At 42.8% G+C, this 57,671-nt stretch carries 60 protein-coding genes and 1 pseudogene (2 of these 61 cut by a window edge); 31 read left to right on the top strand and 30 right to left on the bottom strand.

Annotation, left to right across the window (positions count from 1 at the left end):
• Positions 1-653: the 3' portion of a LysR family transcriptional regulator gene (locus tag OCU48_RS03810; RefSeq protein WP_141343791.1), read on the top strand. 229 nt of this gene lie to the left of the window's left edge; 653 of the gene's 882 nt are visible here — the last part of the coding sequence; its start codon lies beyond the left edge, outside the window; the stop codon is at positions 651-653.
• A 42-nt stretch (positions 654-695) separates the two neighbouring features.
• On the opposite strand, the gene OCU48_RS03805 is transcribed toward OCU48_RS03810, so the two are convergent.
• The 3 genes from OCU48_RS03805 to OCU48_RS03795 all read right to left on the bottom strand — a co-directional run bounded on the left by OCU48_RS03805 (position 696) and on the right by OCU48_RS03795 (position 3,024).
• Entirely contained in the window at positions 696-1,280 is a 585-nt protein-coding gene (locus OCU48_RS03805; protein WP_141343790.1) for an outer membrane beta-barrel protein, read from the bottom strand.
• A gap of 260 nt (positions 1,281-1,540) precedes the next feature.
• Positions 1,541-2,110 carry a porin family protein gene (locus tag OCU48_RS03800; RefSeq protein WP_141343789.1) on the bottom strand — a complete coding sequence of 190 codons (570 nt, stop codon included), beginning with the start codon at positions 2,108-2,110 and terminating at the stop codon, positions 1,541-1,543.
• A gap of 308 nt (positions 2,111-2,418) precedes the next feature.
• Positions 2,419-3,024 (bottom strand): porin family protein, encoded by a 606-nt coding sequence (locus tag OCU48_RS03795; protein ID WP_141343788.1) that lies wholly within the window; start codon positions 3,022-3,024, stop codon positions 2,419-2,421.
• A 269-nt stretch (positions 3,025-3,293) separates the two neighbouring features.
• On the opposite strand from OCU48_RS03795, the gene OCU48_RS03790 reads away from it, so the two are divergent.
• The 3 genes from OCU48_RS03790 to OCU48_RS03780 all read left to right on the top strand — a co-directional run bounded on the left by OCU48_RS03790 (position 3,294) and on the right by OCU48_RS03780 (position 5,275).
• The gene (locus OCU48_RS03790; protein ID WP_141343787.1) at positions 3,294-3,719 is read left to right on the top strand and encodes a chlorhexidine efflux transporter; all 426 of its coding nucleotides are present in this window, start codon (positions 3,294-3,296) and stop codon (positions 3,717-3,719) included.
• A gap of 40 nt (positions 3,720-3,759) precedes the next feature.
• On the top strand, positions 3,760-4,227 hold the full coding sequence (locus OCU48_RS03785; RefSeq protein WP_141343786.1) for a PACE efflux transporter: 468 nt from the start codon (positions 3,760-3,762) through the stop codon (positions 4,225-4,227).
• 235 nt (positions 4,228-4,462) lie between these two features.
• The gene (locus tag OCU48_RS03780) at positions 4,463-5,275 is read left to right on the top strand and encodes a hypothetical protein (protein WP_141343785.1); all 813 of its coding nucleotides are present in this window, start codon (positions 4,463-4,465) and stop codon (positions 5,273-5,275) included.
• A gap of 153 nt (positions 5,276-5,428) precedes the next feature.
• Here OCU48_RS03780 and OCU48_RS03775 read toward each other — a convergent pair whose 3' ends face one another.
• The 5 genes from OCU48_RS03775 to OCU48_RS03755 all read right to left on the bottom strand — a co-directional run bounded on the left by OCU48_RS03775 (position 5,429) and on the right by OCU48_RS03755 (position 10,616).
• The gene (locus OCU48_RS03775) at positions 5,429-6,316 is read right to left on the bottom strand and encodes a LysR family transcriptional regulator (RefSeq protein WP_141343784.1); all 888 of its coding nucleotides are present in this window, start codon (positions 6,314-6,316) and stop codon (positions 5,429-5,431) included.
• Between the two features lie 789 nt (positions 6,317-7,105).
• Positions 7,106-7,693 (bottom strand): porin family protein, encoded by a 588-nt coding sequence (locus OCU48_RS03770; protein ID WP_141343783.1) that lies wholly within the window; start codon positions 7,691-7,693, stop codon positions 7,106-7,108.
• Between the two features lie 282 nt (positions 7,694-7,975).
• On the bottom strand, positions 7,976-8,554 hold the full coding sequence (locus OCU48_RS03765; protein ID WP_141343782.1) for an outer membrane beta-barrel protein: 579 nt from the start codon (positions 8,552-8,554) through the stop codon (positions 7,976-7,978).
• Positions 8,555-8,691: 137 nt separating this feature from the next.
• Positions 8,692-9,279 (bottom strand): porin family protein, encoded by a 588-nt coding sequence (locus OCU48_RS03760; protein ID WP_141270914.1) that lies wholly within the window; start codon positions 9,277-9,279, stop codon positions 8,692-8,694.
• Between the two features lie 461 nt (positions 9,280-9,740).
• Positions 9,741-10,616, bottom strand: a complete 876-nt coding sequence (locus OCU48_RS03755; RefSeq protein WP_141343781.1) for a LysR family transcriptional regulator — start codon at positions 10,614-10,616, stop codon at positions 9,741-9,743.
• Positions 10,617-10,716: 100 nt separating this feature from the next.
• Here OCU48_RS03755 and OCU48_RS03750 point away from each other — a divergent pair, with 100 nt between their 5' ends.
• From OCU48_RS03750 to OCU48_RS03740, 3 genes and pseudogenes are all read left to right on the top strand, one after another.
• Positions 10,717-11,388, top strand: a complete 672-nt coding sequence (locus OCU48_RS03750; protein WP_141343780.1) for a hypothetical protein — start codon at positions 10,717-10,719, stop codon at positions 11,386-11,388.
• 150 nt (positions 11,389-11,538) lie between these two features.
• Positions 11,539-11,895 (top strand): hypothetical protein, encoded by a 357-nt coding sequence (locus OCU48_RS03745; RefSeq protein WP_141343779.1) that lies wholly within the window; start codon positions 11,539-11,541, stop codon positions 11,893-11,895.
• 53 nt (positions 11,896-11,948) lie between these two features.
• Positions 11,949-12,220: pseudogene (locus OCU48_RS03740) on the top strand (transposase); the annotation flags it as partial.
• Positions 12,221-12,844: 624 nt separating this feature from the next.
• Here the strand turns inward: OCU48_RS03740 and OCU48_RS03735 are convergent.
• Positions 12,845-13,714, bottom strand: a complete 870-nt coding sequence (locus OCU48_RS03735) for a hypothetical protein (RefSeq protein WP_141343778.1) — start codon at positions 13,712-13,714, stop codon at positions 12,845-12,847.
• 230 nt (positions 13,715-13,944) lie between these two features.
• Positions 13,945-14,118, bottom strand: a complete 174-nt coding sequence (locus tag OCU48_RS03730; RefSeq protein WP_167496138.1) for a hypothetical protein — start codon at positions 14,116-14,118, stop codon at positions 13,945-13,947.
• Positions 14,119-14,343: 225 nt separating this feature from the next.
• Here OCU48_RS03730 and OCU48_RS03725 point away from each other — a divergent pair, with 225 nt between their 5' ends.
• Positions 14,344-15,228, top strand: a complete 885-nt coding sequence (locus OCU48_RS03725; protein WP_141343777.1) for a LysR family transcriptional regulator — start codon at positions 14,344-14,346, stop codon at positions 15,226-15,228.
• 221 nt (positions 15,229-15,449) lie between these two features.
• Here OCU48_RS03725 and OCU48_RS03720 read toward each other — a convergent pair whose 3' ends face one another.
• The 4 genes from OCU48_RS03720 to OCU48_RS03705 form a co-directional block, all read right to left on the bottom strand.
• The gene (locus OCU48_RS03720) at positions 15,450-18,521 is read right to left on the bottom strand and encodes an efflux RND transporter permease subunit (protein ID WP_141343776.1); all 3,072 of its coding nucleotides are present in this window, start codon (positions 18,519-18,521) and stop codon (positions 15,450-15,452) included.
• A 169-nt stretch (positions 18,522-18,690) separates the two neighbouring features.
• On the bottom strand, positions 18,691-19,956 hold the full coding sequence (locus OCU48_RS03715) for a phosphatase PAP2 family protein (RefSeq protein WP_141343775.1): 1,266 nt from the start codon (positions 19,954-19,956) through the stop codon (positions 18,691-18,693).
• Positions 19,957-20,097: 141 nt separating this feature from the next.
• The gene (locus OCU48_RS03710; RefSeq protein ID WP_244312208.1) at positions 20,098-21,222 is read right to left on the bottom strand and encodes an MFS transporter; all 1,125 of its coding nucleotides are present in this window, start codon (positions 21,220-21,222) and stop codon (positions 20,098-20,100) included.
• A gap of 461 nt (positions 21,223-21,683) precedes the next feature.
• Positions 21,684-22,112 (bottom strand): hypothetical protein, encoded by a 429-nt coding sequence (locus OCU48_RS03705; protein WP_141343774.1) that lies wholly within the window; start codon positions 22,110-22,112, stop codon positions 21,684-21,686.
• Positions 22,113-22,342: 230 nt separating this feature from the next.
• On the opposite strand from OCU48_RS03705, the gene OCU48_RS03700 reads away from it, so the two are divergent.
• Both OCU48_RS03700 and OCU48_RS03695 read left to right on the top strand, forming a co-directional pair.
• Positions 22,343-23,266 carry an SPFH domain-containing protein gene (locus OCU48_RS03700; protein WP_141343773.1) on the top strand — a complete coding sequence of 308 codons (924 nt, stop codon included), beginning with the start codon at positions 22,343-22,345 and terminating at the stop codon, positions 23,264-23,266.
• A complete protein-coding gene (locus OCU48_RS03695; RefSeq protein WP_141343772.1) occupies positions 23,263-23,715 on the top strand; it encodes an NfeD family protein in 453 nt (150 codons plus the stop codon). The genes OCU48_RS03700 and OCU48_RS03695 overlap by 4 nt, the downstream gene beginning before the upstream one ends.
• A gap of 121 nt (positions 23,716-23,836) precedes the next feature.
• Here the strand turns inward: OCU48_RS03695 and ligA are convergent, their stop codons facing one another.
• Together ligA and zipA are read right to left on the bottom strand one after the other, a co-directional pair.
• A complete protein-coding gene (gene ligA, locus OCU48_RS03690; protein ID WP_141343771.1) occupies positions 23,837-25,864 on the bottom strand; it encodes an NAD-dependent DNA ligase LigA in 2,028 nt (675 codons plus the stop codon).
• Between the two features lie 77 nt (positions 25,865-25,941).
• Positions 25,942-26,925 (bottom strand): cell division protein ZipA, encoded by a 984-nt coding sequence (gene zipA, locus OCU48_RS03685; RefSeq protein ID WP_141343770.1) that lies wholly within the window; start codon positions 26,923-26,925, stop codon positions 25,942-25,944.
• A gap of 180 nt (positions 26,926-27,105) precedes the next feature.
• Between zipA and cysZ the strand changes: the two genes are divergently transcribed.
• From cysZ to crr, 5 genes are all read left to right on the top strand, one after another.
• Complete coding sequence (gene cysZ, locus OCU48_RS03680) at positions 27,106-27,861, top strand: sulfate transporter CysZ (RefSeq protein WP_141343769.1); 756 nt, start codon at positions 27,106-27,108, stop codon at positions 27,859-27,861.
• Positions 27,862-27,994: 133 nt separating this feature from the next.
• Complete coding sequence (cysK, locus tag OCU48_RS03675; RefSeq protein WP_141343768.1) at positions 27,995-28,963, top strand: cysteine synthase A; 969 nt, start codon at positions 27,995-27,997, stop codon at positions 28,961-28,963.
• 251 nt (positions 28,964-29,214) lie between these two features.
• Positions 29,215-29,472, top strand: a complete 258-nt coding sequence (locus tag OCU48_RS03670; RefSeq protein WP_017029255.1) for an HPr family phosphocarrier protein — start codon at positions 29,215-29,217, stop codon at positions 29,470-29,472.
• 125 nt (positions 29,473-29,597) lie between these two features.
• Positions 29,598-31,322 (top strand): phosphoenolpyruvate-protein phosphotransferase PtsI, encoded by a 1,725-nt coding sequence (gene ptsI, locus OCU48_RS03665; protein ID WP_141343767.1) that lies wholly within the window; start codon positions 29,598-29,600, stop codon positions 31,320-31,322.
• A gap of 40 nt (positions 31,323-31,362) precedes the next feature.
• On the top strand, positions 31,363-31,872 hold the full coding sequence (gene crr, locus OCU48_RS03660; protein ID WP_068700049.1) for a PTS glucose transporter subunit IIA: 510 nt from the start codon (positions 31,363-31,365) through the stop codon (positions 31,870-31,872).
• Between the two features lie 127 nt (positions 31,873-31,999).
• On the opposite strand, the gene OCU48_RS03655 is transcribed toward crr, so the two are convergent.
• Positions 32,000-32,905, bottom strand: a complete 906-nt coding sequence (locus OCU48_RS03655) for a Dyp-type peroxidase (protein WP_141343766.1) — start codon at positions 32,903-32,905, stop codon at positions 32,000-32,002.
• Between the two features lie 15 nt (positions 32,906-32,920).
• Positions 32,921-33,379: a DUF2919 domain-containing protein gene (locus tag OCU48_RS03650; RefSeq protein ID WP_141343765.1), complete on the bottom strand. Its 459-nt coding sequence runs from the start codon at positions 33,377-33,379 to the stop codon at positions 32,921-32,923.
• A 77-nt stretch (positions 33,380-33,456) separates the two neighbouring features.
• On the opposite strand from OCU48_RS03650, the gene OCU48_RS03645 reads away from it, so the two are divergent.
• Positions 33,457-33,798 carry a DUF2956 domain-containing protein gene (locus OCU48_RS03645; protein WP_141343764.1) on the top strand — a complete coding sequence of 114 codons (342 nt, stop codon included), beginning with the start codon at positions 33,457-33,459 and terminating at the stop codon, positions 33,796-33,798.
• 4 nt (positions 33,799-33,802) lie between these two features.
• Here the strand turns inward: OCU48_RS03645 and OCU48_RS03640 are convergent, their stop codons facing one another.
• Positions 33,803-34,081: a winged helix-turn-helix domain-containing protein gene (locus tag OCU48_RS03640; protein WP_141343763.1), complete on the bottom strand. Its 279-nt coding sequence runs from the start codon at positions 34,079-34,081 to the stop codon at positions 33,803-33,805.
• Between the two features lie 212 nt (positions 34,082-34,293).
• Here OCU48_RS03640 and OCU48_RS03635 point away from each other — a divergent pair, with 212 nt between their 5' ends.
• From OCU48_RS03635 to OCU48_RS03620, 4 genes are read left to right on the top strand one after another with little or no spacing between them, the layout of a single operon-like run.
• A complete protein-coding gene (locus tag OCU48_RS03635; RefSeq protein ID WP_141343762.1) occupies positions 34,294-34,644 on the top strand; it encodes an ArsC family reductase in 351 nt (116 codons plus the stop codon).
• Positions 34,645-34,653: 9 nt separating this feature from the next.
• On the top strand, positions 34,654-35,790 hold the full coding sequence (gene dapE, locus OCU48_RS03630; RefSeq protein WP_141343761.1) for a succinyl-diaminopimelate desuccinylase: 1,137 nt from the start codon (positions 34,654-34,656) through the stop codon (positions 35,788-35,790).
• 1 nt (position 35,791) lies between these two features.
• Entirely contained in the window at positions 35,792-36,487 is a 696-nt protein-coding gene (locus tag OCU48_RS03625; RefSeq protein ID WP_141343760.1) for a M15 family metallopeptidase, read from the top strand.
• Between the two features lie 12 nt (positions 36,488-36,499).
• Complete coding sequence (locus tag OCU48_RS03620) at positions 36,500-36,745, top strand: DUF2897 family protein (protein ID WP_141343759.1); 246 nt, start codon at positions 36,500-36,502, stop codon at positions 36,743-36,745.
• Between the two features lie 70 nt (positions 36,746-36,815).
• Here OCU48_RS03620 and bamC read toward each other — a convergent pair whose 3' ends face one another.
• Both bamC and dapA read right to left on the bottom strand, forming a co-directional pair.
• Positions 36,816-37,862, bottom strand: coding sequence for an outer membrane protein assembly factor BamC (gene bamC / locus OCU48_RS03615; protein ID WP_141343758.1), 1,047 nt, complete (start codon positions 37,860-37,862; stop codon positions 36,816-36,818).
• 54 nt (positions 37,863-37,916) lie between these two features.
• Positions 37,917-38,795 carry a 4-hydroxy-tetrahydrodipicolinate synthase gene (gene dapA / locus OCU48_RS03610; RefSeq protein WP_141343757.1) on the bottom strand — a complete coding sequence of 293 codons (879 nt, stop codon included), beginning with the start codon at positions 38,793-38,795 and terminating at the stop codon, positions 37,917-37,919.
• A 234-nt stretch (positions 38,796-39,029) separates the two neighbouring features.
• Here dapA and OCU48_RS03605 point away from each other — a divergent pair, with 234 nt between their 5' ends.
• Both OCU48_RS03605 and bcp read left to right on the top strand, forming a co-directional pair.
• A complete protein-coding gene (locus OCU48_RS03605; protein WP_141343756.1) occupies positions 39,030-39,569 on the top strand; it encodes a glycine cleavage system transcriptional repressor in 540 nt (179 codons plus the stop codon).
• 16 nt (positions 39,570-39,585) lie between these two features.
• Complete coding sequence (bcp, locus tag OCU48_RS03600; RefSeq protein ID WP_141343755.1) at positions 39,586-40,053, top strand: thioredoxin-dependent thiol peroxidase; 468 nt, start codon at positions 39,586-39,588, stop codon at positions 40,051-40,053.
• A 51-nt stretch (positions 40,054-40,104) separates the two neighbouring features.
• Here the strand turns inward: bcp and OCU48_RS03595 are convergent, their stop codons facing one another.
• Both OCU48_RS03595 and OCU48_RS03590 read right to left on the bottom strand, forming a co-directional pair.
• Complete coding sequence (locus OCU48_RS03595; RefSeq protein ID WP_141343754.1) at positions 40,105-41,169, bottom strand: AI-2E family transporter; 1,065 nt, start codon at positions 41,167-41,169, stop codon at positions 40,105-40,107.
• 5 nt (positions 41,170-41,174) lie between these two features.
• Positions 41,175-41,390, bottom strand: coding sequence for a sulfurtransferase TusA family protein (locus tag OCU48_RS03590; RefSeq protein ID WP_280176869.1), 216 nt, complete (start codon positions 41,388-41,390; stop codon positions 41,175-41,177).
• Between the two features lie 219 nt (positions 41,391-41,609).
• On the opposite strand from OCU48_RS03590, the gene bepA reads away from it, so the two are divergent.
• Genes bepA through OCU48_RS03575 form a run of 3 tightly spaced genes read left to right on the top strand, consistent with a single transcriptional unit; the run spans position 41,610 to position 43,868 of the window.
• Positions 41,610-43,067: a beta-barrel assembly-enhancing protease gene (bepA, locus tag OCU48_RS03585; RefSeq protein WP_167496146.1), complete on the top strand. Its 1,458-nt coding sequence runs from the start codon at positions 41,610-41,612 to the stop codon at positions 43,065-43,067.
• A 13-nt stretch (positions 43,068-43,080) separates the two neighbouring features.
• Positions 43,081-43,431 carry an arsenate reductase (glutaredoxin) gene (gene arsC / locus OCU48_RS03580; RefSeq protein WP_141343751.1) on the top strand — a complete coding sequence of 117 codons (351 nt, stop codon included), beginning with the start codon at positions 43,081-43,083 and terminating at the stop codon, positions 43,429-43,431.
• Complete coding sequence (locus tag OCU48_RS03575; protein WP_141343750.1) at positions 43,431-43,868, top strand: DUF2069 domain-containing protein; 438 nt, start codon at positions 43,431-43,433, stop codon at positions 43,866-43,868. The genes arsC and OCU48_RS03575 overlap by 1 nt, the downstream gene beginning before the upstream one ends.
• An 80-nt stretch (positions 43,869-43,948) precedes the next feature.
• Here OCU48_RS03575 and OCU48_RS03570 read toward each other — a convergent pair whose 3' ends face one another.
• The 3 genes from OCU48_RS03570 to upp all read right to left on the bottom strand — a co-directional run bounded on the left by OCU48_RS03570 (position 43,949) and on the right by upp (position 47,766).
• Complete coding sequence (locus OCU48_RS03570) at positions 43,949-45,568, bottom strand: glycoside hydrolase family 43 protein (protein ID WP_141343749.1); 1,620 nt, start codon at positions 45,566-45,568, stop codon at positions 43,949-43,951.
• Positions 45,569-45,828: 260 nt separating this feature from the next.
• Positions 45,829-47,034 carry a DUF2066 domain-containing protein gene (locus OCU48_RS03565; RefSeq protein ID WP_141343748.1) on the bottom strand — a complete coding sequence of 402 codons (1,206 nt, stop codon included), beginning with the start codon at positions 47,032-47,034 and terminating at the stop codon, positions 45,829-45,831.
• A gap of 105 nt (positions 47,035-47,139) precedes the next feature.
• The gene (gene upp / locus OCU48_RS03560) at positions 47,140-47,766 is read right to left on the bottom strand and encodes a uracil phosphoribosyltransferase (RefSeq protein ID WP_141343747.1); all 627 of its coding nucleotides are present in this window, start codon (positions 47,764-47,766) and stop codon (positions 47,140-47,142) included.
• Positions 47,767-48,070: 304 nt separating this feature from the next.
• Here upp and purM point away from each other — a divergent pair, with 304 nt between their 5' ends.
• From purM to OCU48_RS03545, 3 genes are all read left to right on the top strand, one after another.
• On the top strand, positions 48,071-49,111 hold the full coding sequence (purM, locus tag OCU48_RS03555; RefSeq protein WP_141343746.1) for a phosphoribosylformylglycinamidine cyclo-ligase: 1,041 nt from the start codon (positions 48,071-48,073) through the stop codon (positions 49,109-49,111).
• 2 nt (positions 49,112-49,113) lie between these two features.
• Complete coding sequence (purN, locus tag OCU48_RS03550) at positions 49,114-49,698, top strand: phosphoribosylglycinamide formyltransferase (protein ID WP_141343745.1); 585 nt, start codon at positions 49,114-49,116, stop codon at positions 49,696-49,698.
• Between the two features lie 197 nt (positions 49,699-49,895).
• On the top strand, positions 49,896-50,972 hold the full coding sequence (locus tag OCU48_RS03545) for a S1 family peptidase (RefSeq protein WP_167496137.1): 1,077 nt from the start codon (positions 49,896-49,898) through the stop codon (positions 50,970-50,972).
• Here OCU48_RS03545 and OCU48_RS03540 read toward each other — a convergent pair.
• Complete coding sequence (locus OCU48_RS03540) at positions 50,969-51,817, bottom strand: class II glutamine amidotransferase (protein ID WP_141343743.1); 849 nt, start codon at positions 51,815-51,817, stop codon at positions 50,969-50,971. The two genes, OCU48_RS03545 and OCU48_RS03540, sit on opposite strands and share 4 nt — an antisense overlap.
• 32 nt (positions 51,818-51,849) lie before the next feature.
• A complete protein-coding gene (lpcA, locus tag OCU48_RS03535; RefSeq protein ID WP_141343742.1) occupies positions 51,850-52,431 on the bottom strand; it encodes a D-sedoheptulose 7-phosphate isomerase in 582 nt (193 codons plus the stop codon).
• A gap of 278 nt (positions 52,432-52,709) precedes the next feature.
• Between lpcA and fadE the strand changes: the two genes are divergently transcribed.
• Positions 52,710-55,163 (top strand): acyl-CoA dehydrogenase FadE, encoded by a 2,454-nt coding sequence (fadE, locus tag OCU48_RS03530; RefSeq protein WP_141343741.1) that lies wholly within the window; start codon positions 52,710-52,712, stop codon positions 55,161-55,163.
• A gap of 61 nt (positions 55,164-55,224) precedes the next feature.
• Here fadE and dnaQ read toward each other — a convergent pair whose 3' ends face one another.
• Positions 55,225-55,947 (bottom strand): DNA polymerase III subunit epsilon, encoded by a 723-nt coding sequence (gene dnaQ, locus OCU48_RS03525; protein WP_141343740.1) that lies wholly within the window; start codon positions 55,945-55,947, stop codon positions 55,225-55,227.
• A 57-nt stretch (positions 55,948-56,004) separates the two neighbouring features.
• Between dnaQ and rnhA the strand changes: the two genes are divergently transcribed.
• On the top strand, positions 56,005-56,469 hold the full coding sequence (gene rnhA / locus OCU48_RS03520; RefSeq protein ID WP_141343739.1) for a ribonuclease HI: 465 nt from the start codon (positions 56,005-56,007) through the stop codon (positions 56,467-56,469).
• A 15-nt stretch (positions 56,470-56,484) separates the two neighbouring features.
• Here rnhA and OCU48_RS03515 read toward each other — a convergent pair whose 3' ends face one another.
• Positions 56,485-57,216: a class I SAM-dependent methyltransferase gene (locus tag OCU48_RS03515; RefSeq protein WP_141343738.1), complete on the bottom strand. Its 732-nt coding sequence runs from the start codon at positions 57,214-57,216 to the stop codon at positions 56,485-56,487.
• A 38-nt stretch (positions 57,217-57,254) separates the two neighbouring features.
• Between OCU48_RS03515 and gloB the strand changes: the two genes are divergently transcribed.
• On the top strand, positions 57,255-57,671 hold the 5' portion of the coding sequence (gene gloB / locus OCU48_RS03510) for a hydroxyacylglutathione hydrolase (RefSeq protein WP_141343737.1). 342 nt of this gene lie beyond the right edge of the window; the window shows 417 of its 759 coding nt (coding positions 1-417); the start codon lies at positions 57,255-57,257; its stop codon lies off the right edge, out of view.

Here is a 57,671-nt window from a genome sequence, read left to right as displayed (position 1 = left end):
GGCTGCAAGCGATGGAAAAACGAGCGAAAGCATATCAAGCTGGTATAGAAGAAAAGTTAAATATAGCCACCTATGGGTTTACCTTATCCCCCAATCACGAAAAAGCTATCGGAGAATTATCGACACAATATCCCGAGCTAAAAATTAATATGATGGATGTGGAAGATATACACGACTTAGCACCCAATGATCCTAATGGTGCAGACATCATCATCGCACCAGCAAAACTTCATCATCGTGTTGGCTACGAGTCACAATTTATCGAGCAAATTAATTGGCGATTCGTTGTTATTCCTTCACATCCTTTGGCACAAAAAAGAGCAGAGCTTTCAAGACATGATCTTCTTACACACGTGCAACTCATCCCTCAGGTTGGAGGGTTTGCTGATGCTGATCTCGTGGAATCATTACGCTTTAGCACCAATCTGATTCACTGTTCGCGATTCTATCAGTTACGATCGTTATTGCTACAAGGGGCTGGATTTTGTCTTTTACCAGAGCAGCTCTCTAAACCACTTTTAGAAAGCAATGCTATAGTTGAATTAAGAATGGATTTTGATGACAACCAAACAAGATGGCCAATAGAAATAGCCTGGTCTCCATCACTGGGGCCTGCAGGGAGTTGGTTTGTAGAACAGTTTATTGAGTTATAGATTTTATACTCAACTCTCACTTTTTAATTAGATGATATCACCTTAGAAGCGATACCCGACCGTAATACGACCTTCAGTCAACAGGTCTAGTTTGCTAGATAAACTTTTCCCTTTTTCGGTAAAGTCTGTGGATTGAATACGTCCATCGAAATAGATACCGCTATCCAATATCGTTCGAACCCCTATCGCACCGCGAGCAGTTTCGGCGTAGCTGTTCTCGCCTAGCATCTTACTCGTCTGTTTATCAAATGTGACAACACCCGCGGCAACGTAGGGCTTAATTAAGGTATCGTCATCAAACAAAAAGGTGTAGCCAACCTCAGCTTCAAGAGCCAACTCATAGATAGTACCCTTATCCTGAGTTTGATTAGATTTTAAATTGGCACCCGCTCCTTTAACATTGAAGGCAAATATATCATTGAAATCGTACCCAACTTCTAGAACAACGGAGGGATCTGTACTGATATTGGTTTTGGGAGTTCCTGTATCCTGTATCCTGTATCCTGTATCCTGTAGCAAATAGTTTCCGGTACCCAAACCACCACCAATACGCAAACCAAGATAGTTGGCGGAAAACACAGTAGAAGATGCAAGAATTAAAGCTGAAGCTAGAATACATTTTTTCATGATACGTACCTCGTGAATCTATATGAACTCCGTTTTCTCACGAACAATCCTGTTTGATTTAGGTAGGTAATTTACCCTTGTACTTACAATCCTTTAAATTAACATCTATCCTCTATACCGATAGGTCACTATGTTGAGTGCACTCCCACCACTAAGCAGTTCATAGCGTGTTAGGAATTCTGATTCCCAGACATAAAAAAAGCCTCCGCAAAGGAGGCCTGTCTCATGAGGGCTCAGTTTTACCGATTAGCCCACTATTTCTAAAATTTATAACCTACTGTAAGCATAGCTTGTGTCAGAAGATCATCTTTACCTTCAAATTTAACGCCCTTGACCGATATGTCTGTTGCTTGAATGCGTCCGTCAAAGTACAAACCACTATCCAGCGTCATGCGTGCACCTAGCGCTCCGCGTGTTCGCACTGCATTCGTGCCACTCTCAAGCAAATCCGAACTTGTTGTGGAGTCAAAAGCCACAGCACCTAAAGCCGCATAAGGCTTAATTGATACACCGTTGTCCATGGTAAAGGTATAGCCAGCCTCACCCTCGACAGTAAGATCCCAGGTTGGACGGTAATTTTTTGGGTTATCACCATAATCTGTATAGCTGGTCATATTGCCCTTCACATTTAAGGCAAAGATTTCATTGAAATCATAACCGGCTTCTAAAATGAATACTGGATCAGAATACACGTTGCCTTCACTCAGTTGGTATTTACCCACATCGGTACCAAAACCACCACCGATACGAAAACCAGATTGGTCATCGCCCGAAGCAAAAGAGGATGCGGACACAATTGCTAGAGTGGACGCTAAGATTAATTTTTTCATTGAATTGCCTAGTAAATAGTTTAAATGCCTCCATCTGAATAAGCGCCAGTCCCGTTGGCTAGCGCTGTAATTTACGTAAGCAATGCAAAAAGATGAAAATAGGTCCCATGCAAAATCTAGATAGGTGGGTATATAAGGAATGCCTTGCTCATAATTATTTAGCTCTTAACAGATTTTTCCGCACTGACATTCTTCGTCGAGTCGAACATATATATTTACTGCGAAAACAACAAAGCCCCCTTTCGGGGGCACTGGTTAATCAAGAGAATCGCCTAACAATGAATGTTTGTAACGACTCAATGATTGAATTAAAACTTGTAGCCTACAGTTAAAAGACCTTGAGTTAACAGGTCATCTTTTGCGTTAAAGTCGCCACTTCTCGGTGAAAAGTCCGTTGCTTGAACTCGACCATCAACATAAACACCATTGCCTAGCGTCATACGAACACCCAGTGCACCGCGCGCCTTAATTGCGTTCTTGTCTTCGCCATCTTCAAATTGAAAAAATTCGGTCGTATCTTTATCATAACCCACCGCACCGACTGCTAGGTATGGCTTGATTGAAGTAGAACGGTCAAGCTTAAATGTGTAACCCGCTTCAGCCTCTACGGCCAGATCATAAGTAGTGCCTAGATTGTATGATTTGCCTCTGTTTCTTCTCGAGTTTCCATAAATTTTATTGCCAGTAGCAGACCCTTTGACATTGATAGCAAAGATATCGTTAAAGTCATAACCGGCCTCAAGGACGACAGTTGGATCGGCTTCAACAGAAGGGCCACGTCTAGATTCCCTAAGCTGATGATTACCAAAGTCTGTACCAAAACCACCACCAACACGGAAACCCGAACTGTCGTTCGCAGCGAAAGAAGGTGCTGATAGTAGAACAAGCGTTGACGCTAAAAGTATTTTTTTCATGTTTGATTACCTCATAAAACTACAAATACCTCCATGTAGTTCCCTGCCAATCCGTTTGGCTTGAGGCAAAATTTACGCAAATACGTCTAATAGATGAAAATATATATCATCGATAATTTCGATAGATAAGATTTTCAAGGCGATACTGAATAGTAGGAAACCGTGCTTCCTTTGTAAGATCGCCCCGATCTATCTAAAATACCGATACTTAATCATTGTACCTATTTCTTCAGGCACTAGATAATAGCGCCATCAATGAGGAGAAAGTCATGAACCAACAAACCTACACTCAACCAATACGTCCACTAAAAAGCAGACTGCTGCGAGCTCTTACTTTGGAAGGTGGGATCTTGCTGCTAGTGGCACCTGTGTTCATTGACGATTTCGCAGACATCAACCTAGTCAATGGCAAAATACTGCTACTCATTACTGCCGCCATCTTTTGGAATGCAGCCTATAACTTTGGTTTCGATACCTATCTATGGAAATGGCGACGTAGTTTAGAAAAATCAGTTAAGTGTCGTTTGGTATATGCACTATTGTTCCAAGTAGGACTCTTTGTTATTTCAGCGCCTATATTGTTTTCTATGTTCGACTCTTCATTCTGGCAGGTCATGTCCGCTGACTTATGGTTTAGCATTCTTGTATTTGCTTACACCTATTTTACAAATTCGCTTTACGATAAGTTTTTCTAGACCAATTTAAAGTTATTAACGATTAGATGAGAGATACATTATGAGTATTAAAAATTTAAAAACCAATCGATCTTTCATGGACAGAATTCGTCACACTATTTTTTTTGAAGTTGGGTTAATTGTGACTTTAATACCAATTGGCATGATATTTATTCAAGGTGCTAGCCATCATATAGGCATTCTTGCTATGGCGATGTCACTACTTGCAATGGCATGGAATATGTTATTTAACTTCTTATTTGATCGACACCTTAATAATAAACAAGGGCACTGTAAAAAAACCTCAAAGCAAAGAATTATGCATGCAGTTTTATTTGAACTTGGCTTAATTTTGGTCACAGTTCCAGTACTTGCATTGAGCTTAAGTTTGACCTTCATTGAAGCTTTTATCGCTGATATTGGTTTCGTCATTTATGCTTTGTTTTACTCGGCTATATTTAACCTTATTTATGACCGCCTATTTCCAATCAGCACCACTCCATTTCAACCGATATGTACCGTAAATTAACTCTCACCTAAAACGAGGCGCTTAACTTAGCGCTTCATTTCACCTTTCAGCAACTCTCTATTGATACTAAAGCCACTCGATCTTCTCTTCTTCTTGTATCTGCTTTCAACTTATCGTAAATAACGATACTTACTAATTCCAACTATCGATTTACAGGCTGTAACATTTACTTACAAACTCGCATATAGCCAAAGGCTAAAGCGCACACTCGCAAATTAAACGGTAGTAAGCAAAGATGAAAAATCTCCAGCTATGGTTAATCACAGCAAGCATACTCACAAGCAGCGTCCATGCTGGCGACCTTTCAGTTACCCTCGGTGGCGTGTACAATTCTGCGAACAGTACTGCATCGCTGGGTGTTCCAATCCTTGGTGCCAAAATGAAACTCGATGCCGAAAGTCACCTAGATTTAGCAGAAAAAAACCTTTCGCCTTATGTGAAGATTGAATACAACTTCGATAGTGGCAATAGTGTCTATGCAGACTGGCGCTCATTACATCGTCACGCCCGCTCAACTATATCCAGTGATCCGATTAACATTCTAGGTAGTGAGTTTAAGGCGAACGCTACGTTAGACCTAAATCTAGATATAGATATCGCTCGCATCGGCTATGCTCATCGCATCGTATCTACAGATAACTTTAATCTAGACGCAATGTTGGGTCTGCACCTAATGCAAATATCGGGACGAGGTGGCATCAGCGCCAATATCAATGAAGGCGATGAAGATTGGCTGAGTTTTAACACTAAAGGGAAGAAAGGCACTCTTGCTCCAATGCCAAACGTAGGTATACGAGGAAGCTATCAACTTACTCAAAATCTAGGGCTTACATCTCACCTAGAAGCATTCATGTTATCTACTCGTCTTTTTGATGGTCACTTAATGGACTTTAATATTGGTGCGTATTACCAAATAACAGATTCATTGATTTTGAATGCATCATATAATCATTATGAGATCGGTGCAGAATATGGTGATTCACTGCTAAATGCTAATGTGGGTGTTGACTTTAGTGGCCCAATGCTATCACTACAATATACTTTCTAACATTGTAATTAGCAGTTTAATGGATTACATTTCATTACTGTGTAATATATAATATCCAGTTATTTATATTTATAGACTATTTGTTTCCATGATCATCTGATAATTTCATGAGAAAAACAACGGATCTATTATTAGATATAAATCCAAGACCACTTATCGATCTGGCAATTTTGCCAACTCATCAATAATAAAGTCCATCGCAGAATTTGTTGGTTTTGCAGAAAGCCAACTAATTTCTGTTGACCACCGGTTAGAACGGATAGATTCTGTAGGATTGACATAAAAATGCTCAAGCTCACCGTTTTCTATTGCATCTTGGCAGAGAAATTTTGGAAGCATTGCCCACGAAGCAATCTGTTTTAACAGTTCCATCGTTCCCTCAAGGCTATTGCTATAGATCATTCTCGAACTTAAATTATGTGTATCTTCACGTGCAATCTGCCTCATAAACAAAGCCGAAATTTGCAGTTTACCGCGCAGTTCTACTAAGGGTATCACCTTATTTTCGAAGTGCAGATTAGGAGAAGAAACGAAAGCAACGTCAAACGAATACCCATCTGCAATAGTCAGTTCGTGGTGACCACGAAAGAGTGAAATACCAAAGCCTATATCAGCCTGCTCACTCAGAACGTGACTCCTCACTTGCATAGGATCAACGGCTATAACTTTAAGATTCAACGTTGGGAACTTATCGATCAATCGAGCAACTATTTTGCTGACCTCACTATCCATTAGGTCATTATCTATGGCTATGGTGAATGAGGATGGTAACCCGTCGAGCAAGCTATTGGCTTTTACATCAAGTAAATCACATTCCCTGATAACTGATTGAGCATAACGGTAAATTTCGACTCCTTGCTGTGTGATCTCAAGTGAGCGCGGTTTACGCACGAATAAATCCATACCCAATTCAGACTCGAGATTTGCGATCAACCCACTTACCGTTGAGGTGTGCTTTCCCAAACGAATACTCGCTTGCTTAAAGCTTCCTTTTTCAACCGTTTCGACAAAAGCTGTCAACTGCTCCAACGTCATCGCCATTTCGTTTGCTCCGGATTGTCTCGTTCTAGAATAAGTTGACACCAATATGACTATCCCAACCAATAATGAAATAGCCGTTCACTGCCCGTTCAATTCCAATTCAACGCTTAGACAACCCTCATGTAAGCATTCTGTAAGCTTCTAGCTAATGTTTATTAGTATCCGTTTTACTCTTCTGTTTTGGATAGCTTTATAGCATCGCTCTTCAATCTGCCTTGTACTACCTATATTAAATGGCCTCAGCCTTAGGCATAGACACACCTCTATATCGCTGTACAAATACCCCTTTACTAGCATACTTAAAGGTTGCCCCTATCTCCGCGTCCCTTATGCCCCTAATAGGTTTATAATCTATTATTTATAGCAACAATCAGCCGACAGCCAAGATAATGTAAAGCTTTCATTCCTCAGCTAGAGTCTTCTTAATCGAGTATCTATCTTCGAACATTTTCGCCACGCTGCCTTTAAAAAAGAGGTTTGTCCCCCTCACCAATTACCGTTGATATTTATTCTGCGTGTTACCTGTAAGAGTGCTCAGAGTCAGTTTAAAAATAGAAAGACCTTTATCAGATATCTTGGCCTTGTTGGCAAGTCATACGATAGCCTGAAGTTTTAGAACGAGGGTAATCAAGGTGAGTCTGTCTAGAAAAGTTGAAGCTATCGTTCCTTCTCAATGTATACATTCATTTCGGTAAGAAACGCCACCCACAAAAAAGCCCCCTTTCGGGGGCCCTGGTTAGGCGAGGTAATCGCCTAAATTAAAATGCTCAAATCAACGCAAGAGTTGAATTAGAACTTATAACCAACGGTAACCATACCTTGAGTAAGTAGATCGTCTTTACCATTAAACTTATCGCCTTTAGCCGTTACGTCTGTAGCTTGGATACGACCGTCAAAGTAAACACCGTTATCCAATGTCATACGCACACCAGCCGCACCACGAGCACGTACAGAGCCTTTATCTCCATCTAGCATTGAAGCACTGGTGTCTTTATCAAAACCTACTGCGCCCAATGCGATATAAGGTTTGATTGAAGCATCACCAGGAGTGACAAACGTATAACCTGCCTCTGCTTCTACCGCTAAGTCATAAGCAGTACCTAGCCCAGCACCTTTGTCTTTTTTGTTTTCGTAAGACTTAAGGCCTGTTGCTGAACCCTTAACATTAATGGCAAAGATGCCGTTAAAGTCATAACCGGCTTCTAAGACTACTGAAGGGTCTGCTTCTATTTTCCCGCCAAGAGCATCGTCACGCAATTGATACTTACCAATATCAGTACCAAAACCACCACCGACGCGGAAGCCTGAGTGATCGTCTGCTGCAAAAGAAGACGCGGACATTAGAGCAAGAGTTGACGCTAGAATTAATTTTTTCATGTTTGATTACCTCGTAAAATTTAGTTACCTCCATTTGATTCGTTGCCAGTCCTGTTTGGCTTGAGGTGTAATTTACGCGAGCATAGCAAATAGATGAAAATAGTTAACATTAACAAAATCGATAGATGGGATTGTTTTTGTGAAGTTAATCAACATTGCATACTAATATCTTCAATGGTTGATGGGGGGTTCATTTTGTTTGGGCAATAAAAAAACCCAATAATTGATATTCAACTATTGGGGTGATTTTAAATACCATTTCATCGCTCTAAATTACTAGTCTTAGAATTTATAGCCTATGGTGACTAAACCCTGAGTTAACAGATCTTCTTTACCTGAAAGCTTACCATCATAGGCAACGTTGGTGGCCTGAATCCGTCCATCCAGATAGAGCTTATTATCTATCGAAACCCTCAGTCCAATTGTGCCACGGGCACGCACGTCACTCCCGCCATCATTACCAGTAAAAAGAAGGTTCGCCTGCTTATTATAATAAACACCTCCTAGAGCAACATACGGCTTAATGGTAAACCCACGCTCGGTTACCTTGGTATAGCCTACCTCGCCAGCCACAGCTACCTCGTAGGCGGTATCTATATACTGAGGTGTCTGTTTACCACGATTCCACTTGAAGCCCGTTGCTGCGCCGTTGACATTAATGGCAAAGATGTCATTAAAATCATAGCCAACATCAACAATGACCGAAGGGTCGGAATCAAAACCTGTAACTTTATCCTCTAGTTTGAACATTCCCATGTCTGAAGCTAAGCCTGCACCAACGCGCAAACCTGAGTGATCCATCCCCGCTATAGAAGAACTGGAAATCAACAAGAGTATTGATGCAAATAGTCTATTCTTCATTCATTTATTCTCACCAACCAATAAACTAGCTTCTATTAGCTAATTCGCTTGTTATACAAAAAAGCCCCCTTTCGGGGGCCCTGGTTAGGCGAGGTAATCGCCTAAATTAAAGTGTTCATATCAACGCAAGAATTGAATTAGAACTTATAACCAACGGTAACCATACCTTGAGTAAGTAGGTCGTCTTTACCATTAAACTTATCGCCTTTAGCCGTTACGTCTGTAGCTTGGATACGACCGTCAAAGTAAACACCGTTATCCAATGTCATACGCACACCAGCCGCACCACGAGCACGTACAGAGCCTTTATCTTCACCTAGCATTAGAGCACTGGTGTCTTTATCAAAACCTACTGCGCCCAATGCGATATAAGGTTTGATTGAAGCATCACCAGGAGTGACAAACGTATAACCTGCCTCTGCTTCTACCGCTAAGTCATAAGCAGTACCTAGCCCAGCACCTTTGTCTTTTTTGTTTTCGTAAGACTTAAGGCCTGTTGCTGAACCCTTAACATTAATGGCAAAGATGCTGTTAAAGTCATAACCAGCTTCTAGCACTACTGAAGGATCTGCTTCTTGTTTCTCGCCACCAACATTGTCACGCAATTGATACTTACCAATATCAGTACCAAAACCACCACCGACGCGGAAGCCTGAGTGATCGTCTGCTGCAAAAGAAGACGCGGACATTAGTGCAAGAGTTGACGCTAGAATTAATTTTTTCATATTTGATTACCTCGTAAAATTTAGTTACCTCCATTTGATTCGTTGCCAGTCCTGTTTGGCTTGAGGTGTAATTTACGCAAATATAATCAATAGGTGAAAATAGATAGTATTGACAAAGTCGATAGATTGGCATTGTGTAGGCTATTTAAAGAACAACTAAAAGCCCTATATATAACAAGGTAATCTATTGATTTTTATTCTATAAGAGAGGTGAATGAGTTTACTTTTGACTACTCATTTAAGGAGTGACAAATCAAAAGGTCTCAGATAAAAACCTTGGGGACGACGTGGGGCAGTAATATACGCGCTGTGTCTGTCGCCTATATCGCTGTAGGCATTCCCTAGCGCTTTTATGGGGAACATTTAGAAGTCCCCGATAAAAACATCGGGGACAAGGAGTGGTGGTTGTCACGGTACCAGACGACATGGGAGCTAAGTCTATGTGCAGTAATAGGCTTAGGTTAGCCGGTAAACAGTAGCTCTCGAAGATAATGTGCCACCGGGCCAAGACTGTCATTGGTTTTCCAAACCAGATCCACACCATAGGATTGGTTTGACTTCACGTACTCTGGGGTAAATTCAACCAGGGTGCCCAGAGCTACTCGCTCTTGTAACATGATAGTTGGTAATACTGCCCACCCAATGCCCTGTTCTACCATTCGAATCATGTCATCCTGATCGTGCGCCAACCATACGGATTGTGACAGTGTGCCTACCGACCCTAGAACTTTATGTTCATAAAGACTGGTGCAAATAATCTGCCTTTCTGTCGTCAACAAGTCATTATTAACTATCTCCAAATCAGCAAACTCGCTGTCCGGACTGCATACACATGTCCATTCGAGTTGATGGATACAAGCAAACTCATAATAGTCGGGAATCGCATCTTCGGTAAGGTGAAGCACAAAGTCGACCTTATCATCGTTTAGTTGCGTGAATAACCCATCGCTCTTCTCCTTTTTAATTTGGATCTGAGTAAAGGGGAATTTCTGGGAGATTTTTTCTAAAGGTGTCTCAATCAGAGAAAATGGAACTAAAGGATCCAATCCAATGACCAAAGAGTTTTCAACTTGATCCCTAACTCCCGAAGTATAGTTCTCGATTCGGTCGGCTTGTCGCATTAACACCTTGGCCTGTTCGTATAGATGCTCTCCCTCTTGAGTTAAAACGGGATACTTGCCCGTACGATCAAATAAAGAAACACCAAGATCTAACTCTAGGTTGCTAACACTGACACTGATTGTGCTTTGACTTTTTCCTATATGCCTTCCTGCAGCTGAGAAAGATCCTTTGTCGGCAGCTGTAACAAATGCGAGCAAGTAATCGAGGTTTATCATCTTTTCACCTATTATAAAAAACGATACTTATCAATTTAATCTATTTTTCGTGAAATGCAAAACTATCTCCGAAAACAAATCATAATTCGGAGAGATTAAAATGAAAAAGTTATTAATTGGTTTAGCTATTGCGAGCGCATGTGGCGGCGCTATGGCTAATGAAAAAGATGCGGAAACCGTTAACTATGGCGATCCTACAGCAAGCTTTAGCTCACTTGGTGTGAGTGCCAGTGAAAACAGCACACAGCTTAATGGTATGATTGGTCTAGGTAGCAATATATTCCAATTAGACCTCGGAGTTGATAACAAATCCGGCGATATGAATTATCGTGGTCGATATTTTCATGTTACTGATGGATTAGGCTACTCAGTCGATGTTCTGGGAGATAAAGACAACACGACTGCGCTTGCTGGTGCTATCTATAAGTTCCAAGCCACCGACAACATTATGCTATTTCCAATGGCTTCTATAGGTTACACCACTTCCGACGCAGCAGATGGAAAAGCCAAATCTGAATCTGCACTTGGTCAGCTTGGCCTCTACGGTATGTATGGATTTGACGCAGGGCACTGGATTTATGCAAATCCTAAAGCTACCTACCACGAGCAAAGTAAAGAGTGGATACCTCAAATAGAAGTCGGTGGCGGTTATATGATTCTTGATAATGCCTCAATTGGTGCGAAGGTTGAATATACTGGAGAATCTTCGAAAAAGACCTTGGTGTATAAGGAAGACACCGTTGCCTGGTTACAAGCAAGTTATTACTTTTAAAGCTATCGATTTAAAGCCAATACCACTGAGGGGATTGGCTTTTTAGATCAGATTAGTAATCACACTTCTATCCATTAAATTCTTCTATACTTCCTCATTTTTCAGTTTGTCTTTCGTCATCCATAATACCTATTTTTAGGTAGTTAACTTATGAGAAAGATATTTAAAACTAGATTTTCTAACAAACTTAAAGCAGACAAATTTCTTTTGGATTCGGGGTATCGCTTCGATGGAAGGCATGGTTTTATAAAAACCTTTCATCGCTATATTGGTATTCAATCTTTGCCTGCGTTAAGTACAAGTGGCTCTAAAACAAATAGAGTAGTTCTGGAAAAATTTGAAGCACATCTTTTCGCTGATGGGACATTATCTATATTTGTACCATCTCGTTCCCCACTGTTAGGCATCTCTCGTATTCCTAGCCCGGTAAATAAAAAAGCACCTGACTTTACAGAGTGGAAGGTGTGGTTGCCCATTAACAAATTATTATATCAATATAACTCCTAACCGCTTTTATCCTTGGTGGCTTTCTTGCTTACTTCAGAATAAGGCGAAGGTGCCGAGCTAAGGATGTGGAGGTTTGCTTCAAAGCCTCTACTAGAGGCACTAACACCTAGCCATTGATGCTTCAGAGCTCAAGGTATGCGGAGAGGGTGAATGGAAGATAAAAAAGCATGGAACCGATGGCAGGCGTCTATTTTGGCGTAAGTTCCATCTTGCAGTCGATACCAATACCCATGAGATCGTCGTAGCCGAACTGACCCTTTCAGGCGTGACAGATGTAGAAGTGCTGCCTAATCTACTCAAACTAACGAGATTAGGTATACCTGAAACTCAGTGTTTTGTTTGAGAAATATCCTACTCCAGGCCACTTAGTCTATTTTTGAATTACACAACAGGCCTAACAACAGGAAATTGAAAGGATTCAGTTTTAACGAAATTAAACTTTACTTTATTACTTTGGCGAAGAAGGCTGATGCTTGTTTAAAAGCTCTTTTCACCTCATTGAATTGACAAATGTAGCCTCTCAATTCAGTGTCCAACCCCATTAGGCCAGTAGAGGCGTTCACTACAAATCCCGCTGTACCCGCTGTATTTGTATACTGGGAAATCTCGACATGAGAAAGTAAATAGGGAGTGAGGGAGAGGAGTATGATACCTACTCGGGGGTGGTGATAGAAACACAATACTTGGTAAAAAAGCCCCAATCATCCGAAATGCCAAGGTTAGCTGTATATTGAGGATGTGAGTCAAAAGTCACCACAATACGATTTATCATTTCGTATCTAGTCTGTAAGATTGACTTCTTTTCAAAGAATAGAGGCGGAAATTCCGCCTCTATTTTGCAGCCCCTAAGCAAAGTGTACTGTGATAAAAACTGTTGGTTTAAACGTAGAACTAAGAGTACATTTTTCATTGTTAAACTGATTCATATTGGTTTCACTTTGTTGCTTCATCATTCCTCTTTCACTGGCGCTGCAAAACGATTCGCTTCCTCAAACTTTTCATGAAATGCGTGAAAACCATAGTCACTCCACAACTGTGCAGTTTGTTCGTCATATGATGGGTGATTGACATCGAACTCACCTTGTTCGGTAAATACCAGCATGCCTGAAATATCTACAACCAAACTCCCACTACGGTCTTTACATTCTAGTCTGCCTGTACCGCCACGTTTCTTATTTCGAAAACGCTCGAATTTGCCTTGGATTACCAAAGCTGTGAATTGCAAACTAGCTCGATAGCTGCATTCTGTCGCACCTAGTATTCTTGCTGACTCTGGAACAGGAGCGTGTTCAACAACGACAAACATGCTCATTGGCCATGTTTCTGCACCATCGTTATAGATCGCTTGGCGATGGGTACTAAATACCGCATGACCATCGAAAATTCTCGGATGCCCTTCCTCTGAGTATTCGGTTACGTCGCTGAAATATTGCAACTCATATCCATTGGATTCATTAGGATCTATACCTTCTTTTGGAATCGAAACTGCTGAGTGAACAACGTTGTTACAGTTATTAACCGTCATAGTCGAATAATATTTTTCGACAGATGACGTATCTTTATGCCAGTCATGATATTTATTCTTGGTACTACAATGCTCCGCTGGCTCAACTGGAGGGGTTGGCTTTGTCGGAGGGGTTGGCTTTGATGGAATCAACGGAGTCAATGGTTTACCACCACTATCTGGCGCGGTAACACACTTTCCTTGTTTTGGGTTCCAAGCTGTACCAGCTTTACATTGATTGGGTTTTGAATTGGATTTACCGCCACAGCCTACTAGCAGTACTGTCGCTACAGCAACAGCAATCAATCTTTTCATTAGAGCTTCATCCATGGTTGGTGAGTTAAATTGTTTACTCGAATGGAGAATCGGATATATCTGTAGTATCGGGGGGTGATTAGCTGTGCAGCTTTGCGCAGTCGAAAAATAAAAAACATGTAGAACACCTCAAGGTTATCAAAATCAACAACCGTCCTTGGTCTATTAGCCATTACCTCAATCCAGAGTAAGAGCAGTTATTGTATTTATATCATTTGGATAAACACCACTCAGATACCCAGTGGTTCAACCACTGGAATATTATCTTGCTGAACAAACACTTCTGGTGAATAAAAAGATTGTTCTGTATTAAGCTCTGGGACTGCCTCAATTGATGCTGCATTTGCACCAATAGTTGTAGCCATTGATTCTGCAATAGCGATTGCTTGTAGAGTATTTTTCACAACGTTAATCTCTAAGTCTAATTAGTTGAGTTATCTAAGTATTAAGTTTTTTGTCCTTTCCTAGGTCATGTTCAACATGCTTAAAGCGCCTACTGTCATAACACACCTGCTTATCAATAAGGTCCATATTTATTGAATTCAGAAGTATTATCTATCATTATTTAAATAGTGGTTAATAGGTTACCTATTGAAAATAGATAGGGTTGATTAAGCGAGGAAGCAATAATGATTAAGCCTGACCTATTGAAATGTTTCATAGCAGCGGCAGACACCGGCTCGTTTACTGCGGCAGGGAGATTGCTTGGCAAGCACCTTGCTACCATCAGCGGAAACGTGGCTCGCTTAGAAGATGAGTTAGGCGTGCAACTCTTCAATAGAGAAGGAAAATACCCACAACTGACAGAAGCTGGCTTAAACCTTTATGATGGTGCAAAAGTTGTAGTTGACAGTATGGAACGTTTTACGCGTAATGCGGCTCACTTAACCGAAGGGATACCAGCACGTTTTTGCTTCGCCGTTCATGAAGATATTAATTTTCAAGTATTTGCGCCTTTAATAAAGCAAGCGCAACAACGATGGCCACATATGAAGATCAAGGTTAGCCAGCAAAGCGCTAGTGCTATTTTTAGTGCTGTGAGAGAACATAAAGTTGATTTAGCTTTTACACCAAGCCTAGAGGGAAATAGCCAGTTTTATGAGTTTCAAGCTATAGGTCACTGTCATGTGTATATTGTTTGTGGAAAGCACCACCCTCTTGCGAACAAAAAATCGGTGAGTAATGATGATTTGATGTCGTATACGCAGGTACTAAGCATCGATATTGATGATAAGGGCCCTCTATATACAACAACTGTTATGTCACCCTCTTTATGCTATGTAAATGGTCACACCAATTTAGTTCAGTTGGTAAAAGCGGGTGTAGGTTGGGCTATGGTGTTTTCGGTGGAAGAAGAAATTGATAGCAACCTCAAGGTATTATCTCCTGAGTTTTTACAAACAAACATCACTGTACAATACGATTTAATCTGGCAAAAAAATCGACCACTTAATGATGTTCAAAAGTTTTTTCAAAACCGTATAAAAGCATTAATAACTAACGAGAAAAACTAGCTAGGTCAACCTGTAGAGTGAGGATAGGAAACTAATCGGCAATTTTATAGGATATAAGCGTCCTCTTCCTGTATGACGCTACTTTGATATTCGTTTGACTCTATACGCGCAATGCAACAGAGGCAATAATCAAGAACCATGAGAATGCACTGGTATAAAGCAGTGATGTCACGTATCGAGATAGGCCTTTCATTTTTTACCCTTTTATTAAGTTAGATTAATTACTGTGCAATTTGCACGTTGAGTTTTGGGGAGCGGAAACGCTCCCGAATAGATTGAAAAATAACAAATAGAACGCAAGCCGCGATGCAACCGAGGAAGGTGGCCGTCACAATCCCGCCAAAAGAAGCCCAACCCAGAGCCTGCTGGGCACCGCTACCGATTGCATCGGATAACATTAAGGGGACGAGTCCAACCGCAAACGAAAATGCGGTCATAAATACCGCTCGCGCTCTTAGTCTTAGCGCCTCTACGGCCGCCTTTTTAACCGGCAGGCCTTGGATCTCACGCAACTCTTTCGCGTACTCCACTATCAAGATGGCATTTCGCACAGCCATCCCCACCAGCAATACAGCGGCCAACTGGGTAAAGATGGTAACCTCACTTCCCAGAAGCTCGACACCGGCAATGATGCCAATAACCGCAGTGGGAACCATAGTCATAATTGCTGCAGGAATAAGCCAGCTTTCATACTGCCCCACTAACACTAAATAAGTGATCAGCAATGCAACAGCGAGAATGATTGTGGCCTGGCTACCCGCTTCAATCTCTTCTTTTGCAGTACCAGTAAATTCAATGGAGTAGCCTTCTGGCAGTTCTAATTGTTGCAGTGTCTCTATCGCCGCACCGGTAGAGCCTGTTGGCAATACATCAATAGAAACAGACTGCATGCCATTAAAACGATTCAAAAAGTTAGGGACCGTAATAGGCTCGACACTGAACAGTTTGGCTGCCGGTTGGCTCATACCATTGGCATAGTTAATATACACATTCTGCAAAGCCTTTTTATCCAGTCGATACTCAGGGGCATTTTGCATCATGACTTTGTAGTTACGACCGTCTAGATTGAATGTATTCACGTATTGCCCACCAAAATGGGCCTGCATGCCATCAACAAGCTCAGCGTAGCTAATGCCATATTCCAGCATTTTATTACGATTAATATTGAGCTTTATCGAGGGCTTGTTAACCGCAAACTGAGTCATGGCCAGCGAAATCGATTCTTTGCCATTTAGCTGCTCAATAATGGCATGTGTGTCTTGACCCAATTCAATAGGAGAGCGAGCGTAGTGATCAATTAATACAAAGTTAACGCCATCAACCATACCAAGCTCAGGTATAACAGGAGGCTTGAACGCAAACCCCTCAATGTCCATTGCCTGTAATATGGTATTGGCTTCTGCCGTAATTTTCTCATCAGACAAATCGCGCTGTTCGATATTCTCCAAGTTCAATAGGATCAGAAAGCTACTCATATCAGCATTGCCATTAAGTAGATTAAACCCTGATGCAGCAATGGAGTTACGCACTCCCGGTATTTTCTGTAGCGCCTCAACGACCTCAATCGTATGGTTATCGGTGACACTCAATGCGGTACCTGGCTCAAAGCCCCCAACAACAAATACCGCGCTAGTATCCTCCGCTGGCAACATTCCTTGTGGCAGGTCTTTTCCGTGGTCAATGGCAAACCAGACACCAATCCCTAGCAAAACAATCGAAAGCAATGGAAAGCGAACAAAACCCGAAGTCACACCAGTAAATGCACTGATCTTAAAACCAATCACACGCTCTACGTTGCGAGCAATAAAACCTTTCTTAGGTGGCTTCATAAATAAGGCACATAGTGCTGGCGTCAAACTCAGAGCAACAACGGTAGAAACTAGCACTGATACACTCAACACGATGCCAAATTCACTGTAGATAATACCCGTCATACCGCTCATAAATATGGTAGGGGCAAACACAGATAACAAAACCAAGGCGGAGGCAATAATAGGAGCAACCACCTTATCAAGAGCAATGCCAACCGCTTCTGGCACTGTCAATTCAGGATTGTGATTGAGCTCATACTCCGTCGCCTCAATCACTATGATGGCAGCATCTACCACAATGCCTATGGCCATCACCAAACCCAGCATTGAGATAATGTTGATATCGATACCAAGGGCATACATAAAAGCAAAGGTACCAATCAATGAAACGGGAATGGCTGTCACTGTAATAAAGGTGAGTCGTAAAGATTGCATAAAGATCAAAGTGACCATGCCAACGACAACTAACGCCAGTAATAGGGTTTCCAACACATTGTCGATAGCCCCGTGTACAAAGTTAGTAGCATCGTACACATACTCAATTTGATATTCAGACTTGATACTTGTGACCAGCTCTGCAACAGCATTTCCGACCTCTACAGCGTTCGCATCTGGGGTTTTGTAGATAAAGACTACAGAGCCGGCACTAACTCCTGCATAGGCATTGGCGGTGTAGACCTCCGCTCCTAGTTCTACCTTAGCAACGTCTTTAAGAAATACTTTTCGATGCAGTGCATCACCTCTAATTACGATATTTTCAAACTGCTGCTTGTTGGTTAAGCCGCCATCTACAGTCAGTGGATATTCAAGTAAATCCCCTACTAGTGAGCCTGCTGGGCTGATCTTATTTTGGGTGGCTATCGCATTCTGAATTGCAGTCACATCCACCGATAATTGACGCATCTTATTTGGGTTGAGCCAAATACGCATTGCGTATTTCTTTTCACCCAAAACATCAACCTTGGAGATACCTGGAATACGTTGTAAAGCTTCTTTAAATTGACCACCAGCGAAGGCACTGATTTGAGTATCTGTCGCTTCTCCACTTGAATCTTGAATGGATAGGCCAATCAACATACCGTTAGACAGTTTCTCCACCTTGACGCCATTTCGCATTACGTCCCCCGGCAACTCAGGTAGAGCCAAGTTGACCCTGTTTTGTACTAAGGTCACCGCATTATCAGCATTGGTTGAGTTATCGAAGATCACCTCAAGGGAATAGGTACCATCTGAGCCTGAGGTCGACTTCATGTATTGCATACCCGCAACACCATTGACTTGCTTTTCAATCTCTGGCGCAATAGTTTTAGTGACAACTTCTGCGGTGGCTCCGTCCATCCAAGTATCAACTGCAATAGTCAATCGCGCCACATCGGGATAGCGCCCCATTGGAGATAAGTAAGCAGATATAAGCCCTGCTACTGAAATAAATATAGATAGAACAATGGCCAGTTTTGGTCTTGTTATAAAAAACCTGAACATAGTGGCTTTCTCGCGATGGATGGTTTGGTCGCTAAGATATACCGCAACTATAAATACACCTATTTAGGTACCATTAACTTTTTTAATAGGTGACTCTGCATAATGAATAAAGAAAAACCGCTCTTACTAATAAGAGCGGTTGATTGATAGATCCAGAGCTGTATTTCCTCTAGAAGCGGTTCGCAATACTAAATACAACCGATCTTGTTTTGTAGTCGATTTGCTGACTAGCCCATTTTGCATCTTGATGCTGGTACTTCACACTGATGTCCCATTCTTTATTTAAGTCGTAGCTAACACCCGCTTCAGCTAACAATACATGGTCACGTTTTAGGTGCTGGTATTCGACATTAGCAAAAGTATGAAGGTCATCGACGATTTCATAATCTAGCTTCGAATTAATGCTAGGCAACAAACGTAATGTAGATGATTCAATGTGCTGGCCACCCTTCTCTTTGTCCATTTCAACCTCAAGTAAGTAACCTGATGCACCAACACCAAGGCTTGCAGTTAGGTCATCTGTTAGCTCGAACATTTGGTTGTAAGAACCACCGACTGACCACTGACGAAATGCCACATAGATGTCATCGCCACTTTTGTATTGCTCTCCTAGATAGCTCGTGTCGCTGCCCATTTCACCATAACGGCGAGTTTCGTTTGGTGACAAGTGGAACTGTAGGAATGAATCTTTATCTAACTGATAGCTGTAGTTCGCTGACGCAAAGGGTTGATTTTCATCCACCAACTTGTCTCCTGGTAGCCCCGCTTTTTTAAAACTATCTGTCATATTGAAGCCAATATCTAATTCAAAACGATGTTTTTGAGGCTTAGATGTACGCTGTTCATAGGCCTTTCTTGACTGCTTGGTAAAAAAGTCATTGGTAAAGCTTGCGCCCAATTGCACGCCATCTTTTGTCGGAGTCGCTGAGAAAGCCATATTTTTTGATTGATATGGAGAAATTAGGTATTGGTTAACCAAGAATGAAATACCCGCAGCGGCAAGCACATCATCGGCAAAGTGACGGTTACCATGCATTCGGCTAAGCCCAACAAATGATGCAGCAGCATAGGCTGGCACACCCCAAGCAGCGCCGTATCGACTTTGTAAAAACGCAGCACCAGAAAAAGCGGCTGCCGTGTGTCCTGATGGGAAAGAATTTGGACTGCTACTGTTTGGACGCATACGTCCTACCAAGTTTTTTGTGCCGTGAACTATAACTTGTGTTGCACCTACAGAAAGCGCTAATTGTTTTGCGCCTTCTGGATCATCATGTAGCCAAGTGGCGAACAAACCTGTTGCTGGAATTAATATCTGTAAATAATCACCAGCCTCAACATATTCGTCATTTACTGAGGTATTAATTGCATTTTCCCCAGCAAGCACTGGTGCAATAGCAGATAGGCTTAAGAGTGCAGTAAGTAGTTTTACTTTCATGTTATTGACCTTAAAAAAATGTAACTGATTATTTCTAAGGCAATACTAAATGGAATTAATCGATAGGAGAAAATGGTAACAATCTATAATACCGATAGATAGAGCTATTCTAGCTTGGAAAAATGGATTCTTATCTGAGCATTAAAGAGATTTTTGGATTTTGATCGTAGAAGATACTAATAGATAGGTAATGAGCAGGAGTCCTATAACCTCCGGCAGCACCCAACCAGGAACTAACATGAGCGGACCTAGAGCAGCTCCGAGTGTTTGAGCCGCTAAGGTAAAGCGAATAACAACATTGCCATAGCGTCCACTTGCCATTGTCCCCATCACAAGAGGCACGATAAGGTTCCACAGCAATTGGAAAATACAGGTTGCGATGATAAAACTAACCATATCATCACCAGTCAACATGGTCGACACCACAAGGCACTGAAGACAAATCGCTATACTCAATATCAAGGTTTTTCTTTGATGAGCCACTGGAAACGTAGCTAGTATGGCGCCAGCCACACTGAACAATGTTCCAAAAGCAAACAACAACCCTTGATCCCCCAATTCAATATGGTGAGCGATTGCATAGGCTCCGAGAGTAGACCAAATTGCTGAATGGGTTAGTATCACCATCACCATAGCGCTTAAGCTGATCAATACCACGGTTAAATCAATTTCTTCTGATAATTTACTCACTTTGGAGTTTGGAACTGATAAAGGCTTAAGCAATAGCGTAAATGCGACAAGTACCCCAAGAGCGATAAAGAAAATGCTCGTATCGTAGTAATTCACCAAGCTAGGAAGAAGCAAAAATAATACCGCCGTCGTCAGCATCTGAATTGCAATTGCTTTACCAAATGCGGCGTCAGGGTTTTCCTCTGCACCTAAAACTTCATAGCAGCGAACAATAACCAGTCCTGCACATACACCGGCCAACCCTCTCATGATAAAAAACAATGAAACATCACTGATAAAGGCACTGCTCAAATGGCAAAGACATAAAAGAGCAAGAGCAACATTGTCATTGAATCGAAAGTTATGCCTCAAAAAATAATAGTTAATGGCGCAGGCCAGAGCAAAACCCATCAATTCTGTGGTGGCCAAGTAGTTTAGCAATGTGGCTGATAGGGTTAAGTGTTGCTCAATAACCGTTAAATAGGATGGAAGAATAGAAAAGATACTTACTGAGATTGCAAGTTTAAGACAGGCAGACAACCAAAACGGGATATTAACCAAGATACAACCAACCTTTAAGATACATTTTATTAACAATATATCATCAACCCTTCTTCCGGAAGCAATTTATCCGACGATGCACAAAGCCGATAGTTGTTAACTACAGCCTGTTTATTCCCTATAGCAAGATACCACGCAGAAGGTTCCCTTCTGCATGATGTCTTTAACTATTAGGGAGACAAGGTAAAAATAATAAAGGTAGGAAAAGGGGTTTGCTTTGCTACTAGCCTTCTTTTTGCGGTTCCTAACGTAAATGCCGCATGGCTTGGCACAGAAGGGGCGAGAACCGTTCAATCTAAGCAAATTAGGTGAACATAAATTCATACTCGTCCAAAAAAGGTTTGCGGTCAGTAATAGGAATACTGATATGAAAAATCTACTTGTTGGTGAGAGAAACCCTATCCCCGTGTATGTTCTTGGTACAGAGTTGCGTTACGTTTATAAATTCTAATTTAGGGGCTTTGGAAGGCCTCCCTTCCCTCCAAGCAAAAAACCATTTACCCCCAAGCGTCTTCAGAGAATTCATCGGCTATTTCATTTGCGATATCGTCTTCAATCTCTTTCTCGATCTCATCTTCAATAACACTATCAATCAATTCTCTCTCTATCAGTGAATCATCAATTTCATTATCCCAATAGACTTCTTCTAAATCTTGCATATCACGTCGACAACGTTCACGCTTTTCAACACCGTCAACTAGCCCGTCGATAGTACCTGCAACTGTGCCAATAGCAGCACCTCGTTTTGCCCCCTCTTTTCCATCAGAAATTGCACCTAAGCCAGCACCAGCAATACCTCCAACAACAGCACCTTCGACACTATCACCTAATACTTGATCACAATAATCATCATACTGATTGTTCGCTTTAGCTTCGCATCCCAAAAGGCTTAGGCAACAGATAACAACAGGGAAAATGGATTTCATTGCTCTCTCCAATAACAGACATCAATGGTGTAATTTGTCATTTGAACACTGGCAATGGTAACTAGAATCTATTAGTTAATTCGATAGATCACGATCAATTATTTCATGCAACACCTTTAATAACATCGTGTAGCCTTGCTATAAATACCTTTTATTTTCAACACTCTCGCACAGATAGTAATCAAAATAAGGTATAGTTGTTCTACTATTTCATCGTTAGGAAAGCACGCATGGATTCAACTCTCATTACCATCGCCATTTTTATCGCTCTGGCCGTTATCTTAATTGTCGCTGGGATCAAAACCGTTCCACAAGGAAGCAACTGGACTGTCGAACGCTTTGGTCGCTATACCAAGACGCTACATCCAGGACTGAATCTTATCATTCCTTTCATTGATACTATTGGTAATAAAATCAATATGATGGAACGAGTAATGGATATCCCTGCTCAAGAGGTTATCTCCAAAGATAATGCTAACGTCACCATAGATGCTGTGTGTTTCGTACAAGTGTTCGATGCGCCTAAAGCGGCGTATGAAGTAACAGAGCTTGAGCACGCCATTCGTAACCTCACCCTCACGAATATCCGTACTGTACTTGGCTCGATGGAGCTAGACGAAATGCTCAGTCAAAGGGATATGATCAACACACGTCTATTATCGATAGTTGACGACGCGACCAACCCTTGGGGCGTTAAAGTAACGCGTATCGAGATAAAAGATGTTCAACCACCAGCCGATCTTACCGCTGCCATGAACGCGCAGATGAAAGCAGAACGAAACAAACGAGCCGAAGTCCTTGAGGCAGAAGGTATCCGACAAGCTGAAATCCTTAAGGCTGAAGGTCACAAACAATCTGAGATCTTAAAAGCGGAAGGTGAAAAGCAAGCTGCAATATTGCAAGCTGAAGCCCGAGAGCGCTCTGCAGAAGCAGAAGCGAAAGCGACACAGATGGTTTCAGATGCCATTGCTGCTGGTGACATGCAGGCTGTTAACTACTTTATCGCGCAAGGTTATACCGATGCTTTGAAATCCATTGGGCAAGCTGAGAACGGCAAGGTTATTATGTTACCACTTGAAGCAACCGGTTTAATGGGCTCCATTGCTGGCGTTGCTGAAATGTTTAAATCTGCTGATGACAAGGGTAAAGCGTGATAGAGCTCCTACAGCAAGTTAACCATTGGCATTGGCTTGCGTTTGGCCTTGCGCTTCTATGTTTCGAAGTCTTAGGTACCGCTGGCTACTTTCTATGGCTCGGCATTTCGGCGCTTATCGTTGGTGCTATTTTAAGTGCTCTCCCTCTTGGTTGGCAGATGCAGTGGATGAGCTTTGCAAGCTTTAGCCTCATCACTACTTGGCTTTGGTGGCGCTACCAAAAAGGCAAAGATAAAATTGATGAGAAGACCACTACCCTTAATAAACGCTCTCAGCAATTAATTGGGCAATTCACTACCTTAGATCAAGATTTCCCAGTAGGAAAAGGCCGTATAAAGTTAGGCGACACGTCTTGGACGGCTGTCGCCGAACATAGTCTGAAAGCCGGCATTACTGTTGAAGTATATAAAGTCGAAGGTATTATTTTGCATATTCGACAAAAAGCATAATGTGATTTATACCAGTCACAGTAAGTAACTACTCACAAATGACACACTTTCATGCTAGATCAAAAAAGGCTTCTAAGATTCACAAATCTAGAAGCCTTTTTTATACAATTCATACGAAGTATTAGCTGATATCGTGCTCTTGCATTAAGGTAATCAACCCTTGCTCATCTTGTATCTCAATACCTAGATCTTGCGCTTTTGCTAGCTTCGAACCTGCAGCTTCACCTGCAAATAAAATATCGGTTTTCTTCGATACACTACCCGTCACCTTAGCACCCAAGTTTTGCAATGCAGCTTTCGCATCTGAACGAGTGAGCTGTGACAGAGAGCCGGTTAATACCACTGTTTTACCTATTAAAGGTAACTCTTGGGCATTGGTGACTTCCTTAATCTCCGACCAAGTGATTCCACTTTCGATAAGTTCCGCAATCACGGCTTGATTTCGCTCTTGGGCAAAGAATGCCTTAATGTGCTCAGCGACAATCACTCCCACATCAGGGACTTCTAGCAATGCCTCGACATTGGCTTGTTCAATACGCTCAAGAGACTTAAAGTGCTGAGCTAAGTTGGCTGCCGTTGCCTCACCGACTTCTCGAATACCTAATGAATATAAGAATCGAGGTAAAGTAGTTTGTTTAGACTTGTCTAAAGCATCAATGACATTTTGTGCAGATTTAGGACCCATACGTTCTAGGACCGTAATTCTACCCGCACTCAGTTTGAAAAGATCGGCCGGTGTTTGCACCATTTCTTTTTCTACTAACTGCTCTACAACCTTGTCGCCGAGGCCATCCACATCCATGGCCTTACGCGATACAAAGTGCTTTAGTGCTTGCTTGCGTTGTGCCGAGCACACCAAGCCACCAGTACAACGTGTCACCGCTTCACCTTCTGTACGCTCAGCATCGGAACCACATACAGGACATACTACTGGGTAGGCAATAGCTTTAGCATCATCAGGGCGTCGCTCTAATACCACTCCAGTAATTTGCGGGATCACATCACCCGCTCGACGGATTATAACGGTGTCTCCAATCTTCACCCCTAAGCGCTGAATTTCATCAGCGTTATGCAAGGTTGCATTGCTGACCGTCACGCCACCGACAAACACAGGCTCAAGCTTAGCCACAGGAGTAATAGCACCAGTGCGACCTACCTGGAACTCAACATCATTTAGTATCGTCAATTCTTCCTGTGCAGGAAACTTGTATGCAATAGCCCAACGTGGTGCACGAGCGACAAAGCCAAGCTGCTCTTGCTTTGCTATATCATCAAGCTTTATCACAACTCCATCAATTTCGTAATCAAGGTCATCACGTGTCTCAAGAATGTATTGATAGTATGCAATTACGTCATTGAGGTTTTCAACCTTACGCACCACTGGGCACATTGGTAGGCCCCACTCTTTAAGTTGCAAGAAGCGTTGATAGTGACTGTTTGCTAGTTCACCTCCCTCAATAACACCCACGCTATACGCGTAAAAGCCTAAAGGGCGCTTCGCCGTAATACGCGAGTCTAATTGTCGCAAGCTACCAGCGGCTGCATTCCTTGGATTGGCAAACGGCTTATCACCTTTTGCTATAGCCTGCTCGTTAATGCGGTCAAAGCCCGCTTTAGGCATAAATACTTCACCACGCACTTCTAAACGCGTTGGGTAACCCGCTCCCTGCAGCTTTAGAGGGATGGCACTAATGGTGCGAACATTCTGAGTGATATTTTCCCCCGTCGTTCCGTCACCACGCGTCGCAGCTTGAATTAAAACGCCATTTTCATACATCAGACTAACGGCTAGGCCATCAAGCTTGGGCTCACAACTAAACGCACCGAGCACACTGCTATTCAACCTATCTTGCATGCGTTTATGAAACGCCTTCAACTCAGAATCATCAAAGGCATTGTCTAACGATAACATTGGCACTTGATGTGTCACTTGGGTAAAGCCCGACAGTGGTGCTCCCCCGACCCTTTGAGAGGGAGAATCAACTGTGACTAATTCAGGATTAGCTTGTTCTAATTCAATGAGTTGACGCATTAAACGATCATATTCTGCATCAGGGATCTCAGGGCTATCCTCAACATAGTAACGCACCGCGTGATAATGCAGTGCTTCAGATAGCTTAGCGTGTTGTTGTTGAATAGAATCTGACATAGGGGTTTCTCAAAAATAGGGAAAAGAAAAGGCTCTATAAAGAGCCCTTTAAGTAATTTAATTTATAAACCAAAGAGTTAGACTATATTGCTGATCTCTTTTTGTTTTTGTCTTTGTACAAAGTTCTGAATCTGACGTTTAAAGGCATCAATGCGATCACGGGTCATCAGTGAACGTTTATCATCTAATACGTGTCCACCTAGATCATCTGCAATCATTTGTGCAGTATGTAGCATGATCTTGAAGTTCTGCTCTGGATCACCAAAGCTTGGCAAGGTCATAAAGAACGAAATGCCTTCTGTCGTAAACGTGGTAGGGTCATCATGAGACAACGTACCTGGTTTAAGCATATTCGCTACACTAAATAACACCTTACCTGTACCGGACATATCTGCATGACGGTGGTAAATATCCATTGGACCGAAGTGCAAGCCGTTTTGTTCCATGCTGACAAACAAGTCACTACCGACAAAAATCTGATTTGGCAAAGCCTTAACATGCAATACTAACACTTCAAGTTCTGGCTCTTCAGGCTCAGTGACAGCTGCAACTGGTGTACTTTCCGGCTCAACGCCCGTCAACTCAGGCTCAAGCTCAACGCTTTCTACTGCTTGCGGTTCTTTGGCAATAAATGCAGAGGACGGTTCTTCTTCATGCTTCGAGTATGCATCAGAGCTTATAGTGATAGTTGGCAATTCATCTGTATTAACAGCAACCGAAGGTCTAATTGTCTCAACATCCTCGTTGCTATTATCATGATGATTGTCTAACAGTGGATCACCAATATCATCATCAAAACTAGAAAAGCTTGGCTCTTTCTTGCTGCTCTTCTTCGTTACCTTGACCACATCAAAGTCATCTTCAAGGGCGGGCGCCTCTTGTGGTGAACTCTTAGGTATCACAACGTCAGACTCTGTTGAAGACTCATTGGCTAATTTACTTAGTGGCTTGTCCGAGAATTTACCACTTTGTTCGCGTTTATTCGTCCATAAACCATGAATAAGTAGACCTGCTATAGCTAGCACACCTACAACTATCAGTACGATTCGCAATTCCTGCATTTTTTGCTCTCTGCTTTACCCTGGTGAGACACCGAGATTGAGTTACTTAATCTACTTTAACAAAACTCTCTTAGAGAGTTGAATCTTTTAATAAAATCTATTCACTTTATGCTGTGATTTTGAGCACGCTTTTCTTATATTAGGTCTAATTCGCTCCAAACTCCGTCATAGGAAAACAAAATGCATCATAATTTAAACCCAATGTCAGGCTTCGGTTACTTTTTCTCCGGATTTAAATTGGCATTGCAACCTGGCTTGCGCCGTTATGTGTTTATGCCATTACTAATCAATATTCTTTTGGTTGGTGGTGCACTTTTCTATTTATTTAGTCACCTCAACCAATGGATTGAACAATGGATCGGAGCTCTACCTGAATTTCTAGATTGGCTTCGTTACTTACTATGGCCATTGCTTGCTATTACTATCCTAGCAACCTTTTCGTACTTCTTTAGTACTCTCGCAAATTTTATTGCTGCCCCATTTAACGGATTATTGGCTGAAAAGGTAGAACAAAAGCTCAGTCCTGAAGGAATGGTTGACCAAAGTATGGCAGACCTAATTAAAGATGTACCACGTATACTCGGACGAGAATGGCGCAAACTTGTTTATCTTCTGCCCAAAGCACTAGGCTTGTTCTTACTATTGCTAATTCCTGCTTTTGGTCAAACCGTTGCTCCCTTTGTGTGGTTTATCTTTACCTCATGGATGTTAGCTATTCAGTATTGTGACTATCCGTTTGATAATCATAAGGTTGACTTTAACTCTATGCGATTCGCCCTAAAACAAAAGCAAGGAAAATCCTATGCTTATGGTTCGATGGTGGCGTTGTTTACTTCTATACCACTGTTAAACCTCATCATCATGCCTGTTGCTGTATGCGGGGCGACATTAATGTGGGTAACAGAATTCAAACAACATCAAAAAGTTAGCTATTAGTTATAACCTTTTATTCCTTTATACCAAGATAGTTGCATCATATTCTAGGATTGTAGAAACAATTTGCTCGAGTCATTAAAAATGTATGGCTCGACCTCAATGACATAGCGCGTCAACGCACAAGGAAGCAAGCATGAGCAAAATTTACGATGACAATTCACTAACTATAGGTAACACGCCTCTCGTTCGTTTAAATCGCGTCAGCAACGGCAACGTTCTCGCTAAAATTGAAGCACGTAACCCTAGCTTTAGTGTTAAGTGTCGTATTGGCGCCAATATGATTTGGGAAGCAGAGAAAGCAGGTACTCTCACTAAAGATATTGAACTTGTAGAACCAACCAGCGGTAATACAGGTGTTGCTCTTGCATTTGTTGCAGCAGCACGTGGCTACAAACTAACTCTAACCATGCCTGAGTCAATGAGCCTTGAACGTCGCAAGCTCCTTAAAGCACTAGGTGCAAACCTTGTTCTTACAGAAGCAGCCAAAGGTATGAAAGGCGCTATCGCTAAAGCAGAAGAGATTGTGGCTGAAAGTCCAGAAACCACTTTACTTCTTCAGCAGTTCAACAACCCAGCAAACCCAGCAATTCATGAACAAACTACAGGCCCAGAGCTTTGGGAAGCCACTGACGGTGAGATTGATGTATTAGTTTCTGGTGTCGGTACCGGCGGTACAATTACAGGTACTAGCCGTTACATTAAAAAGACCAAAGGCAAGGCAATTACTTCTGTAGCAGTTGAACCCGCAGAGTCTCCAGTAATTAGCCAAGTGCTTGCTGGTGAAGATGTACAACCTGCGCCACACAAGATTCAGGGTATTGGTGCCGGCTTCATCCCAGGAAACCTAGATCTTGAGCTAGTGGATAAGGTTGTTACTGTTACCTCTGATGAAGCTATCGATATGGCACGCCGTTTAATGGAAGAAGAAGGTATTTTAGCCGGTATTTCTTCAGGTGCAGCAGTTGTTGCCGCCAACAAAATCGCAGAACTCCCTGAATTTACAGGAAAAACCATCGTAACCGTACTGCCTAGTTCTGGTGAGCGTTACCTCAGCACTGCATTATTTGCGGGTATATTCACTGAGAAAGAAAATCAGCAGTAAGCACAAAAAAAGTGTGCCCAAATCAAGTTTTCAACCAAAAAAGCCCCTTTTAGGGGCTTTTTTATTGATTCGCGGTCAACATTTGGTAATATTTCTAGGCTTTATTTTTCGCTTCAAAATAAAAGAAGCACAAATTCAGGTTACACATAAAAGTCATAAGAACTTACGTAGCCAAGGTCATGAGCCAGTTTAAACAATAAATAAGCGGCTCAGACTTCAAAACATAATCTAATATCAACGGGGTATATCACATGTATGAGAAGCAAGTAGAAATCACTGCAGAAAACGGTCTTCACACTCGTCCAGCGGCGCAGTTTGTTAAAGAAGCAAAATCATTTGATGCAGATATCACTGTGACTTCTAACGGCAAAAGCGCTAGCGCGAAAAGCCTATTTAAGCTTCAAACTCTAGGTCTAGTTAAAGGCACTATGGTTACTATCTCAGCAGAAGGTCCACAAGCTACTGAAGCTGTTGACCACTTAGTCGCTCTTATGGATGAGCTACACTAAGAGACTACTGTTTCGAAATATAAAGCCACTTCGTTGTTAGCAACTAAGTGGCTTTGTTGAAATAGCGTCTATGTAAGCTAAAAATTAGTAATCCGCCCACTTATAGACCAGTTTAAGGTAAAGCTATGATCTCAGGTATTCTAGCGTCTCCAGGTATTGCTTTTGGTAAAGCACTACTTCTTCAAGAAGATGAAATCGTTCTAAACACACAAAAAATTTCTGCAGACCAAGTCGATGCAGAAGTTCAGCGTTTTTATGACGCTCGCAACAAATCAGCAGCTCAACTTGAAATCGTCAAGCAAAAAGCCCTTGAGACTTTTGGCGAAGAAAAAGAAGCGATCTTTGAAGGTCACATCATGCTTCTTGAAGATGAAGAACTAGAAGAAGAAATTCTTGCTCTTATTAAAGGCGATAAACTCACTGCAGATCATGCAATCCATTCAATCATCGAAGAACAAGCCGTTGCACTTGAATCTCTTGATGACGAATACCTAAAAGAACGCGCTACGGACATCCGTGACATCGGTACCCGTTTTGTGAAAAACGCACTAGGTATCAACATCGTTTCACTCAGCGACATCGATGAAGAAGTTCTTCTTGTTGCTTATGATCTAACGCCATCAGAAACAGCACAAATCAACCTAGATTATGTTCTAGGCTTTGCTTGTGACATCGGCGGCCGTACGTCTCATACCTCTATCATGGCTCGCTCTCTTGAGCTTCCTGCGATTGTGGGTACTAACGACATCACCAAGCAAGTGAAAAACGGCGACATGCTAATTTTGGATGCGATGAACAACAAGATCATCATTAATCCGACAGAAGCTCAGCTAGACGAAGCGAAAAAAATTCGCGACGACTTCTCTGCTCAAAAAGCAGAGTTAGCGAAGCTTAAAGATCTGCCTGCAATCACTCTTGATGGACATCAAGTAGAAGTATGCGGCAACATCGGTACAGTTAAAGACTGTGACGGCATCAGCCGTAACGGCGGTGAAGGCGTTGGTCTGTACCGTACAGAATTCCTATTTATGGACCGTACTTCTCTTCCAACGGAAGAAGAACAATACCAAGCCTATAAAGAAGTTGCACAAGCAATGGAAGGTCACTCGGTGATTATCCGTACAATGGACATCGGTGGTGACAAAGACCTACCGTACATGGACCTTCCAGAAGAGATGAACCCGTTCCTTGGTTGGCGTGCAGTTCGTATCAGCTTAGATCGTCGTGAAATCCTTCGTGACCAACTTCGTGGCATCCTACGTGCATCAGCACACGGTAAGCTTCGCATTATGTTCCCAATGATTATCTCTGTTGAGGAAATCCGTGAACTCAAAGCAGCTATCGAAGAATACAAAGCAGAACTTCGCTCTGAAGGCCTAGCGTTTGATGAAAGCATCGAGATTGGTGTTATGGTTGAAACGCCAGCCGCAGCAGCAATTGCTCACCACCTAGCGAAAGAAGTTTCTTTCTTTAGTATTGGTACAAATGACTTAACTCAGTATACTCTAGCAGTAGACCGTGGTAATGAGCTTATTTCTCACCTATACAACCCACTATCACCGGCTGTTCTGACTGTGATCAAGCAGGTGATTGACGCTTCTCACAAGGAAGGTAAGTGGACTGGAATGTGTGGTGAACTAGCGGGCGACGAACGCGCAACACTTCTTCTACTCGGCATGGGCCTAGATGAGTTCTCTATGAGCGGCATCTCTATTCCAGCTGTGAAGAAAGTGATTCGCAACGCAAACTTCGCGGAAGTAAAAGCAATGGCTGAAGAAGCTCTTCAAATGCCAACTGCCGCAGAAATCGAAGCGCACGTTGAGAAATTTATCGCGGACAAAACAAACTAATAATATAATTTAATAGAAATTAACTGCTTAGGAGCATGTAATGGGTCTGTTTGACAAACTTAAGAAGCTGGTATCGGACGAAGGCAACACTGCAGGTTCAATCGAAATCATTTCACCTCTTTCTGGTGAGATCGTTAACATTGAAGATGTGCCAGATGTAGTTTTCGCTGAAAAAATCGTTGGTGATGGCATCGCTATCAAACCAACTGGCAACAAAATCGTTGCACCAGTGAATGGTACTATCGGTAAGATCTTCGAGACAAACCATGCGTTCTCTATTGAATCTACGGACGGCATCGAGCTATTCGTTCACTTCGGTATCGACACTGTAGAGCTGAAAGGTGAAGGCTTTACTCGCATCGGTTCAGAAGGCCAAGAAGTTAAAGCTGGTGATACTATCATCGAATTTGACCTTGCATTCCTAGAAGAGAAAGCAAAATCTACTTTGACTCCAGTTGTTATCTCAAACATGGATGAAATCAAAGAGCTGAACAAGCTTTCTGGCGCTGTAACTGTTGGTGAAACTCCAGTTCTACGCGTAACTAAGTAATTTCTACTTAGGTTCGAGTGAAAAAAACGCAGCCATTGGCTGCGTTTTTTTATACTTGCTAATATGAGCCTAACTCGTGGTAATACCCATCACAGTAAGTTAATGATAGGTATTAGGCATAAGTAGGTTAAGCAATAACTAGCTGTTTTAATACTGTCTGACTAGGCGCAAAGAAGTAAGCTCCAGTTACGGCTTTAGTGTAATCCAGTAGCACATCAGTTTTGCCATCTACTTGCCCATACATGCTCTCAAGCATATCGGTGAAATTGCTTAGCGTATTACAGTATGCGATAAACAGTAGGCCATGTTCACCAGACACTGAGCCATACGGCAAGCTATGTCGGACAATTTTCAAACCCTTACCTTCTTTTTTAATATCTACACGACCTACGTGAGATTGTGCAGGTACGTCCTCGAGTTCTATCGAATCTTCTTTAGTTCGACCAATCTTCTGTTCTTGTTGACTAACGGACAACGCATTCCAAGCGGGTAAGTTATGCTCAAAACGCTGCACCATTACGTAACTGCCACCTTCGAAAGGACCTTCTCCTAAAAGAGCCACCTCAGATCGTGCATCCCCTTTTGGGTTTTCAGTACCGTCGACAAAGTCAGTCATATCGCGTGAATCAAGGAAACGATAGCCATAAGTCTCATCCACAATAGTGACGTCGTTTGAAATCTCTTGCATTAACTTGCGCAGTAAGAAAAAGTGCAGGTCGTGGCGGTGAGAATGGCAATGTACCAGTACATCTACGTCTGTTGTCGGAGCGTCAATATCCCCACACTCTAGACGAGGAAACGGAATCAGCTCGCTAGGCATATCATGGGCAATACTTTCACTCCAAAATTGGTGAGAAAACGCAATACTGCTGGTTAAGTGTGCGCCTGGTTGATTGAAATTGATATCCCCTACCCAATCACCCATTTGTTGGATCGCGTTCAAAACTTTGCTTTTATCACCGGTAACCTTAATAAGCACATATAACGCAAATGGGCCCGGTTCTGGCGCTATGGCCGCTTGAGGTTGAATCATTGTAATTTCCTTAGACTAATTATCTGAAATGCTGTCAAAACAATCTTTCACTCGTCGGCTATTGAATAGATAAATAATAATCCAGCTCAACCCAACGACCGATAGAGCTGCGCCCCACGTAAACTGACCATGCTGTAAAGAAATATAGTGCAACTCGAGTACGAACTGAGCGATAGCAAGAGCGATTGTCATCACTCGTCCGAGGCCAATCAATTTATTTAGCCATTTTCTATCTGGATTTCTTAACCCAATCACCCACATCAACAGTAGGCTTGGCACGCCCATACACATCATAATATATAGACTGAATGAGTTAGGATAGATCATTGAAAGGATATCGCTCCCTTTGTCGCGAGTGACTCCGGCCATCACAAACACTATCCAGCCTCTGGCTAAGAACAACCAAGCAAACCAAAGCCAAATTGGCGCTTTTAGATAGCCATTCTTATCATATTCTTCAATTAAGTAACGCACATTATCCACTTTCTATTGAAGCACTTATTTAAAATTAAAGGCATAATTAACTCAGACACTTCACTTGCAAAAAAATTATGAAAAAGAACAATACGACAATCTCTTCAGAAACCCAACAACAAGCGATGCAGGTCGCTAAATCTACTCAAAAACCAGGGCAAAGCAAAGAGCAAACCAAGCTAATTGCGTTGGGAATAGAAAAGGGTATCGCAGAATATAAAAAGCGTCAGAAGCAAAAATCGCGTGAAGCCGACAAGCTAAAAAAACGTAGCCAAAAGCAGAAACAAAGCGTTTCTGAATCTATCACCAGTGATTTAGCTGAAACAGAAACCCCATCCAACTCAAACAAATTACCTTGGGTACTATTGGTCATCAGTTGGATAGGTTTTATTGCTTATGTAGTGCTTACTGCGGCTTAGCGTATCAGGACAGGTGAGAGCGGATTTCGGTGGTATTGCCAGCCACCCATTGCTGATCAAGTGGCCCCCAATCGGACACTTGATAGTAGCCATCATTGTGGCGACAACCATCCTGAACAAATTTCAAAGAGACGCCAATACCCGGCAAAGCCTTCAGAACGTCTTGAATAGTACGACGTGGCCAACCTGTGCATTCTATTAATTTGGGAACATTTGGGCGTTCCATGCTTGCAACCAAATGTGCTAAATATAAACGACGAGCAAAAACAGGATTCAATTCCATTGATACCTCCTACAACTGTTTTCACCAATTATTGCGAATATCGACGATAACGACTTGAGTCTGATCAAACAACATCGACTCTTTATTCGCTTTTGTGAATATTTTTACACAATTCATCGCTTATGTGCGCTACTTCAAACCGAGTTAGGTATACAAGATGTTGGATTAGTTTGATAGGATTCAAGTATCGATAAACGCACTAAGGACAGATCATGAGCGTAATCATGTATGGTATCCCAAATTGTGACACCATAAAAAAAGCCAAGAAGTGGCTTCAAGAACATCAAATAGAATTCACCTTTCACGATTACCGCAAGCAAGGCATCACTACCGATATGGTGGGAGAATTTTGTGACTACTTTGGTTGGGAACAAGTGCTCAATAAGCGTGGCACGACCTATAGACAACTGTCTGACGAACAAAAACAAACCCTAGACCACAACAATGCGATCGCCCTTTTAATTGAGCATCCAGCAATGATCAAGCGCCCTATCATACGCATTGGCGATCTCCTGCATATTGGCTTTAAAGCCGACCAATACGACAATATTTTTCACATTTAAGGAATTAGGATGAACTCAAGTCCTGTTTTAGACTTGGCTATCGATTTGATGAGCCGTCAATCCGTTACTCCAGAAGACGCTGGCTGCCAACCTCTTATGATTGAACGCCTTAAAGCGCTTGGCTTTGAAATTGAGGTAATGCATTTCGAAGATACCCTCAATCTATGGGCTCGTAGGGGTTCAGAAGCCCCTTTGTTTGCTTTTGCTGGGCATACGGATGTTGTGCCGGCAGGCAACCTCAACGATTGGCACACGCTTCCATTTGAGCCGACGATAAAAGATGGCTACCTATACGGTCGCGGTGCAGCTGATATGAAGGGTTCGCTAGCTTCTATGGTTGTTGCGGTAGAACGTTTTATCGCAGAACACCCTAACCATAAAGGCTCTATCGCTTTTTTGATTACATCAGATGAAGAAGGTCCATTCATCAACGGTACTACCCGAGTCGTTGACACCCTTGTTGCCCGCAATGAAATCATTGATATGTGCATTGTCGGTGAACCATCAAGCACTGATAAGGTGGGTGACGTCGTTAAGAATGGTCGTCGAGGCTCATTTACTGGAGAACTCACCGTTAAAGGCATTCAAGGACACGTAGCCTATCCACATATTGCCAAGAACCCAATTCACCATGCTCTCCCTGCGTTGGCTGAGCTAAGCCAAATCGAATGGGACAACGGCAACGAGTTCTTCCCACCAACAAGTTTTCAATTTCCAAACCTTAATAGCGGTACGGGTGCGAGCAACGTCATTCCTGGGGAATTGCACGCAATGTTCAACCTAAGATACAGTACTGAGATCCATCATGAGCAGATCAAAGAACGCGTCTATGAGGTTCTGAATAAATATGATTTTGACTATGACCTAAAGTGGACGCTAAATGGCGAACCATTCCTAACCGATACTGGTGATCTCTTAACTGCTGTCGTTGATGCCGTTGCTAAAGTAAACGGTGTAGAGCCTCAATTGCTTACCACAGGTGGCACCTCAGATGGTCGATTCATTGCTAAGATGGGAACCCATGTAATTGAGCTCGGTCCAGTAAACGCAACGATTCACAAGGTGAACGAATGCGTTAAAGCTGATGACTTAGACCTGCTGGCTGATATGTACCAAAACGTTCTAGTTAACCTACTAGGCCAATAATATGCAGAAGACTAGCGAATGGAATCACCAGCAACTTACCGGACTAAGCCAATCACACCTTACGACTCTTAATATTAACGAGCGGAATGTATTGGTTCATAAGGATGTGGTATCGGCGCTTCTATCGCTGGTCACTCTTGCCGAAAAAGAGGGATTTAAGGTCGCAATAGCCAGCGGCTATCGTGACTATGAAAGGCAGCGCCTTATATGGAACAGCAAATACCTAGGTCTAAGACCCGTTTTGGATAGTGATGGCCACATACTTGATGCCAAGTCTCTTTCTGTAGAAGATCGCATTCACGCTATATTGCGCTGGTCTGCACTTCCCGGAGCAAGCCGTCATCATTGGGGCTGTGATTTTGATTTATACGCTCATAACCTTCTGCCTTCAGAGAGTAAGCTTCAGTTAGAGCCATGGGAATACTTAGAGGGACATCAAGCGCCGTTTTATCAGTGGTTGCTTGCTAATACGCAGCAACTGGGCTTCTTTTTCCCCTATTCTAAAGACAAGGGGGGCGTAGCTATAGAGCCTTGGCATCTTAGCCACCAGCGCACCTCTAGCGCAGCCTTAAAGCAATTGACTCAAAGTATACTGACTGAAGCACTGGAGCAAAACCCAATAGAGGGAAGCCTCGAGGTATTAAAGCACCTCGATAGCATCTACACTCAATATATTACCAATATTTCAACTACGTAGGGCATCTCACGCATGTTTTTAGATTTACTGTTCAATCCTTGGGTAATCATTGCCATCGTGGTTAGCGTTGTTGTCGGTAATATTGCAGCACTTAAATACACTGCAAATATGAAGGTAGGTACTATGTCTAGAGATCAGAAAGACGATATTGAACGACTTAAAGAGTTGGATGAAGAGCGTCAAAAGAAGACCAATAAACATTTAAAAGAGAAAAGCCCTAGTCACTCTAATGATGATGGCGAGAGTGGCGGTGAGTAGCGATTTCTCGTAGACAAAAAAAGGAGCAATCACATAGTGATGCTCCTTTTTTAATTTTCAGTATCAGCGATTAGTTCGATTCTGATTCTTTTGGTTCAGTACTTTGCTGCATCATAGTCGCTAGTACTGGGATCATCTCTTCTAGCATTGGTTCAGTCACTGGCTTACCCGAAGCATCAGTGATGTTAATTGAGGTTCGGTTACCTAAATCACCCAATAGGAATGTGTAAGTCTCTGAGTTGTAACTCAGTGGCTTAGTCCCCACACTCTCCCAGAATTCATCACTTGGTGGCGCAAACGAAGCCTTAATTTCACCTTGAGATTGATTACGTTCATCAATGTTAAAGCCCATAACTGGCAACAGCTCTGGAATGCGTTGCCAGAAGGCATCATAAGGTGCACGCGCAATAATAATAGGTAGACCGCTGCGATCTTTACCCATGCTCAGAGGAATCACTTTAACCAATTCTAATGCTTGCTTTGCCGCTTCTTCACGCACCGCTTGGTCATAGCGAGACATTACTAAGTTGGTCATCAAGGTATTATAGCGTTCTTTATTGGTGTAGCTAACCGTCTGCTCCTCACGACCTTCTTTCCAAGCAATCAAGCTAATTCGGAAACCATAACGAGCGTTTTGCTCAAATCGTTCAATGAGGTAGCGGCTACTAAGGGTTTCTTCCTCATCTTCCTCTTCCCAAACGATCCAGTCGGTTTCAATGCTGTCGTCAGTCGATTCTTTCAACTTGATGTCGCGGGCTGACATCATATCTTGTGCAGTCTGCCAGACCTTGTCACGTTCATCTTCAGTTAACAGCCACAAGGTAATCACTCCATCACGCTGCTCTGTACGCGCACCAGGAATGAGTTCTAGAACTTGCTGCGGCGGTCTGATGTCGACTTCTCTTCCCGTACCACCAATGTATTCACCCTTAGGGATCTGATAATTAGGATACTCTTCGAGCTGTTGTTCTGGGGGCGAGGCAAGTACATCAAGAGGCTTTGCGTCTAGATATTTAAAGTCGTCCTTTGCTTGACGACGCTCTGCTGCACTACCCGCACAACCACTTAAAATAGCGACAGCCAGTGAACTAAGCACTAACTGATTAACAAACTTCATTAAAACTCCTGACTCTTCACGCCTACGTTAAGGCGTGAATCGTAGATAATAGATTTAGCTGATATTGGCTTGTGCCAATGCTGCCTTAACCACTTCTTGGCCGGCTTCTGACAACGGCGTCATCGGTAAACGTAACCCGCCATTTTCAATCAAATGTAACTCATGGGCAGCCCATTTCACAGGAATTGGGCTCGACTCAACAAACAGTCCCGTATGCAGGCCCATTAAACGCTGGTTGATAATTTCCGCTTCTGCATAGTTATTTTGTTCAGCTAGCTTAAACATATCCGCCATATCGCGTGCGGCAATGTTGTTGGTCACAGAGATAACACCGTGTCCACCTAGTTTAACGAAATCCAGACCCGAGGCATCGTCACCACTTAGTAAGATAAAGTCTTCACCACAAAGTTCCCTGTGCTTTTCCACACGAGAGAGATCGCCTGTGGCATCTTTGACTGCAACAATATTGTCAATCTTAGCCAAGCGTGCAACGGTTTCAGGTTGCATATCCACACCGGTGCGACCAGGAACATTGTACAAAATAATAGGCACAGCGCTCACTTTAGCGATGGCTTTGAAATGCTGATACAAGCCTTCTTGAGTCGGCTTATTGTAATATGGCGTGACACTTAAACAACCTGCGATACCAGAATTGTTAAGTAAACGACTAAAAGTGATAGCTTCGTGAGTGGCGTTTGCCCCAGTACCTGCAATAACGGGAATACGCCCGTCAGCAAATTCAACTACCTTACTAACGACCTTCACATGTTCTTCAACGGTAAGTGTTGCTGACTCACCTGTAGTACCTACGGCTACAATCGCAGAGGTGCCAGCATCAATATGATACTCAACCAAGTTCTTGAGACTTTGGTAATCCACTTCACCATCGATATTGAAAGGCGTTAATAAAGCAACGATACTTCCTGAAAACATGATTCACTCCCTAAATTTCATTGATATCGCATGGTACTTGATAGAGATTAGATAACACAAGCGGATAAAGGCTTAGCCGTGAATTATTTACCATTTATTTGCATACAGTTTGACGCTATCGACCTTGAAAAAACGACAGATGTTAATCATGTTAGAATTTCTAACATTTACAGACACAACAACAATTGTTTCCGTGTATGCTAATAAGATTATTGTCAGTCGAAGGATAACACTATGGCGCAGCACCTAGTCATTACTGCCGTTGGTACAGATCGTCCAGGTATTGGCAACAAAATCATTCATTTAGTCTCAGATCTTGGCTGTAACATCATTGACAGCAGAATAGCGCTATTTGGCAATGATTTTACCCTAATCATGTTGATATCAGGTACAGCATCGCAGGTCACCCGCGTAGAGCATTCACTGCCGCAACTCGGTCAAGAGCATGACCTTATCACTGTTGTTAAACGTACATCACCTCACAAAGAAATCGCTCAAGGCTTTACTCTAGAGGCGAATGTTCAGGCAACCGATAAAATTGGTCTTACTGAGCAGATTACCCATTTTTTTGCAGATAGAGATATAGGCATAAGCGCATTGAGTGCACGCACTTTAAGTAAAGACAAAACAGCGCGGGATGAAGACCAGTTCCAGATAGCGCTTTCCGCCTCTTTATCAGATGAATACAACCTGATGCAACTTCAAGAAGACTTCACATCCCTTTGCGATTCACTCAGCGTCAAGGGTTCTCTTAATTTCATTAACAACGGATAATGTTTAAGGAAATTCAATGCAAACATTAACGGCTGGTACTCCAGCACCCGATGTCTCACTTTTGGATCAAGATGGGAACACTGTCTCTCTAAAAGATCTTAAAGGACAAAAAGTTTTATTTTACTTCTACCCTAAAGCAATGACTCCTGGTTGTACCGTTCAAGCACAAGGGCTACGTGACGTTAAAGCTGAACTGGATGCACACAATGTCTTAGTGCTCGGTGTCAGCATCGACCCCGTCAAGCGACTAGGAAAATTCATCGAACGTGACAGCCTTAACTTCACCTTGCTGTCAGACGAAGATCACTCAGCCGCAGATGCCTTTGGTGTTTGGGGAGAGAAAAAGTTCATGGGGAAGGTTTACGATGGCCTACACCGAATTAGCTTCCTCATCAACGAGGAGGGTGTAATAGAGCATGTGTTCAATAAGTTCAAAACCAAAACCCACCATGAGGTGGTGTTGGATTATTTAAACCAAGCCTAAAAATAACAAGCCAGTCATAATCGACTGGCTTTTTTTTATAATATTTTAACGCTACTCTACAGCATCCAAATTAGGATGAGTAAAAGCATTCACTACCGCTTTTACTAGCGTAGCCAAAGGTATTGCGAAGAAGATCCCCCAGAATCCCCACAGCCCGCCAAACACTAATACCGAGATAATAATCGCGACAGGGTGCAGATTTACCGCCTCAGAAAATAGAACGGGAACGAGCACATTGCCATCTAGAGCCTGAATAATGCCGTAAGCAATCAATAGATAATAAAACGGTGGCGTTAGTCCCCACTGGAACAATCCAACGATTGCAATTGGCACAGTCACAGCAGCCGCACCAATATACGGAATCAAAACCGATAGACCTACCGCAACGGCAAGTAGCGCTGAGTAACGCAGATCCAGAATCACAAAGGTCACATAACTTACACCGCCGACAATTAAAATCTCTAGGACTTTACCTCGAATGTAGTTTGAGATCTGATCGTTCATTTCATGCCATACCTGGTAGGCAAGATTGCGGTTTTGAGGAAGCATTCCCCCTAGCATACTCAACATTTCTTCTTTATCTTTTAACAAGAAGAAGATCAAAAGCGGTACCAATATTAAATAAACGCCTATCGTTGCTAAACTGACTAAAGAAGCTAACGAGCCCTTAACTATGCTCTCGCCAAGACCAACGAACTTGTTCTTCATATCCGCAAAAACAAACTCAACATTGGTCACTGTAGCCAGCTCAGGATACCGCTCAGGGATGCTATTGATATAGTTCTGCAGTTCGAGATACATGTTAGGCACATCGTTCATTAGATTGCCGATCTGTTGCCAAATGGTTGGGACAATGCCAATAAAGGCAATCAAGACCAAGCCAACAAACATGAGCAGGACTATTATCACCGCAAAGGTGCGAGGGATACCCATCCTAATCAACTGCACAACGGGCCACTCTAAAAGATAGGCTAAGACAATAGCCACCAGCAAAGGTGCTATAAGATGGCCGAAGAAATAGATGGTAATGAAACCAAATAAGATGATCGCAACAAGGCTAACAGCATGAGGGTCTGAGAATCGGCGTTTATACCATTGCTTCATCATATCAAGCATGGGGTCTACTCTTTAGTTATGGTTAAGTAATAATAGTGAGGGGTTTTCCTCACATCCACGAGCATGTCGTGACGTAAAAAATAGGCCTGCATATCATTTACAGAACTCAGTTCCGCCACCAAAAAGGCAAGGCTCTGAGATGTTTTGAGGTCCCTGCTGGCGCGTTTCGCCAGTAACAAGCTCATTGGACATCGCTCATCAGTAAGATCAATGACTTTCATCGACATAATAAAGCGACTTCTGTTTATTCTAAATACGTCTATTGTAAATCTTTTTTAGTTCAAAACCACTATTATCCCGTGCTAACCTAGTGTACAAATTGTTAATAGCTCTCGTTAATGCGCTTTCCAAGAAACCAAATGCAAATTGCAGAGTCTACAGTTGTATACCTCTTCAAGAACGGAACAGGATCAGACATAAGAAAAACAATGAATGCCTCTATTTTGAAACGTGCACCTTCAGTGTTAGCTATGCTTTTGGGCGCAACGTTGAGCCTTAGCTCTTCCAGTCTAGCCAATACCTCAGACTTGCCTGATATAGGGACAACGGCGGGTGGTACCTTGACCATAGACCAAGAGCGAAACTATGGCGATGCCTATATGCGCATTCTTAGAGCGAGCCAGCCGGTCATCAACGACCCAGTTTTATCTGAGTATATTTCAAGCTTGGGATATCGCCTTGTCGCAAATGCCGAAGATGTAAAAACCCCGTTTGAGTTTTTCTTAATACGCGACCGAAACATTAACGCTTTTGCCTTTTTCGGTGGACACGTTGCTATCCATACCGGTCTTTTCTTACATGCTAACTCAGAAGGTGAACTCGCTTCAGTAGTGGCGCACGAAATCGCTCACGTTACCCAACGACACTTAGCTCGTCGAATGGAAGACCAAGCCAGGAAAAACCCAATAACGCTAGCTGCTCTTGCCGGGTCTATTTTACTGGCAATTGCAGCGCCTGAAGCCGGTATCGCAGCATTAACGGCAACCCAAGCCGGCGCGATGCAAAGTGCGATCAACTATACGCGAAGCAACGAAAAAGAAGCTGATCGTGTTGGCATGAACACCCTAATCAAAGCGGGTTACGATCCTCATGCGATGCCTAGCTTTTTTGGCCGTTTGGCGGATCAATATCGTTACGCGAGCAAACCACCACCCATGCTGCTGACTCACCCATTACCAGAAGATCGTATTACCGATTCTCGGTCTAGAGCGGATGCCTACCCTATCAGCCCTGCAGCTCCTGCTATAGACTTCCATATGGCGAAAGCGCGCGTGGTGGCCCGATATGTAGGTATTAGTAGTGATGGCGCAATGGATTGGTTGGTAAGAAAAGAAAAGACCGCTTCCAAGACCATCAAACCCGCTTATGAATATGGTAAGGCCTTAGTTTATCTCGATACCAAACAATTAGATAAAGCTGAAGAGTTGTTACTCGCCCTTCAAAAACAGTTCCCTCACAGTAACTTTGTATTGGATGCTTTATCTGACCTTAACATTGAGAAGAAAACCCCCGAAAAAGCAGAAGCACTTCTTGAGGAAGCGCTAAAAACCAAGCCCCGTAACCCTGTACTTCAGATCAACTTAGCCAATGTAATGATTGAAGCTGAGAGAAATGAGCAGGCTATTCGAATGCTACAAAGATATACACACGATAATCCGCAAGATACTAACGGCTGGCACCTGCTCAGTAAAGCGCATGCAAACTTAAGTGACTCTGCAAATGAGCTAGCTGCGAGAGGAGAGTTGTACGCCCTAAATGCCAACTGGAATCGAGCGATCCAAAGCTTTACTCAGGCAGCCCAATTATCTGAATTAGGCAGTCTTCAACAAGCACGTTTTGATGCGCGCATTGACCAACTGTTACAAGAACGCGACCAATTTATGGCGCTACAAAATTAGAAAAGGAAACTTCATGTCTGTTGTTATTTATCACAACCCTCGTTGCTCAAAAAGCAGAGAAACACTCGCATTATTAGAAGAAAATGGTATTGTTCCAGAGGTTGTGCTTTATCTAGATGCGGATCTAGACATTGAAACGCTACAAGGTCTTTATGCTCAGCTTGGCCTGCCTAACGTACGAGCAATGATGCGCACGAAGGAAGCCATTTATAAAGAGCTCAACCTTGGGGATGAAACGCTTTCAGAACAAGACCTATTTAACGCTATGCTAGAAAACCGCAAGCTTATCGAGCGCCCAATAGTGATTGCCAATGGCAAAGCTCGACATGGCCGTCCACCACAACAGGTACTAGAGATCCTATAATGCCAATCTCTTCCCCTGCTGAAATGGCACCAAAGACAAGATTATGGCTACGAGTGGCTCAAACGGGACACTTTGCGCTTTTAGCTTGGGTCATACTTTGGCATAGCCTTATATCCCCACCAATGGAATTTAGCCCGTGGTTTTTAACCATTGCTTGGGCACTGCCTTTGCTCTTTCCAGTAAAGGGGATATTACAACAAAAGCCTTACACCTTTGCTTGGGCAAACTTCGTACTGCTGCTTTATTTCCTACACTCACTCACCTTGGTGTATGTTGATGAAGGCGAGAGAGTTCTTGCCATTGTGGAAGTATTGTTGACCAGTATCGCGTTTATCGGGAATACCTTGTATAGCCGATTACGAGGAAGAGAATTGGGATTAAAACTGAAGAAGCTCTCTGAATATAAGCAAGAAGAGCAACAGCGTTTTGGTCGCTAGCTTTCCAGTCAAACGAGTAAAACTAAGCCCTATTCGTTAATAGGGCTTTTTGTCAAAGCGCTAATCGGCAAACACACTAGCTACACATTAATTGCTTCATAGCTAAACTCTTCAAAATCGGCATGACAACCAAACCCACTGATATCTGCGCAGTGAAGCCCTACAAAGGCGCCCGTAAAGAAACCCCTCCCATCAATGTAGTCATCTGACAAACGCCAAGCATCAAGTACTAAAGGTAGCTTGCACCACACTTTGCCATCAAATGAGTAACTGTATTGATAAGTCAGGCTCTGGACATTCACGCTAAGCCATATGCTGCGTACATCGTCCGGAATCTCTATGGATTCATTATCATAGAAATGAAAACTTGCCGCCTGTTTGTCCACTTGCATCACACGTAAACAGCGACGTTTGCGCTCCTCGTCAAACTCAACAGCTAAGTAGGTCCAATTACTAGTGTTGTAATAGCAACATAAGCCCGCTGACTGCTGGAAGTTTGTTGGTTCAAATTCAAGCTTAGTTGAAGCCATAAAATTATGATGACGCCAACGAGTCGCTACCGTTGATTGTTCAAATGTCGACAGCAAACTATCGTTACCACGCAAGCGTAAATAGCCCTGCTTTTCATTCAAGCTCCCCATAGATTCGGTAAAGGGAATTCTTAATGTTTGCCAATGACTAAGCAATGATTCAGTAGAAAAGTCATCATATACCGACTCATTCTCAGCAGGAGAGACAACGGCAAGGTTAAATGCGGGGATTTCCAATTTCGCATGCTTTCCACCTACTACGACAGGCCAACCATCTTTCCACTCAATACGGTCAATACCCGTTTCTCTGCCCAAAGAGCATGCGCCTCGCCCCCACTTTGCAAGCCTTGGTCTGCCTGCAAATTTCAACGGACGACTCACTAGGTAAGTAATGAACCATTCACCATCTGGCGTTTCAACCAAGGAGCCGTGACCTGCTTTTTGCAGTGGATTTTCTGGGGTATGCCAAGTCGATAGCAACGCACCGTGCGGAGACACCTCGTAAGGCCCCAATAGGTGTTTAGAGCGAGCTACAGTCACATGATGCTCAAAGCTTGTCCCACCCTCTGCTGTAAGCAGATAGTAGTAATCATCTTTCTTATACAGATGAGGCGCTTCTGTGTATTTAAGATCCGTACCATTGAATATGGGTTGCCTGTTGCTGACTAATTTTTGTGACGCGACATCGTACTCTTGCACCACTATTTCATTGATAGGATCGCTATGATTTCTCGGTCCCCAAGTGCGATAGACATAATGTTTTTTACCATCATCGGCATGAAATAATGAAGGATCAAACCCACCATTCCCCATAGGAATAGGATCACTCCAAGGGCCTTCTATATGTTCAGCAGTGACTAAGTAATTGCGACCATTTTTCCAAGGTGCATCTATCACTTTCACATCGGTGTAGAGTAACCAAAACTTACCGTCAGCATAACTAAGAGCTGGTGCCCAGATACCACCAGAGTCAGGATTTCCCTTCATATCTAGCTTTTCAACGGTATCCAAAGGCATTGAAGCCAACTTCCAGTTTTTTAGATCCTTAGAATGAAATATTCGAACACCTGGAAACCACTCAAAGGTAGAGGTTGCAATGTAATAGCCCTCGCCCGCACGACAAACACATGGATCTGGATGAAAACCTTTTATAATTGGATTGCTAATCATTTAAAGCCCTTTTTTCAGCATAATTCCGCTCAAGTTACCGGTAACGATTAGCGTTTATATTATTCTGAGTAAGTCAATTTTGATGGGATTGCGGTTAAATAAGCAAAAAAACAGAAGTGGTTAGTAAAAAAACGAAAAACTCAGAGGTTTGAGTGAGGACTTGAAAAATGACGTCTTTGAACGTGGGTTGGCTTGAAGCAGTAAAAAGCCAGTAGCAAGAGCTACTGGCTTATCAATAAACGCAGTATTATTTGTTTATTCTAAGAGCGCCATTCATACATCAGTATTTCAGGTTTAGGTTCTGCTGACTCTTCAGTAGTCAACTTAGCTTCTTTAGATACTGGTGTGTCAGTGTTCTCAACAGTTGCCGATTCTGCACTTGATTGCGTTGTGTCCAAAGTAGATTCAACCTGCGTTTCAGAAGCGGACTCAACAGCAACGGACTCAGGAGCTTCAACCTTGCTTACTTTGTTGCTACGTAGAAGCTGACGTTCAAAGTCTGCTTTATCAGTAATGAGGTTCACTTGAAAATCGACCGAGCTACCCATGACATGCATAAGCTCGACTGACGCTACGCTAGATAAGTTCTCTAACATACGCTCTATGTTAAAGAATGACTGGGCTTCAACTACTCCTTCAAAGTTAACAACAACAGAAGAGGCAATCTCTCCACTCGCCTTAGCTGAGCTTTTTTTAGCGTAGTAGCGACCAAGGTCTGCAACAAATGTCTCTGTCACTTGCTTATTTGTGCCCGACGTTTCACCCGTCACTGGAGACAAGGATGCATCAGCGATGAATTGTGGCTTGTCATCATATAAAGTCCAACGCAAATTCTGCTGACTGCCATTACGGGTAATACGCGCAACGACCACTGCATCGACATCATAACGTCGACTGCTGTCTGAGATCTGCTTGGTAAAGTTACCCCATACTTCAGTCGGCTGAATGCTAGTCACATCATCAATATCACCTACTGGGACCGTAATAGGCAGGCCCTTTTGAGCCGCAACGTATCTTAGGTTTGCAATAGAGGTTCTTTGAGACTGTTCCCAACTTATGGTGCGATCATACCCATTATCTTCAACAACCCACACTAGCAAACGAGCACGCTCATCAGGCCAGTAGGGTAAGTCTGCTTGAGCAAGTAAAGCTTGAATTTGTTTGGGGTTGAAGGACATTTTTAGGGTTGGCTGTCCATCTTTCTCAGATGGAGTAATCGTGGAAAGAAAGCGGCTACTTTGAGTAACAGCTTTCTTTACAACCTCGTTATCCAAAGAGGCAGCGTCACCGGTTGCTCGAACGATAACATCTCTCATGCCTTCGCGACGAGCTAACTCTTCTCCACTATATCTTGCATCTTCCTTCTGTTTAATCACCACAGCTTCGGTATCAAACACATTGACCTTAGTGACTGCAAACGCAGAAAAAGACGTTAACGCCGCTAGCATACAAGCCAAAAATCGCATAAATAACTCAATAATATGAAGTAGTTAGAAAATAATAAGCAAAGATTGCAAAACCAACAAGTAGAGTCACAAGATAGCTCCCTACTATTGTTGGTTTATTGGGTATTATTTAGTACCGAAGATCTTGTCGCCTGCATCACCTAGACCAGGAACAATGTAGCCCTTATCGTTCAAGCACTCATCAATCGCAGCTGTGTATAGCTCGATATCAGGGTGAGCTTTTTCAAGTGCTTCAATACCTTCAGGCGCAGCTACAAGTACAAGTGCTTTGATCGTTTTACAACCTTGCTCTTTAAGGAGGTCGATAGTTGCAATCATAGAGCCACCCGTTGCCAGCATTGGATCAACAACCAATGCAATTCGCTCATCAATAGATGACGCTAATTTATTGAAGTAAGGAACAGGTTCAAGGGTTTCTTCATCGCGGTAAACACCAACAACACTAATCTTTGCACTAGGTACGTGTTCTAACACGCCGTCCATCATGCCAAGACCCGCGCGCAAAATGGGTACTACAGTAACTTTTTTACCTTTTATTTGGTCTATTTCAACTGGGCCATCCCATCCATTGATCGTCACGCGCTCAGTTTCGAAGTCTGCAGTAGCTTCGTATGTGAGTAGGCTACCTACTTCCGTAGCTAACTCTCTAAAACGCTTCGTGCTAATGTCCCCTTCGCGCATCAAACCCAACTTATGTTTCACAAGAGGGTGTTTTACCTCAACGACTTTCATGCCTTTCTCCAGTCTAAAATCAACAAACCTATGAATTATATACCCAAACGACACCAAGTTACGAGTCACACTGCGCTCTAGAGGCAATTAATCCTATGTAACGAATGTAATTTACGACTCTCACAAAAATGAGTCTGTATATCTGGTTAAGTATTCCTTTTATTTGCAATAATTAACTGCCATCTAGGGGCTCAAATCAATAACAATTAGAAATAACCACGCAAACGTTTGCTATTGTCGATCATCCCTTGTTAGAATAGCGCCGATTTTTCTTCCCTAACTTTTTCTAAACGAGGAATTTCCCGTGAGTAGTAACAAGGCTTCTCTTAGCTACAAAGATGCTGGTGTAGACATTGACGCTGGCAACGCACTGGTTGACAAAATTAAGGGTGCTGTAAAACGCACACGTCGTCCAGAGGTCATGGGTGGCATTGGTGGCTTTGGCGCATTGTGCGAACTGCCTACCAAATATAAGCAACCAGTACTGGTTTCGGGTACAGACGGTGTTGGTACTAAATTACGCCTTGCACTAGATATGAAAAAGCACGACACCATTGGTATCGACTTAGTTGCTATGTGTGTGAACGATCTAATCGTTCAAGGTGCTGAGCCTCTATTTTTCCTAGATTACTACGCGACAGGGAAGCTCGACGTAGACACCGCTGCTGATGTAGTTGCTGGTATTGCTGAAGGCTGTGTTCAGTCTGGCTGTGCGCTTATTGGTGGTGAAACTGCAGAAATGCCTGGCATGTACGAAGGTGACGATTACGATGTTGCTGGATTCTGTGTAGGTGTTGTAGAGAAAGAAGACATTATCGATGGCACTAAAGTTGCTGCCGGTGATGCTTTGATTGCTGTAGGTTCAAGCGGTCCACACTCAAACGGTTATTCTCTAGTTCGTAAGATTCTTGAGGTTTCTAACGCAGATCTAAACCAAGATCTCGAAGGCAAACCACTGGGTGAGCACCTACTAGAACCAACAAAGATTTACATCAAGTCAGCACTTAAAATGATCGAGAAGCATGACATCCACGCTATCTCTCATATTACTGGTGGCGGCTTCTGGGAAAACATCCCACGCGTTCTTCCTGAAGGAACTAAAGCAGTTATCGACGGCAACAGCTGGAACTGGCCGACTATCTTCAACTGGCTTCAAGAGAACGGTAATGTTACTACGCACGAGATGTACCGCACATTCAACTGTGGTGTTGGTCTAATCGTTGCTCTACCTCAAGATCAAGCAGCGCAAGCCGTTGCTCTTCTAAATGAAGAGGGCGAAAATGCTTGGGTTATTGGTCAAATCGCTGAAGCGAATGGCGAAGAAGAGCAAGTAGAGATCCGTTAATCATGACTAGAATCGTCGTCCTTGTCTCCGGAAACGGAAGTAACCTTCAGGCCATTATTGATGCCTGTGCAAGTGGTGACATTCAAGGTCAAATTTGTGCTGTCTTTAGTAATAAAGAACAAGCCTACGGCCTTGAACGAGCAAGAACAGCGACGATTCCAGCCCATGCTTTATCTCACAAGAGCTTTGCTGACCGTCTAAGTTTTGATATGGCTTTGATGAAGCAAATCGACGAGTACCAACCAGATTTGGTGGTACTCGCTGGCTACATGAGAATTCTCAGTGATGAGTTTGTTGAGCACTACCTAGGTAAGATGATCAATATCCACCCTTCACTGCTTCCCAAGTATCCTGGACTTAACACCCACCAGCGTGCCATTGATGCTGGAGATTCAGAACACGGAAGTACCGTTCACTTTGTGACTCCTGAACTCGATAGTGGCCCGATTATTGGACAAGTTAAAGTCGATATCACTGCGAATGATGATGCCGAAAGTCTGATGACTAAGGTACAAAAAGCAGAACACCAACTCTATCCCGACATAGTCCGACAGATAGCTTCTGGTGAGATAAGCTGGAAGAATTAACATCTAAAAAGCAGCCTTTGAGCTGCTTTTTTTATTAATAAACCACCACTCAATAAAGTAATACAATATTACATTATTGATATTCATCACAAAAACGACATGCGAATAAAAAACAACCGACTGTTGCATATGGAATGCCGTATCCTTTTGTCGATAAACTGTTCATTCTTTTCCAAACCTTTTGAAATATGAACAATATGAACAGTTATTTTAAACTTGCATTGATGTGCACCCTATTCAGTTTCTCGGTACACTCAAATGCAACAGTGACAAAAAGTGCTTCACCTCAAAACACCTCTTACATAGTTAATGGCCTACCTGCTAACGTCCACGAATACTCGTCATTCGTTAGCTTATATATAAATGCTGTTGAGTACGGTGAAGACTCATATTGGCGACCATATTGTGGCGGTGTTTTAATTGATAATGATTACGTTCTTACCGCTGCACATTGTATTTATGATGATAATGATGCCCAATTATATACATCAGTAGTTTTCAAGCCTCACAACGTCTTCTATGACCATCCTCTAGAATACGGTCAAAGTCGCCGAATTTCAGATATCTATTATCGTAAAGACTATATAGACACGGGCTTCTTATCATATCCGAATGATATCGCGATACTAAAACTAGAATCTTCTCCCAGCATCGGTCTCCCTGTTGCTAGAGCTACTGATGAGCGATATCGCAAAGCAGCCAATCAATATTTTGTGGCCGTTGGCCACGGACGAATATCAATGGACACTCAACATGAAGGGGAATTGCTAAAAACAAATCTACACCTTGTAGATAAAAATACTTGCAGTCTCGATTTCAATAACATATTAGATAGCCATTTGTGTTTTGGTGGTAATTATAACTATTATACTGGTTTAAAAAACTCAACTTGTAATGGTGACTCTGGCGGTCCAGTTTATTGGCAACACGACAACCGACAGACTTTAGTCGGCATTACAAGCTTTGGTCCAAAATTGTGTGGTCACCCTGGAATGGAAGTTACCTCTGTATTCACTGAAGTTGCTGATTACGATTATTGGATAACAGATGTTCTAAATAATCAAATAGACCCAGAAAATACCGTCCACCTAAAAACTGAAGAACAAAATAGGGTTACGGGTGTGGTAGAAATTGTGAGCAACGAAGTTCAAGAACCAGAACCTGAACCTGACCAAATGAATGAACAAAGCAATTCTAGCGGAGGTGGTACTAACTTCTACTGGGTTCTTTTAATTGGTTTAATTGCGGCTCATCGTCGAGCCGCCAAAGATTAACTCTCTAACGGCTCAGTTGACGCTTGAGATTTAGGTTTTGCTGCTGCATACGGCACATCAACAAGATCATGAGCATTCCCAGCAATCACCTCGCCATTTTGAAATAGCGTAAACTCACCCGGCTTCAATCTGTGCCACGTTTCGTTATCAGTGAGAGGTTGGGTTGCAATCACTGACACGACATCATTTGGTGTCGTTTCTTCTTGGAAGTTGATCGTTACATCTTCATCGATAAGAGTAGCTCTACCAAAAGGAGCACGACGAGTAATGTAATAAAGATGGTTTGTGCAATACGCCATCACATACTCACCATCGCTGAGGAGCATGTTAAAGACACCAAGCTCTCTTAAGCTATCACATAGGGTTACCATGTACTCAAAGACTGGCTGCATATCCTGTGGAGGCTCAGGAAACCGTGCCTCTAATTTATGCATGATGCGACAAAAAGAAAGTTCGCTGTCTGTTTTGCCAACAGGACGATGTCGACCCGTCTGCATTTCATGATAATCAGACAATTGACCATTATGCGCAAACGTCCAATATCTACCCCACAGCTCACGTGTAAATGGGTGGGTATTCTCTAGATTAACTGCCCCGCGATTCGCTTGCCTAATATGACTTACCACTGCGCAACTCTTGATAGGATAGCTTTGCACCAGCTCAGCTATCTTTGAATCGCAGCTAGGGTTGGGATCTTTGAAGGTTCGAAAGCCCTTTCCTTCATAAAAGGTAATACCCCAGCCATCAGTGTGAGGGCCCGTATTTCCCCCCCGCTGAATCAAGCCAGTAAAGCTAAAACAGATATCTGTTGGCACATTAGCGCTCATGCCAAGCAGTTCACACATAGTAATCTCCTGCTAATAAACTCTCAGTATCCTTACTGAGCTTCCATTTCTTTTTCAATTAACTGAATAATGATATGGATAATCTTAATATGTATTTCTTGTATACGATCTGCATACCCAAAATGTGGTACTCGCACTTCTACATCTGCGGTACCTGCCATCTGACCACCGTCTTTACCTGTCAAAGCAATGGTTTTCATCCCTTTTGCTTTAGCCGCTTCGATAGCTCGTAGTATGTTGGCTGAGTTACCAGACGTAGATAGCCCAAATAACACATCACCCTTTTGGCCTACCGCCTCTACATAACGAGAGAAAACAGCTTCATAGCCGAAGTCATTACTCACACATGAAAGGTGGCTAGGGTCAGAAATAGCAATGCCAGGATACCCTGGTCGGTCTTCTCGGTATCGTCCCGTTAATTCTTCGGCAAAGTGCATAGCATCACAATGAGAACCACCGTTACCACAAGACAAAACCTTACCACCAAGCTTAAATGAATCGGCAATTGTTCTAGCTGCTTTCTCTATTTGAGCAATGTTCTCATCGTTCGATAGAAATGCCTCTAATACTGTGGCTGCTTCATTTAATTCACCCTTAATAAGGTCATGGTACATGGCTGATCTCTCCTGATTAATAACGCCATTGCTATAGCATCGAATGTATCAAGAAAAGTTTAGCAGTGTCGAGACTCTTGCTCGCAGATTTCCAACTCAAAGGGTTCAATGACTACTATTTCGCCGACTAATCACTTTTGATACTGCTCGCGACTCAACTCACAAAACACCACCAATACCACTTTACAAATAATTAACATTTGCGATACTAATTTGAACTGGTTAGACCTCTTACCTATTATTAAGGGGTAACACTGTTCAATGGAGATGCTTTTTACATGGAAATACTTATTGCTCTACTTACCCTTTTCGTGGTGTCAGGCATCTGCCTTTATCACCGAACATCACTGTTTTCGGGTTTTATAGCCAATACGACAGCCTTGGTTTTATGTTCCATTTTATCCGGCTTCTCTTTAATTGCTTGGGTTGTTTTACTGTCTGGCACCGCATTTATGATGCTTGATAAGTGGCGTCAGAATACCGTCACCAACAAGGTTTTAGTTTTATTTAAGGGCATGCTGCCGCCCATGTCTCAAACTGAAAAAGAAGCACTTGATGCCGGTACTACGTGGTGGGAAGCAGAGCTGTTTCAAGGCAAGCCAAACTGGCAGTTTTTAAAAGACATTCCAAAATCTGAGCTTTCTGTAGAAGAAAAAGCCTTCCTCGATGGCCCGGTTAACGAACTTTGTTCAATGATTAATGATTATCAAATTACTCATGAGATGGCAGATATGCCTCCCGAGGTATGGCAATACCTAAAGGACCATAAATTCTTTGCCATGATCATCAAGAAGAAATATGGCGGTCTCGAATTTTCTGCCTATGCACAAGCATTAGTGTTGCAAAGACTCGCTGGTACTTCCATCGTAGTTGCTTCTACAGTTGGGGTGCCTAACTCTCTTGGACCCGGTGAATTACTGCAAATGTACGGTACCAAAGCGCAACAAGACCACTACCTACCAAGACTTGCAAATGGCAAAGAAATTCCATGTTTTGCACTAACCAGTCCCGAAGCAGGCTCCGACGCCGGAGCCATTCCCGACTTTGGAGTTGTATGTGAGGACGTATGGCAAGGTAAAAAAGTACTGGGTATGCGCCTAACTTGGAATAAGCGTTACATCACGTTAGCACCCGTTGCCACCGTGCTGGGTTTAGCCTTCAAACTGAGAGATCCAGATGGCCTATTGGGTGACAAGGAAGATCTGGGTATCACCTGCGCATTAATTCCAACCAACCTTGAGGGGGTCAAGATAGGTCGCAGGCATTTCCCATTAAACATTCCATTTCAAAATGGCCCAACTCAAGCCGAAGACTTGTTTGTTCCTTTAGATTTCATCATTGGAGGACAAAATATGGTCGGCCAAGGATGGAAAATGTTAGTGGAATGCTTATCTGTAGGGCGTGCGATTACTCTACCTTCAGCTAATACGGGGGGCATTAAGACTAATGCTCTCGCTATTGGTGCGTATGCTCGCATTCGTCGTCAATTTAAACAGCCTATTGGGCGAATGGAAGGTATTGAAGAGCCGCTAGCCCGAATTGCAGGGAGCGCTTACTTACTTGAAGGAGCAAATTTACTAACGATGGGCGCTATTGACAATGGTGCTAAGCCTTCCGTTATCTCTGCCATTGTTAAATATCACTGTACTCATTTAGGTCAAAGGGCGTCGATTGATGCTATGGACATTGCCGGTGGTAAGGGCGTAATGATGGGGCCTTCTAACTTTTTAGGGCGTGCTTATCAAGGCGCTCCTATATCAATAACGGTTGAAGGCGCAAACATTCTGACTCGCTCATTGATGATATATGGCCAAGGTGCCATTCGCTGCCACCCTTATGTCCTCAAAGAAATGGAAATGGCCTACTCTGAAGCACCAAATGCATTGGCACAATTTGATAAAGCCCTATTCAGTCATATTGGATTTGCGATGAGTAACCTTACTCGTAGTCTAGTTTTCGGGACTACCGATGGTTATGGGTCTGACGCGCCGACCAACGATGAAACCAAGCGCTATTATCAACAGCTCAATCGCTACAGTGCTAATCTTGCGTTTCTTTCTGATATCTCTATGGCTTTCTTAGGAGGATCGTTAAAACGTAAAGAGCGTCTATCTGCACGCTTAGCCGACATGCTAGGGCAGCTTTATCTATGCTCTGCTATGCTCAAGCGCTTTGAATTGGATGGCAGTCCTAAAGAGGATCTCGCGTTGGTGCATTGGACAGCTCAAGATAGCTTATTCAAGATCGAATCTGCAATGCACGATTTTTTAGTTAACTTCCCAGTAAAATGGATGGGCCTCAAACTTCGTATCTTGCTCATGCCTATTGGGCGTGTGCGCAAAGCACCGTCAGACGTGCTGGATAGTGAGGTAGCTAAGATTCTGCAAACACCAAGCGCGACTCGTTCCCGACTTGGACGCAATCAATACTTAGAACCATCGAAGTACTGTGTTCAAGGTCAATTAGAACTCGCTCTAACCGTAGTCTTGCAGGCTGAACCTATCTTCGACAAAGTGTGTAACGCCCTTGAACAGCGTAGGTCTTTCACCCGACTAGACCTTATTGCTAAGCAAGGACTCGAAGCCAATGTAATCAGTAAAGAAGAGGCAGAAATACTAGTGGAAGCAGAACAGCATCGACTTCGTAGTATTAATGTCGACGACTTTGACCCACAAGAGCTACCAGCTAACTCAGTAAAGCAACAGCAGGTCTTAAGCGAAACTGAAGCCTAGAGCTAAAAAAAAAAGCCCTGCGATTAATGTAATCGCAGGGCTGCTTTGTTCTAATATTTTATTACCAGCTTGGCTCGCCAGAAAGAAGCGTCAACCTCTCAGCATGAGCTGCAAGCTCATCATCACTGGCCTTAATTACCTTAAGAGGAGCCCTTCCCGATGCAGCCCGTTGAATGCCTGCTCCACCGCCCTCTCCACTGCTATCTCCACCAAACTGTATCGCAGTCTGCCCACCAGTCATAAACAAGAACACATCAGCTAATATCTCAGCATCGAGTAAAGCGCCGTGCAATACACGCGCTGAAATATCGATGGTGAAATGCTTAGCCAATGAGTCTAGGTTTTTACGCGCTGGCATGTTTGGCATACGCTTGGCCATTGCCAAAGAATCAGTAATTTTGCAGTAGTCTTCCGTTTTGCCAATAGAAGGGTCTAGCTTGCTAAATTCATTATCCATAAAGCCAACATCGAAGGGCGCGTTGTGAGCAACAAGCTCCGCTCCATCGATAAATGCTAAGAACTCTTCATGGATATCTTTATACTCTGGCTTGTCTCGCAAGAATTCATCGGTAATACCATGGACTGCAATTGCATCAGGCTGAATCTCACGATCTGGCTTGATATAGACATGGAAGTGACGCCCCGTTAGTTTACGGTTCACTATCTCTACAGCACCGATCTCAATAATTCGGTGACCAAGGTAGGTAGGGCCGCCTTCACGGTTCATACCTGTAGTTTCTGTATCGAGCACCACAATGCGGCGCGAATTGTTACTAGTATTCATAATTAAAACTGTGTCAGACTAATAGGAAGGCCTCTATACAGACAATCATATCAAATCATGAATAAACAGGTTGAGATTTTCACAGATGGATCTTGCTTAGGTAATCCGGGTCCAGGTGGCTATGGCATCGTCATGCGCTACAAAGAGCACGAAAAACAGATAGCCAAAGGTTTCACACTGACGACTAATAATCGTATGGAAATGATGGCAGCCGTTGAAGGGCTTAAGCTTCTTAAAGAGCCATGTACGGTCGTTCTTACAACAGACAGCCAATATGTACGTCAGGGAATTACTCAGTGGATTCACAACTGGAAGAAACGTGGTTGGAAAACGGCTGATAAAAAACCCGTTAAAAATGCAGACCTATGGCAAGCACTGGACAAAGAAAACCAGCGCCACCAAGTAGAGTGGAAATGGGTAAAGGGCCATGCCGGACATAGGGAAAATGAAATTTGTGACGAAATTGCTCGTCTCGCAGCAGAAGCCCCTACTGATGAAGATACCGGTTATCAGCCTTCTTAAACTATATAAGTCTGACTAGATTTCCGGCTTAACTCGGCAATTCACCCTCACTGGAGAAAGACCTTGTTTCAGTTTCCAGTGAGGTTTTATCGGTTTAAGCGGATACGTTCTCTTGCGAGCCACAATAAAATATTGACTGCAAAACAGCGTGCTCCAACCCCCAATCCCATTTTCTATCCAAGTCCATACTGCACGTTGCTTTTTCGATGGTATCAATCCATAACTGTCCATGTGCACCACTTGATAATTCAATACACTAAGCCAATCCTGAACACGATATGGCGTAAACATTCGCCCGCTCCAAGGCAAATTTTTCTTTCGCCATGGCATCAAGCTATTTAATCCCGATAAGCTAATAGGATTAAAACCCGTTAAAATTAAATAACCATCATCAATCATCACCCGATCCACTTCTCGCAATAAGCGGTGTGGATCTAAGCAATAATCAAGTTGATGTGCCATTAGAACAACGTCTATGCTCTTCTCTAGGAAAGGTAAGTCATACGCATCGGCTACGATACTGTGAATTGGATTTTCTATATCTAGGTTGATTTGGTGCTGGATGTTACAGTTGCAGCTAGTAATCTCACAACTTAGGCCGCCAAGCTTAAGCATATGATAGCCAAATAATTTTGGGCACCACTCATCCAAACGCATTTGAATCGCATCACGCACCCAAGCATGTTTAGGCAAGTCGTCCCAAGAATGGGGCTGAGTTATTTTTCGTGATATCCGAGCTGGTCGCATTCAGCAGTCATCCGTACAGAAACAATAGGAATATCTTAATGTTAGTCGTAAAAAGCATACCCGCATTTAATGATAATTACATCTGGCTTATTCACAATAAACAAGGTCAATGTGCGGTTGTTGATCCCGGTGATGCTACTCCGGTGCTGTCTTACCTAGAAGAGCACCAACTAGAACTTACCACTATCTTAGTTACCCACCACCACGCTGACCATATTGGCGGGGTATCGGAACTCAAACGAGCCTTCCCGAACACCATGATAGTAGGCCCTAAAAACGATGCTGTAGCAGGCTTGACGCATTCGGTTGATGCAGGACAGCAGCTAGACCTATTTGGTGAGCGTTTCTTAGTTCTAGGCTTGCCTGGGCACACTCTAGGGCATATAGGTTATCTAGGTGACGGTAAGCTGTTCTGTGGTGATGTATTGTTCTCGGCTGGTTGCGGTCGCGTGTTT

The organism is Vibrio inusitatus, assembly GCA_024346935.1.
Classification (GTDB): domain Bacteria; phylum Pseudomonadota; class Gammaproteobacteria; order Enterobacterales; family Vibrionaceae; genus Vibrio; species Vibrio inusitatus.
Note: the sequence above shows the minus strand (reverse complement) of the source record. Positions and strands in the feature narration are given on the sequence as shown.

Coding starts and splice junctions, on each gene's coding strand:
- OCU48_RS03805 (WP_141343790.1), bottom strand. CDS start 1,280: ATGAAAAAATGTATTCTAGCTTCAGCTTTAATTCTTGCATCTTCTACT.
- OCU48_RS03800 (WP_141343789.1), bottom strand. CDS start 2,110: ATGAAAAAATTAATCTTAGCGTCCACTCTAGCAATTGTGTCCGCATCC.
- OCU48_RS03795 (WP_141343788.1), bottom strand. CDS start 3,024: ATGAAAAAAATACTTTTAGCGTCAACGCTTGTTCTACTATCAGCACCT.
- OCU48_RS03790 (WP_141343787.1), top strand. CDS start 3,294: ATGAACCAACAAACCTACACTCAACCAATACGTCCACTAAAAAGCAGA.
- OCU48_RS03785 (WP_141343786.1), top strand. CDS start 3,760: ATGAGTATTAAAAATTTAAAAACCAATCGATCTTTCATGGACAGAATT.
- OCU48_RS03780 (WP_141343785.1), top strand. CDS start 4,463: ATGAAAAATCTCCAGCTATGGTTAATCACAGCAAGCATACTCACAAGC.
- OCU48_RS03775 (WP_141343784.1), bottom strand. CDS start 6,316: ATGGCGATGACGTTGGAGCAGTTGACAGCTTTTGTCGAAACGGTTGAA.
- OCU48_RS03770 (WP_141343783.1), bottom strand. CDS start 7,693: ATGAAAAAATTAATTCTAGCGTCAACTCTTGCTCTAATGTCCGCGTCT.
- OCU48_RS03765 (WP_141343782.1), bottom strand. CDS start 8,554: ATGAAGAATAGACTATTTGCATCAATACTCTTGTTGATTTCCAGTTCT.
- OCU48_RS03760 (WP_141270914.1), bottom strand. CDS start 9,279: ATGAAAAAATTAATTCTAGCGTCAACTCTTGCACTAATGTCCGCGTCT.
- OCU48_RS03755 (WP_141343781.1), bottom strand. CDS start 10,616: ATGATAAACCTCGATTACTTGCTCGCATTTGTTACAGCTGCCGACAAA.
- OCU48_RS03750 (WP_141343780.1), top strand. CDS start 10,717: ATGAAAAAGTTATTAATTGGTTTAGCTATTGCGAGCGCATGTGGCGGC.
- OCU48_RS03745 (WP_141343779.1), top strand. CDS start 11,539: ATGAGAAAGATATTTAAAACTAGATTTTCTAACAAACTTAAAGCAGAC.
- OCU48_RS03735 (WP_141343778.1), bottom strand. CDS start 13,714: ATGAAAAGATTGATTGCTGTTGCTGTAGCGACAGTACTGCTAGTAGGC.
- OCU48_RS03725 (WP_141343777.1), top strand. CDS start 14,344: ATGATTAAGCCTGACCTATTGAAATGTTTCATAGCAGCGGCAGACACC.
- OCU48_RS03720 (WP_141343776.1), bottom strand. CDS start 18,521: ATGTTCAGGTTTTTTATAACAAGACCAAAACTGGCCATTGTTCTATCT.
- OCU48_RS03715 (WP_141343775.1), bottom strand. CDS start 19,956: ATGAAAGTAAAACTACTTACTGCACTCTTAAGCCTATCTGCTATTGCA.
- OCU48_RS03705 (WP_141343774.1), bottom strand. CDS start 22,112: ATGAAATCCATTTTCCCTGTTGTTATCTGTTGCCTAAGCCTTTTGGGA.
- OCU48_RS03700 (WP_141343773.1), top strand. CDS start 22,343: ATGGATTCAACTCTCATTACCATCGCCATTTTTATCGCTCTGGCCGTT.
- ligA (WP_141343771.1), bottom strand. CDS start 25,864: ATGTCAGATTCTATTCAACAACAACACGCTAAGCTATCTGAAGCACTG.
- zipA (WP_141343770.1), bottom strand. CDS start 26,925: ATGCAGGAATTGCGAATCGTACTGATAGTTGTAGGTGTGCTAGCTATA.
- cysZ (WP_141343769.1), top strand. CDS start 27,106: ATGCATCATAATTTAAACCCAATGTCAGGCTTCGGTTACTTTTTCTCC.
- cysK (WP_141343768.1), top strand. CDS start 27,995: ATGAGCAAAATTTACGATGACAATTCACTAACTATAGGTAACACGCCT.
- OCU48_RS03670 (WP_017029255.1), top strand. CDS start 29,215: ATGTATGAGAAGCAAGTAGAAATCACTGCAGAAAACGGTCTTCACACT.
- ptsI (WP_141343767.1), top strand. CDS start 29,598: ATGATCTCAGGTATTCTAGCGTCTCCAGGTATTGCTTTTGGTAAAGCA.
- crr (WP_068700049.1), top strand. CDS start 31,363: ATGGGTCTGTTTGACAAACTTAAGAAGCTGGTATCGGACGAAGGCAAC.
- OCU48_RS03655 (WP_141343766.1), bottom strand. CDS start 32,905: ATGATTCAACCTCAAGCGGCCATAGCGCCAGAACCGGGCCCATTTGCG.
- OCU48_RS03645 (WP_141343764.1), top strand. CDS start 33,457: ATGAAAAAGAACAATACGACAATCTCTTCAGAAACCCAACAACAAGCG.
- OCU48_RS03640 (WP_141343763.1), bottom strand. CDS start 34,081: ATGGAATTGAATCCTGTTTTTGCTCGTCGTTTATATTTAGCACATTTG.
- OCU48_RS03635 (WP_141343762.1), top strand. CDS start 34,294: ATGAGCGTAATCATGTATGGTATCCCAAATTGTGACACCATAAAAAAA.
- dapE (WP_141343761.1), top strand. CDS start 34,654: ATGAACTCAAGTCCTGTTTTAGACTTGGCTATCGATTTGATGAGCCGT.
- OCU48_RS03625 (WP_141343760.1), top strand. CDS start 35,792: ATGCAGAAGACTAGCGAATGGAATCACCAGCAACTTACCGGACTAAGC.
- OCU48_RS03620 (WP_141343759.1), top strand. CDS start 36,500: ATGTTTTTAGATTTACTGTTCAATCCTTGGGTAATCATTGCCATCGTG.
- bamC (WP_141343758.1), bottom strand. CDS start 37,862: ATGAAGTTTGTTAATCAGTTAGTGCTTAGTTCACTGGCTGTCGCTATT.
- dapA (WP_141343757.1), bottom strand. CDS start 38,795: ATGTTTTCAGGAAGTATCGTTGCTTTATTAACGCCTTTCAATATCGAT.
- OCU48_RS03605 (WP_141343756.1), top strand. CDS start 39,030: ATGGCGCAGCACCTAGTCATTACTGCCGTTGGTACAGATCGTCCAGGT.
- bcp (WP_141343755.1), top strand. CDS start 39,586: ATGCAAACATTAACGGCTGGTACTCCAGCACCCGATGTCTCACTTTTG.
- OCU48_RS03595 (WP_141343754.1), bottom strand. CDS start 41,169: ATGCTTGATATGATGAAGCAATGGTATAAACGCCGATTCTCAGACCCT.
- OCU48_RS03590 (WP_280176869.1), bottom strand. CDS start 41,390: ATGAAAGTCATTGATCTTACTGATGAGCGATGTCCAATGAGCTTGTTA.
- arsC (WP_141343751.1), top strand. CDS start 43,081: ATGTCTGTTGTTATTTATCACAACCCTCGTTGCTCAAAAAGCAGAGAA.
- OCU48_RS03575 (WP_141343750.1), top strand. CDS start 43,431: ATGCCAATCTCTTCCCCTGCTGAAATGGCACCAAAGACAAGATTATGG.
- OCU48_RS03570 (WP_141343749.1), bottom strand. CDS start 45,568: ATGATTAGCAATCCAATTATAAAAGGTTTTCATCCAGATCCATGTGTT.
- OCU48_RS03565 (WP_141343748.1), bottom strand. CDS start 47,034: ATGCGATTTTTGGCTTGTATGCTAGCGGCGTTAACGTCTTTTTCTGCG.
- upp (WP_141343747.1), bottom strand. CDS start 47,766: ATGAAAGTCGTTGAGGTAAAACACCCTCTTGTGAAACATAAGTTGGGT.
- purN (WP_141343745.1), top strand. CDS start 49,114: ATGACTAGAATCGTCGTCCTTGTCTCCGGAAACGGAAGTAACCTTCAG.
- OCU48_RS03545 (WP_167496137.1), top strand. CDS start 49,896: ATGAACAGTTATTTTAAACTTGCATTGATGTGCACCCTATTCAGTTTC.
- OCU48_RS03540 (WP_141343743.1), bottom strand. CDS start 51,817: ATGTGTGAACTGCTTGGCATGAGCGCTAATGTGCCAACAGATATCTGT.
- lpcA (WP_141343742.1), bottom strand. CDS start 52,431: ATGTACCATGACCTTATTAAGGGTGAATTAAATGAAGCAGCCACAGTA.
- fadE (WP_141343741.1), top strand. CDS start 52,710: ATGGAAATACTTATTGCTCTACTTACCCTTTTCGTGGTGTCAGGCATC.
- dnaQ (WP_141343740.1), bottom strand. CDS start 55,947: ATGAATACTAGTAACAATTCGCGCCGCATTGTGGTGCTCGATACAGAA.
- rnhA (WP_141343739.1), top strand. CDS start 56,005: ATGAATAAACAGGTTGAGATTTTCACAGATGGATCTTGCTTAGGTAAT.
- OCU48_RS03515 (WP_141343738.1), bottom strand. CDS start 57,216: ATGCGACCAGCTCGGATATCACGAAAAATAACTCAGCCCCATTCTTGG.